This window comes from Bacteroides gallinarum DSM 18171 = JCM 13658 (assembly GCF_000374365.1).
GTDB lineage: Bacteria > Bacteroidota > Bacteroidia > Bacteroidales > Bacteroidaceae > Bacteroides > Bacteroides gallinarum.
The window spans coordinates 1-57,671 of record NZ_KB894135.1 but is presented as its reverse complement, the minus strand read 5'-3'; the positions used below and the strand labels follow the sequence as shown (position 1 = coordinate 57,671).

46 protein-coding genes (1 of these 46 running past the window's edge) are annotated in these 57,671 nt (G+C 50.8%); 14 read left to right on the top strand and 32 right to left on the bottom strand.

Features of this window, described 5'->3' with window-relative positions; translation table 11 throughout:
* The 5 genes from C233_RS0112820 to C233_RS0112800 form a co-directional block, all read right to left on the bottom strand.
* On the bottom strand, nucleotides 1-2,337 hold the 5' portion of the coding sequence (locus C233_RS0112820; RefSeq protein ID WP_018667970.1) for an efflux RND transporter permease subunit. The gene continues 789 nt to the left of window position 1, outside the view; 2,337 of the gene's 3,126 nt are visible here — the first part of the coding sequence; its start codon is at nucleotides 2,335-2,337; its stop codon lies off the left edge, out of view.
* A 15-nt stretch (nucleotides 2,338-2,352) separates the two neighbouring features.
* Complete coding sequence (locus tag C233_RS0112815; RefSeq protein WP_025068971.1) at nucleotides 2,353-3,444, bottom strand: efflux RND transporter periplasmic adaptor subunit; 1,092 nt, start codon at nucleotides 3,442-3,444, stop codon at nucleotides 2,353-2,355.
* A 6-nt stretch (nucleotides 3,445-3,450) separates the two neighbouring features.
* Nucleotides 3,451-4,713, bottom strand: a complete 1,263-nt coding sequence (locus C233_RS0112810; protein WP_018667968.1) for a TolC family protein — start codon at nucleotides 4,711-4,713, stop codon at nucleotides 3,451-3,453.
* Between the two features lie 362 nt (nucleotides 4,714-5,075).
* Complete coding sequence (locus C233_RS0112805; protein ID WP_018667967.1) at nucleotides 5,076-6,725, bottom strand: RagB/SusD family nutrient uptake outer membrane protein; 1,650 nt, start codon at nucleotides 6,723-6,725, stop codon at nucleotides 5,076-5,078.
* A gap of 12 nt (nucleotides 6,726-6,737) precedes the next feature.
* Nucleotides 6,738-9,470, bottom strand: a complete 2,733-nt coding sequence (locus C233_RS0112800) for a SusC/RagA family TonB-linked outer membrane protein (protein WP_018667966.1) — start codon at nucleotides 9,468-9,470, stop codon at nucleotides 6,738-6,740.
* 137 nt (nucleotides 9,471-9,607) lie between these two features.
* Between C233_RS0112800 and C233_RS0112795 the strand changes: the two genes are divergently transcribed.
* Entirely contained in the window at nucleotides 9,608-10,441 is an 834-nt protein-coding gene (locus C233_RS0112795; RefSeq protein WP_018667965.1) for a helix-turn-helix domain-containing protein, read from the top strand.
* Between the two features lies 1 nt (nucleotide 10,442).
* Here the strand turns inward: C233_RS0112795 and C233_RS0112790 are convergent, their stop codons facing one another.
* The 4 genes from C233_RS0112790 to C233_RS0112775 all read right to left on the bottom strand — a co-directional run bounded on the left by C233_RS0112790 (nucleotide 10,443) and on the right by C233_RS0112775 (nucleotide 15,586).
* Nucleotides 10,443-12,107 carry an HAD-IC family P-type ATPase gene (locus tag C233_RS0112790; protein ID WP_018667964.1) on the bottom strand — a complete coding sequence of 555 codons (1,665 nt, stop codon included), beginning with the start codon at nucleotides 12,105-12,107 and terminating at the stop codon, nucleotides 10,443-10,445.
* Between the two features lie 71 nt (nucleotides 12,108-12,178).
* Nucleotides 12,179-12,490, bottom strand: coding sequence for a heavy-metal-associated domain-containing protein (locus C233_RS0112785; protein ID WP_025068972.1), 312 nt, complete (start codon nucleotides 12,488-12,490; stop codon nucleotides 12,179-12,181).
* A gap of 31 nt (nucleotides 12,491-12,521) precedes the next feature.
* Nucleotides 12,522-14,738 carry a TonB-dependent receptor gene (locus C233_RS0112780; RefSeq protein ID WP_025068973.1) on the bottom strand — a complete coding sequence of 739 codons (2,217 nt, stop codon included), beginning with the start codon at nucleotides 14,736-14,738 and terminating at the stop codon, nucleotides 12,522-12,524.
* A gap of 446 nt (nucleotides 14,739-15,184) precedes the next feature.
* Nucleotides 15,185-15,586: a hypothetical protein gene (locus C233_RS0112775; protein ID WP_018667961.1), complete on the bottom strand. Its 402-nt coding sequence runs from the start codon at nucleotides 15,584-15,586 to the stop codon at nucleotides 15,185-15,187.
* Between the two features lie 140 nt (nucleotides 15,587-15,726).
* Between C233_RS0112775 and C233_RS0112770 the strand changes: the two genes are divergently transcribed.
* The 5 genes from C233_RS0112770 to trhA all read left to right on the top strand — a co-directional run bounded on the left by C233_RS0112770 (nucleotide 15,727) and on the right by trhA (nucleotide 21,737).
* On the top strand, nucleotides 15,727-16,584 hold the full coding sequence (locus C233_RS0112770; RefSeq protein WP_018667960.1) for a DUF3298 and DUF4163 domain-containing protein: 858 nt from the start codon (nucleotides 15,727-15,729) through the stop codon (nucleotides 16,582-16,584).
* 54 nt (nucleotides 16,585-16,638) lie between these two features.
* On the top strand, nucleotides 16,639-17,259 hold the full coding sequence (gene rsmG / locus C233_RS0112765; protein ID WP_018667959.1) for a 16S rRNA (guanine(527)-N(7))-methyltransferase RsmG: 621 nt from the start codon (nucleotides 16,639-16,641) through the stop codon (nucleotides 17,257-17,259).
* A 197-nt stretch (nucleotides 17,260-17,456) separates the two neighbouring features.
* Nucleotides 17,457-18,095: an MBL fold metallo-hydrolase gene (locus tag C233_RS0112760; RefSeq protein WP_018667958.1), complete on the top strand. Its 639-nt coding sequence runs from the start codon at nucleotides 17,457-17,459 to the stop codon at nucleotides 18,093-18,095.
* 55 nt (nucleotides 18,096-18,150) lie between these two features.
* A complete protein-coding gene (gene gcvP, locus C233_RS0112755) occupies nucleotides 18,151-21,000 on the top strand; it encodes an aminomethyl-transferring glycine dehydrogenase (RefSeq protein WP_018667957.1) in 2,850 nt (949 codons plus the stop codon).
* Nucleotides 21,001-21,065: 65 nt separating this feature from the next.
* Nucleotides 21,066-21,737, top strand: coding sequence for a PAQR family membrane homeostasis protein TrhA (trhA, locus tag C233_RS0112750; RefSeq protein ID WP_018667956.1), 672 nt, complete (start codon nucleotides 21,066-21,068; stop codon nucleotides 21,735-21,737).
* Between the two features lie 27 nt (nucleotides 21,738-21,764).
* Here trhA and C233_RS0112745 read toward each other — a convergent pair whose 3' ends face one another.
* Together C233_RS0112745 and C233_RS0112740 are read right to left on the bottom strand one after the other, a co-directional pair.
* Nucleotides 21,765-22,331, bottom strand: a complete 567-nt coding sequence (locus tag C233_RS0112745) for a nitroreductase family protein (protein ID WP_018667955.1) — start codon at nucleotides 22,329-22,331, stop codon at nucleotides 21,765-21,767.
* A gap of 91 nt (nucleotides 22,332-22,422) precedes the next feature.
* On the bottom strand, nucleotides 22,423-23,550 hold the full coding sequence (locus tag C233_RS0112740; RefSeq protein WP_018667954.1) for an HpaII family restriction endonuclease: 1,128 nt from the start codon (nucleotides 23,548-23,550) through the stop codon (nucleotides 22,423-22,425).
* Between the two features lie 124 nt (nucleotides 23,551-23,674).
* Between C233_RS0112740 and C233_RS0112735 the strand changes: the two genes are divergently transcribed.
* Complete coding sequence (locus tag C233_RS0112735; protein WP_025068975.1) at nucleotides 23,675-23,902, top strand: CDGSH iron-sulfur domain-containing protein; 228 nt, start codon at nucleotides 23,675-23,677, stop codon at nucleotides 23,900-23,902.
* Between the two features lie 13 nt (nucleotides 23,903-23,915).
* Here the strand turns inward: C233_RS0112735 and C233_RS0112730 are convergent, their stop codons facing one another.
* Complete coding sequence (locus tag C233_RS0112730) at nucleotides 23,916-24,518, bottom strand: IMPACT family protein (RefSeq protein ID WP_018667952.1); 603 nt, start codon at nucleotides 24,516-24,518, stop codon at nucleotides 23,916-23,918.
* A 129-nt stretch (nucleotides 24,519-24,647) separates the two neighbouring features.
* Here C233_RS0112730 and C233_RS0112725 point away from each other — a divergent pair, with 129 nt between their 5' ends.
* Nucleotides 24,648-25,778, top strand: a complete 1,131-nt coding sequence (locus C233_RS0112725; RefSeq protein ID WP_025068976.1) for a glycerate kinase family protein — start codon at nucleotides 24,648-24,650, stop codon at nucleotides 25,776-25,778.
* Nucleotides 25,779-25,980: 202 nt separating this feature from the next.
* Here C233_RS0112725 and C233_RS0112720 read toward each other — a convergent pair whose 3' ends face one another.
* The 17 genes from C233_RS0112720 to C233_RS0112635 form a co-directional block, all read right to left on the bottom strand.
* Entirely contained in the window at nucleotides 25,981-27,318 is a 1,338-nt protein-coding gene (locus C233_RS0112720; RefSeq protein WP_018667950.1) for an MATE family efflux transporter, read from the bottom strand.
* 109 nt (nucleotides 27,319-27,427) lie between these two features.
* The gene (locus C233_RS0112715; RefSeq protein WP_025068977.1) at nucleotides 27,428-27,628 is read right to left on the bottom strand and encodes a hypothetical protein; all 201 of its coding nucleotides are present in this window, start codon (nucleotides 27,626-27,628) and stop codon (nucleotides 27,428-27,430) included.
* 68 nt (nucleotides 27,629-27,696) lie between these two features.
* Nucleotides 27,697-28,098 (bottom strand): BamJ family beta-barrel-assembly machinery protein, encoded by a 402-nt coding sequence (bamJ, locus tag C233_RS0112710; RefSeq protein ID WP_018667948.1) that lies wholly within the window; start codon nucleotides 28,096-28,098, stop codon nucleotides 27,697-27,699.
* An 81-nt stretch (nucleotides 28,099-28,179) separates the two neighbouring features.
* Nucleotides 28,180-28,767 carry a GNAT family N-acetyltransferase gene (locus C233_RS0112705; RefSeq protein WP_025068978.1) on the bottom strand — a complete coding sequence of 196 codons (588 nt, stop codon included), beginning with the start codon at nucleotides 28,765-28,767 and terminating at the stop codon, nucleotides 28,180-28,182.
* Between the two features lie 185 nt (nucleotides 28,768-28,952).
* Nucleotides 28,953-29,534 carry a flavodoxin family protein gene (locus tag C233_RS0112700; protein WP_018667946.1) on the bottom strand — a complete coding sequence of 194 codons (582 nt, stop codon included), beginning with the start codon at nucleotides 29,532-29,534 and terminating at the stop codon, nucleotides 28,953-28,955.
* A 133-nt stretch (nucleotides 29,535-29,667) separates the two neighbouring features.
* Nucleotides 29,668-30,915: a DUF1015 domain-containing protein gene (locus C233_RS0112695; protein ID WP_018667945.1), complete on the bottom strand. Its 1,248-nt coding sequence runs from the start codon at nucleotides 30,913-30,915 to the stop codon at nucleotides 29,668-29,670.
* Between the two features lie 98 nt (nucleotides 30,916-31,013).
* Nucleotides 31,014-31,934 (bottom strand): NAD(P)-dependent oxidoreductase, encoded by a 921-nt coding sequence (locus C233_RS0112690; RefSeq protein WP_018667944.1) that lies wholly within the window; start codon nucleotides 31,932-31,934, stop codon nucleotides 31,014-31,016.
* A 111-nt stretch (nucleotides 31,935-32,045) separates the two neighbouring features.
* The gene (serC, locus tag C233_RS0112685) at nucleotides 32,046-33,113 is read right to left on the bottom strand and encodes a 3-phosphoserine/phosphohydroxythreonine transaminase (RefSeq protein WP_018667943.1); all 1,068 of its coding nucleotides are present in this window, start codon (nucleotides 33,111-33,113) and stop codon (nucleotides 32,046-32,048) included.
* A 330-nt stretch (nucleotides 33,114-33,443) separates the two neighbouring features.
* Nucleotides 33,444-34,787, bottom strand: a complete 1,344-nt coding sequence (locus C233_RS0112680) for a DEAD/DEAH box helicase (RefSeq protein WP_025068979.1) — start codon at nucleotides 34,785-34,787, stop codon at nucleotides 33,444-33,446.
* A gap of 240 nt (nucleotides 34,788-35,027) precedes the next feature.
* The gene (locus tag C233_RS0112675; protein ID WP_025068980.1) at nucleotides 35,028-36,575 is read right to left on the bottom strand and encodes an ATP-binding protein; all 1,548 of its coding nucleotides are present in this window, start codon (nucleotides 36,573-36,575) and stop codon (nucleotides 35,028-35,030) included.
* Nucleotides 36,576-36,724: 149 nt separating this feature from the next.
* On the bottom strand, nucleotides 36,725-37,999 hold the full coding sequence (nqrF, locus tag C233_RS0112670; protein ID WP_018667940.1) for an NADH:ubiquinone reductase (Na(+)-transporting) subunit F: 1,275 nt from the start codon (nucleotides 37,997-37,999) through the stop codon (nucleotides 36,725-36,727).
* A 17-nt stretch (nucleotides 38,000-38,016) separates the two neighbouring features.
* Complete coding sequence (gene nqrE / locus C233_RS0112665; RefSeq protein WP_018667939.1) at nucleotides 38,017-38,643, bottom strand: NADH:ubiquinone reductase (Na(+)-transporting) subunit E; 627 nt, start codon at nucleotides 38,641-38,643, stop codon at nucleotides 38,017-38,019.
* Between the two features lie 221 nt (nucleotides 38,644-38,864).
* Nucleotides 38,865-39,500 (bottom strand): NADH:ubiquinone reductase (Na(+)-transporting) subunit D, encoded by a 636-nt coding sequence (locus C233_RS0112655; protein WP_018667937.1) that lies wholly within the window; start codon nucleotides 39,498-39,500, stop codon nucleotides 38,865-38,867.
* Nucleotides 39,501-39,504: 4 nt separating this feature from the next.
* A complete protein-coding gene (locus tag C233_RS0112650) occupies nucleotides 39,505-40,194 on the bottom strand; it encodes a Na(+)-translocating NADH-quinone reductase subunit C (RefSeq protein WP_018667936.1) in 690 nt (229 codons plus the stop codon).
* A gap of 15 nt (nucleotides 40,195-40,209) precedes the next feature.
* A complete protein-coding gene (locus C233_RS0112645) occupies nucleotides 40,210-41,382 on the bottom strand; it encodes an NADH:ubiquinone reductase (Na(+)-transporting) subunit B (protein WP_018667935.1) in 1,173 nt (390 codons plus the stop codon).
* A gap of 121 nt (nucleotides 41,383-41,503) precedes the next feature.
* Nucleotides 41,504-42,853 carry a Na(+)-translocating NADH-quinone reductase subunit A gene (locus tag C233_RS0112640; protein ID WP_018667934.1) on the bottom strand — a complete coding sequence of 450 codons (1,350 nt, stop codon included), beginning with the start codon at nucleotides 42,851-42,853 and terminating at the stop codon, nucleotides 41,504-41,506.
* Between the two features lie 1,062 nt (nucleotides 42,854-43,915).
* Complete coding sequence (locus C233_RS0112635) at nucleotides 43,916-45,316, bottom strand: C1 family peptidase (protein ID WP_025069229.1); 1,401 nt, start codon at nucleotides 45,314-45,316, stop codon at nucleotides 43,916-43,918.
* Between the two features lie 113 nt (nucleotides 45,317-45,429).
* On the opposite strand from C233_RS0112635, the gene C233_RS24150 reads away from it, so the two are divergent.
* The 4 genes from C233_RS24150 (at nucleotide 45,430) to C233_RS0112615 (ending at nucleotide 51,265) form a co-directional block, all read left to right on the top strand.
* Nucleotides 45,430-45,963, top strand: coding sequence for a hypothetical protein (locus C233_RS24150; RefSeq protein ID WP_154656072.1), 534 nt, complete (start codon nucleotides 45,430-45,432; stop codon nucleotides 45,961-45,963).
* 102 nt (nucleotides 45,964-46,065) lie between these two features.
* A complete protein-coding gene (locus C233_RS0112625) occupies nucleotides 46,066-47,268 on the top strand; it encodes a BamA/TamA family outer membrane protein (RefSeq protein WP_025069228.1) in 1,203 nt (400 codons plus the stop codon).
* A 124-nt stretch (nucleotides 47,269-47,392) separates the two neighbouring features.
* The gene (locus C233_RS0112620; protein WP_018667930.1) at nucleotides 47,393-48,583 is read left to right on the top strand and encodes a glycosyltransferase family 2 protein; all 1,191 of its coding nucleotides are present in this window, start codon (nucleotides 47,393-47,395) and stop codon (nucleotides 48,581-48,583) included.
* Between the two features lie 12 nt (nucleotides 48,584-48,595).
* Nucleotides 48,596-51,265, top strand: coding sequence for a hybrid sensor histidine kinase/response regulator (locus C233_RS0112615; RefSeq protein WP_018667929.1), 2,670 nt, complete (start codon nucleotides 48,596-48,598; stop codon nucleotides 51,263-51,265).
* Between the two features lie 156 nt (nucleotides 51,266-51,421).
* On the opposite strand, the gene C233_RS0112610 is transcribed toward C233_RS0112615, so the two are convergent.
* The 3 genes from C233_RS0112610 to C233_RS0112600 all read right to left on the bottom strand — a co-directional run bounded on the left by C233_RS0112610 (nucleotide 51,422) and on the right by C233_RS0112600 (nucleotide 55,622).
* Nucleotides 51,422-53,197 (bottom strand): oxaloacetate decarboxylase, encoded by a 1,776-nt coding sequence (locus C233_RS0112610; RefSeq protein ID WP_026314849.1) that lies wholly within the window; start codon nucleotides 53,195-53,197, stop codon nucleotides 51,422-51,424.
* Between the two features lie 692 nt (nucleotides 53,198-53,889).
* Entirely contained in the window at nucleotides 53,890-54,393 is a 504-nt protein-coding gene (locus C233_RS0112605) for an RNA polymerase sigma factor (RefSeq protein ID WP_018667927.1), read from the bottom strand.
* Between the two features lie 596 nt (nucleotides 54,394-54,989).
* Complete coding sequence (locus C233_RS0112600) at nucleotides 54,990-55,622, bottom strand: trimeric intracellular cation channel family protein (RefSeq protein ID WP_018667926.1); 633 nt, start codon at nucleotides 55,620-55,622, stop codon at nucleotides 54,990-54,992.
* A 319-nt stretch (nucleotides 55,623-55,941) separates the two neighbouring features.
* On the opposite strand from C233_RS0112600, the gene C233_RS0112595 reads away from it, so the two are divergent.
* Both C233_RS0112595 and C233_RS0112590 read left to right on the top strand, forming a co-directional pair.
* Entirely contained in the window at nucleotides 55,942-57,036 is a 1,095-nt protein-coding gene (locus C233_RS0112595) for a UDP-N-acetyl glucosamine 2-epimerase (RefSeq protein ID WP_026314848.1), read from the top strand.
* A 407-nt stretch (nucleotides 57,037-57,443) separates the two neighbouring features.
* The coding region (locus tag C233_RS0112590; RefSeq protein ID WP_018667924.1) for a helix-turn-helix domain-containing protein at nucleotides 57,444-57,671 on the top strand (228 nt) is incomplete at its 3' end.

Below are 57,671 nucleotides of genomic sequence, written 5' to 3'. Positions count from 1 at the left end.
CTCCTCCTCGTTCTGGCGGAACTCCGGTTTGTAGCGTACCATGATATTGAACTTACGCTCGTCCTCATAAAGCAATGAAGCAGACTTGCCGCCGATAGCCATTTCGATGATAGACTGCACATCTTCTTTGGCTACGCCATAACGCGCCAGGCTTTTCTCGTTCAGCTCGATGCGCAATTCCGGCTGACCGATGTTACGGATAACGCCCAAATCCTCGATACCCTGTACCGTACTTAAGATTTTGCGAATCTCCACAGCTATCTTTTCCGAACGGTACAAATCTTTACCAAACACTTTTACCGCAATAGAACCTTTCACTCCGGAAGCCGCTTCCTCCACATTATCCGTAATAGGTTGCGAGAAGTTGAAGTCGATGCCCGGATAAAGCGAAAGCTCCTCCTGCATCTTATCTATCAACTGCAACTTGGTAAGCTTGCTCTCCCACTCCTTTTCCGGGTAGATATCCACATGGAACTCAATATTGTAAAATCCCGTCGCATCCGTTCCGTCGTTAGGGCGCCCCGTTTGCGAAAGAACCTGTTTCACCTCAGGATAGGCGGCAAGCCGGCGCCTCATCTTATTGGCCAACTGTACGGATTCGTCCAATGAAACGCTTTGGGGCAAAGTAGCACGGATATAAATAGAACCTTCGTTCAGTTGGGGCAGGAATTCCGTGCCCAACATTGTAAACAGCCACAAACCGGCAACAGCGACAACGCTCGCCACGCCGACAGCCCATTTGCGGCGGGCATGGCATTTATCAAAAAACGCCGCAGCCTTCTCATTGATGAAACGGACAAAGAAATTATTCCTCTCGCGTACATCCTTTTTCAGCAACATGGACGACATCACCGGAACCAGCGTCAGCGTAAACAGCAATGCCCCCAACAGCGCAAAACCCAATGTATAGGCAAGCGGGGAAAACATCTTCCCCTCCACCTTCTGGAATGAGAAGATAGGAATAAGGGCTGTAATGATAATCAGCTTGGAGAAGAATACCGCTTTCGCCTTATCTTTCGCCGTATGGCGGATAAGCCCCATTTTCGACATCAGGTTAAAGGCAGGCATCCCTACCTCCCTGGCTTTCTTATCGAGTGCAACGAATACCCCTTCCACCATTACCACCGCACCGTCTATTATGATACCGAAGTCGATAGCCCCCATAGAAAGGAGGTTGGCCGACATCCCCATGATACGCAGGCAAATAAAGGCGAACAACAATGCCAGCGGTATCACAACCGCCACCACTACCGTAGTGCGCCAGTCCGCCATAAATATCAGCACGATGAACGTCACCAGCAGAATACCTTCGACCAGATTACGGGTCACGGTATCCACCGCCAGGTTTACCAGCCTTTCCCGGTCATAGAACGGAACAATTTGCACATCCCCGGGCAATATATTCTCGTTGATATAGGCGATTTTAGTTTTCAGGGCGTCGATAACCTCACCCGGATTTTCACCTTTCCGCATCACGACAATTCCCTGCACTACATCATCCTCGTCCATACGCCCTACCTGCCCCAAACGCGGCAGGCAAGACTCATGCACCTCGGCCAGATGACGGACAAGTACCGGAGTGCCGTCGATATTCTTCACAACGATATTCCTCAGCTCCTCCATATCGTTTATGAGCCCGATACCGCGTACCACATACGCCTGCGAACTCTTCGTTATCACATCTCCGCCCACATTGATATTGCTGTTGGCAATGGCATTATACAATTCCAACGGAGTGATACCGTAATTAATCAGCCGGTGCGGATTAACGCTTACCTCGAAAGTCTTTACCTCGCCGCCGAAACTCACGATATCCGCTACCCCCGGCACGGCACGCAGGTTACGCTCAATCACCCAGTCCTGCAATGTTTTCAGTTCGCGCACGCTCCGTTCGTTACTACGCAGAGTATAACGGTAAATCTCGCCCGTAGGCCCGTAAAGCGGCTGCACCTCCGGGGTAACCCCCTCCGGAAGGTCTGCATCGTTCAACAGGTTATAAACCTGCTGGCGGGCGGTAAAGTCGTCCACCCGGTCTTCGAACATCACATTGACGACCGAAAGCCCGAAAAGAGTGGTAGAACGTATATCCGTTTTCTTCTGTACCGGATTCATCGCTATCTCGACAGGAATCGTGATGAATTTTTCCACTTCCTCGGCGCTCCGTCCCGGCCACTGGGTGATTATCGTAACCTTCGTATTGGTTACATCCGGAAAAGCGTCGATTGCTGTATGCCTGAAAGACACCACACCTGCAATAACAGCGACTGCCGTACAGAAGAAAACAAAGAACTTGTTCCTCAGCGAAAAGGCTACGATATTATCTATAAATTTATGCATCGTCCATTCCTCCAATCAGTCTTTGTGCAACGCATTATAAACCAACAACACATTCTCGTTCAGCACCCGCTCTCCCGCAGATACGCCGGAAGCAAGGTAGCACACCCGGTCTGACTGTTTATACACCTCGACCTCCCTGACCGCAAGCCGTCCGTCGGCAGCCACCGTCACGACATAATTCCTGCCATTTTCAAAGACAAGCGCATGCGGGTCGATACAAGGCAGCTCTTTATCGGCAACTTTGCTCCGGACATATACATTGGCAAACATTCCCGGTTTCAGCAGATAACCGCCGTTAGCCAGTTTCACCCGCACACTCATGGTTTTACTCTCGCTGTCCAGCATATTATACACCTTATCTATCGCCCCGGTAAACTCCTTCCCGGCATAGGCAAGGGTGGTAATACGCACCGGAGCCCCTTCGCGCACCTTGCTGATATCGCTCTCGTACACATCCGCCATTACCCACACGTTTTCCAGCCCGGAGATAATAAAAACCTCCTCGTTCTGGTCGGAACGCAACTGCATCTCCCTATTGATATTTTTCTCCACGATAAAGCCCGACACCGGCGCCTTGACCTGGTAAAGCGACTTCCCCGAGATATGGTAAATGGAGAAGATTTCAGAAATCCTCTCGGCCTCGGCCCCGGCATTACTCAGCTCCTGTTCCGCCTGCAACACATCGCGCTCCGATGCCATGCCCGAATCGAACATATCCCGTACCGACTGCATATTACGGCGGGCTATAATCAACTGCTGCTCCGCTTCCTTGCTCTGCTTCTCATAATCAGCCACCTCACCGCTCCGGATTGTGGCAAGTACATCGCCTTTACGTACATAATCACCTATTTCGACAGACACATCCGTCACCGTTCCGCCGAAAATGGGAAATACGCGGGCTACCTGTTCCTGGTTGAAAGTAATCCTGCCGTTCAAAGTCAGCTCATCGGTCACTTCACGGACAGCGACGGTATCGACCGATACCACATTCTTCAGGCTATCGGTCAGGTAAAGTTCCTGCGAAACTACCGGGGAAGTTTCGGAAAGGCCGGTACAAGCCCCCGACAAGGCGGCACACAAACAAAGTGGAAATAAAATCCGATTCATATATCCTTAATAATTAAATACGGTTTGTCCTACAATCATGTTCAGGTTCTCCATAGCGAGGAATACGTTCTTCCTCAATTCGTACAACTGCAAGCAGGTTTCTTTATAACTCTGATAATAATCGATAAACTCCAGCATGCTTATATTGCGTTTGCGGAAGTTCTCGTTAACCCCCTCTATGAGCAGGTCGAAGTTACGCTCCAGCCCGTTATCGGATGTCCGGTAAAGCTCCACAGACTTTTGCAGCCTGCAATTAGCCGTATAAAGCTCCATGCGTGCCTTCTCTACGGCATACTCCTCTTGCTTGCCATTTTGCAATATATCCAGCTTTGCCGATTTGATATTTCCCTGGTTACGGTTAAAGACGGGTAGTGACAGGCTGACCCCCACTGCAAAATAATCATCGATAAAGTTTCCCGCACGGTCGTACATACCTTTTATCGAGAACTCGGGAGCTGCCATAGCGCGCTGTAACTTCAGATTGGCTTTCGCCGCCATTACTTCCGCACGGGCGGCTTTCAAATCGGGACGCACGGCAAGCATGGCACTCATATCGGCGAACGACACGGCCGAAAGGTCAATCCGTTCCAGTATGCCGTCGTCCAGCAGCAGCTCCACTTTCCGGGAAGCAGGGAGGTTTAATAAAAGATGCAGTTCGCCCTCCAAATCAGCCAGCTCATTCGCCGCATCGTTTTTCTCCTTTCGCAGCGACAGCAACAACGCTTCCATTCGGGAACTCTCCATTAGCGAGATATTGCCCTTGTCCTGTTGCTCCTTGGTAGCCTGCAAAAGCTGTACAAGCGATTCTATCTCCCTGTCATACACCGCCACTGCACGGGACAGGAAATAAACTTCGACAAAAGTACGGTTCAACTCGCTGCGCAGCGTACGCAATACCTCCTCAAACTGGTAGCCTGCAATCTCTTTATTCACCTTTTCCAGCCGAACACGCTTGTTACGCTGCCCGGCTATATTGATAACCTGCTCTATCTCGATTGCCGCTTCCCCCTCTTTCCCGAAATCGAAATACTTGCCGTTCAGCCGGTTGTAGATATTCTGTTCCAAAGAAATCACGGGATTGTCGAACAGCTTTGCCTGGGTTACCTGCGCCTGCGCCATATCTATGTTGTAGCGTTCGGCAATCAGCGAAAGATTGCGTTCAATAAAAACGTCCTCCGCATCTTTCAGGGATAACTGCAAAACCGTTTCCTGCGCATGCAAAAGTCCGCACACGATAAAAAAAGACAGGATAAAAAATGGTTTCTTCATGCTTACTTCTGTTTTTGGCGCAAAAGTAAGGCTCTCCTGCCGGAAGGACGCGCTAAAGATGATTATAATACACTTAGACGGAATTAGAAAACGATTAGAGCAAACCTCGGCAGGATTGTAATGGCACGAACGGAACGGATAATAGCACGAACGGAACAGATACCGCATCCGGTCGGTATGCAAAATCCCGTACTTTTCCGTTCATCCCCCGCAAGTCGAAGCTGGTACTGATTGCAGCAGACAGGCGGCAGAAGTCACGGTAAAGAATAATCGGAAGAAGTAGTAATCGGCTGCGAGTACTCCAACATACACGATGACAATGCGAACAGTATCGAATAGAAAGGATACCGGGGTGAGATACATCAGTTCCCCGTTGCCTCATACCCCTTGTTCTGCCGCAGCCTTCCATTCATTTTCAGCACATTGCCGGGAATAGGAAACACAGTGGTATAACCGCTTTCCTCGCCTGCCAGTTGCGGACGGTCGCTATATGCACGGGTAAACCGCCCGAAACGGATAAGGTCTTGGCGCCGCCACCCTTCCCATGCAAACTCGAGCAGTCTTTCATCCAACAGGTTATCCAGCGTTGCCGGACGTGCTACGGCTCCTACGCGGCTGCGCACCTGCGCCAACTCCGCATCCCCGTTCCCGCCGTTGCGTACTTTGGCCTCGCTTTTCATCAGCAGCACATCCGCATAACGGAACAAAACGATGTCGTTCTCCATTAATTTGCCGTCTTTGGTCGCATCCGTATCAATGGCATACTTTTTCATACGCGCGCCTGCCGTCTTTTCATAAGGCGTATCCGATATATCGACCGCCACTTCCCACGGGTGGTATTCCAGTACAGTACCGTCGTCCAGCCTGATTAAGTCGCCCTTCAAATCGTACATCACACCGGCAAAATAACATTTGTCGAAACGGGGGTCTACCTCGTCCGTGCCATAACCGAACACACGCAAGGCATCCTTTGTGGCGCTCGACCCGTTCTCGCCGCTCAATCCGTAAGCCTTGGCATGGTTGTAATGGCGCGAGCGGAACAGATATTGCATCTGGTTGGTATATAAAGTCTTGTTCATCGGAATAGTGAAGATATTCTCTACCGAAGGCTCGTTATAAACGGCAAAATTCGTCTCGTACAAAGGTTCCAGCTCATAACCCATTGCGGCAATACGGTCGCAGTAATCCACTACCGCTTGCCAGGCATTCCGCTGCTGTCCGTCTATGGTAAAACAGATATCCCTGCCGTCGGGACGCACGCCGTCCGTCCAGTCGTTGTCCGTATAAACCTCCGCATTCAGCGCCAGCTTGGCAAGCAGGAAATAAGCTACCGGACGGGTAAGGCGCCCGTAATAATCGCCCGACCGGTTGCTGCGTTGTTCCGCCAGCAAAGGCGCCGCCTCCTGTAATTCCTTTACTACGAAATCGAACACCTCCTTCCGCTCGCTCTGCACGATATCGCTCATGGATGCGGAAGACGAGAGCACCAACGGCACTCTGCCGAACAAGTCCAGCAAGTAATAGTAGTACATGGCACGCACGGCACGCACCTCCGCCAGGTATGCCGGCAGCTCGGGGTCGTCGTGGGTTGCCTGGAATTTTTGGATTTGCTCTACCGACTTATTGCTAAGCATCACCACTTTGTACAGATACTCCCATGTAGCCTGAACAGCATCATTGTTCACTCCCCATTTATGCAGATACAACCCCTGCCAGAAACCGCCGTCGTACCAGTCTCCGCCCCGGGTGGGCATGATAGCCTCATCGGTGGTGAATGTGTTCAGGTCGTAGACGCCGCGTCCCGTGCCCTGCAACCCCTGGCTGTCGGCGTAGCCGCCTACATAATTATACAAGGACGCCACCGCATTGAGGTACACGTCGGAGAGTGTACGGTACGCATCCGTATGGTCTATTCCGTCGCGAGGGTCTTCACGCAAAAAGCCGTCGCAGGCGGCAAACAAAGGGAGACAGCAAACCGCCGCCAGCCAGTATGATATACGATACTTCTTCATATCCTTATTCCTTTAGAAGTTAATATTCAATCCCAACGTATAAGTCCGGGCAAGCGGGTAGTTCCGTTTGTCGTCCAGTCCCAACGTACCGTTCACCGTGGCGCTGTTTATCATCGGCGAAAGCCCCGAATAGCCGGTAATGGTGGCGAGGTTGTTCACGGTAAGGGTCAGCCGCAAACTCCAGATATACTTCCTCATCCCCCGCAAGGGTACATTCCAGCCTGCCGTTACATAGTCGAAGTTTACGTAATCGCCCCTTTCCAGCCAGTAATCGGTTGCCGTCTGGTCTTTGATATTGGCTTGCGGAGCACCCTTCATCACGTTATAGTCGGGGAAAATGCCCATATTCATATAGGTAAGCGAAGTGCCGTTGTATATCTTATGCCCGAAAGCCCCGTTTATCTGTACCGACAGGTCGAAATCCTTATAACGGAAACTGATATTGGAACCGACCACCGCCTTGGGCACGGCTTGCCCGGCGATGTAGCGGTCTTCACCGTCTTCCAGGCTGACGCCGTTGCCGTTCAAATCGGCTACGCCGTACCTGTACCCGCCGTTGCCGTCCGACACCAGCCCCGTGCTATGGGGAAGGTAGAACACGCCGAGCGGCTGCCCCACAATCTGGTAGGCTATATGGTTGTATCCGCCGTGGAACCCCGCCCCGTCCAGGCTGGATATGCTCTTATACTCGGCGGCTTCGATGTGCTCGCCGTTATAAACGCCGCTCAACGAAAGCAGCTTATTCTGCTGGAAAGAGACGTTGGCGTTGATGTTGAGCTCCATATCCTCCGTTTTCAGGGGTGTAACCCCCACTGCAATCTCCACGCCGCTGTTACGCATCGAGCCAATATTTGCCACCAGCGTGTTGTACGTAAACGGCGGCACGCTCACATTATACATATAGAGCATATCGGTAGTCTTGGAAAGGTAATAGTTCGTCGAAAACAGCAGCCGGCCGGCAAACAGCGCCAAGTCGAAACCGGCATTGAAGTTATGCTTCACCTCCCACTTCAAGTCGGGGTTCGTATTCCGCAACTCGCTCAATGACACTACCGGAGCGCTGCCCACCGGCACTACCCCATTGGGCTGCGCCAGCCGCAATGTCGTGTACGAGTTTATCCCGCTCTGGTTACCCGCCAGGCCGTAGCCCACGCGGATTTTCAGGTTATCCACCTGCGGAAAGCGTTTCATGAACTCCTCTTGCGTCACATTCCACGCCGCCGATACCGAGGGGAAAAAGCCCCACTTATGATTGATGCCGAACTTGGAGGAAGCATCCGCACGGGCATTCACCGTCAACACATAACGGTCGGCATACGTGTAGTTGGCGCGTCCCATGAAAGAGAGCAGGCGGGTACGTTCGTAATACGAATTAGTCCCTTCCCACGGGCGCAGCGCCCCCGCCTGCAAGTTATCGAAGCCGAATAAATCGGAGCTGAAATTGGTTACCGTCGTATAGAAGCCGGAGAACTTCTCCTCCTGCACTTCCGCCAGCGCCAACGCGTCGATGAAGTGCCGCTTCAAATGTTTCCGGTAGGTCAGCATGGCATTGCCCACCAGCGATTCCGACTTACGCACACCCCTGTATGCCTGCCCGTGCGCCCATACGCTGGTAGGCAGGTACTGGGAATTCTCCGTCATATTATAAGAATACGAGCCGAATAGCTGCATTTTCAAATCGGGCGTGAAATCCAGCAACAGCTTGGCATGCGTGCTGATGCGCGAAACAGACTCCTTATCCTTCACTTCCATCCATGCCAGCGGATTGGTTATCTGGCTGGCATTCGTTACGCCGTCCCAGGAACCGCTTTCGTTTTTACGGTTAGGGAAGGTGGGATTAAAGGCAGCCGCCGAGTAGAATGTTTTTTGCTCGTCCACCAGATTGCGGTTATCCTGCACCGAGCCGAACATGCCGACATCGCACCGGACGAAACCGTCGAACAGGCTCTGCGTCATATTCATGTTCGAGGTGAAGTTCCGCGCATTCTCATTGACAATCACCCCTTCCCTGCTCATATACCCCAACGACACACGATAGCTCGACTCGTCCCTTCCGCCGTAAAAGGCTACGTGGTGGTCTTGCTGGAACCCCGTCTGCTGTATCTCTTTCTGGAAGTCGGTATCGTTCCCCTTGTCGATTATGGAAACTCCCGTCCTCTCCGCCACGCTGCGGAACTCATCCGCCGACAGCATCTTCAGGCTCTTATAGACAGATGCCACACCGAAGCTGCCGTTGTAGCTTACACGTGTTTTGCCCTTCACCCCTTTCTTGGTCGTTATCTCGATAACGCCGGACGCACCCCGCGAACCGTACTGCGCCGTTTCGGAAGCATCTTTCAGAATCGTGAAACTCTCTATGTCAGCGGGATAAACGGAGGTAAGCATCGAGATGTCGCCGAATACGCCGTCGATGATAATCAGCGGGTCGTTGCCGCTGGCCAGCGAAGTAGTACCGCGCAGGCGTACGGCATCCAGTGCGGCGGTTCCATTGGCAGCCCGCTGTATGGTAAGGCCGGGCACTTTGCCGTAAATCGCCTCCAGCGGATTGGTTATCTGGTCTGCCTTCAACTGCTTGCCCGTGAACTTCTCCACCAGGGAAGATATATTCCGGGGATGCCCCACCGTATATCCTATGGTAAGCAACGAATCGGGAACGCCTGCCGGCATATCCTGCGCCTGTATGTAGAATGCCGGCAACGCGGCACACAGAAATCCGGCGGAAAGTAATTTGCGGTATTGTTTCATAGCTTTATCTGTCAGTAAGATTAACACTCTACCTTTAATAACAATTAAAATTAAAAAAATCCCTGCGCAACAGCAAGTTTTTCGGTTCATTTTCGCAAAAAAGCGTAACTTTGCGCAAACCAAAAACGACAACACCTATGGAATTTCCACAAGTCGACCTTCCCGTAGACCTGATTGCATGGACGGACGTTACAGAGGACATCCTGAACATATACAAGCAATCATGCCGTTTGAAGGCGTGCATCTTCGCGTTATGTACCGAAGGCTCTATCACGGTATCTATCAACCTAATGGATACCGAGATTAAGCAAGGCGACTTCGTAACGCTCCTTCCGGGCACTATCATCCAGTTTTACGGGCAAAAGGAAAAGGTGCGCATCGGCTTTGCCGGATTTTCCGAACATTGTCTCAACGGGGTCAACATCATCCAATCCACCATGAGTTCGTATTCCAAGATTATGGAAGCCCCCGTCATACCCCTCAACGAAACCATTGCCTCCTATTTCAGGGATTACTTCGCGCTGCTGGCACGCATATCCACGGGGCCGTACATGCCCAAAACACGCATGGCGCAGAATGTGCTGGATACGCTTCTCTACGGTATCAACGAGCTGTACAGCAACCGCCCCGACACCCAGAACAGGATTAAAAGCCGTAAGGAGGAAATCTGCCGCAAGTTCATACAACTGGTTATCGAGAACTACACCACCGAACGCCGTGCACAGTTCTACGCCGAGAAGCTGGGCGTATCCCTGCAACACCTCAGCACCACTATCAAGTTGGTAACCGGCAAAAACGTACTGGATATCATTGCGCACGTCGTTATCATCGACATAAAGGCCAAGCTGAAATCTACCGACATGACTATCCAGGAGATAGCCTACTCACTGAACTTCCCCAGCGCCTCGTTCTTCGGCAAGTACTTCAAGAGGCATATGGGAATGAGCCCGCTGGAATACAGGAACAGTTAACCTACCTCCTTGCCAACACCGTACAGGAAAGGGCAATGACCGCCACAGCCAGCATAGGGGTCAGCAATATACCATACACCGGGTAAAGGACGCCGGCAGCTACCGACACGCCTGCCAGGTGGCAGATTATCATCCGGAGCTCGTTCCGGCGTATCAGCCGGAAGGTATGGCGCGACAGGGCGAACAGGGCGGGAAGCGACTGCAAGCCGGAAGACTTCATCGTTACCATAACCTCCTCCGCCACCGCAGCGCCGTCCTCTCCCTCCATGACGATACCCACATCGGCGCAAGCCAAAGCCCGCATGTCGTTGATACCGTTGCCCACCGCCACCACGGTTTTTCCCTGCAACCGGAGCTCACGGATAAAAGTCTCCTTGTCCTCCGGCGAAGCATCGGACACATAGCGGGTAATACCCAGCTCGTACGCTATGGTCGAGGCGGTACGCTCGCCGTTGCCCGTAAGCATGCAGATATCGAGCTCCTGTTCGCGTAACTCCCTGACTACCCCGGAGGCGGTAATCTTCAACCGGTCTTTGACAGCGATAATGGCAAGCAGCCCGTTTCCGCACCCGAAGTACACGATACTGTTGCCCTCGGACTCGTACTCCGCCAGCATATCCCCCAAAATGTCCGGCAGGTAAACCCGGTAATCTTTCAGCAGTTTATGACTGCCCACCCAGTATTCAGCACCTTTATAAGTAGCCCTTACCCCCTTTCCGTCCAGCGTCTCGCTCTCGTCCAGGCGGGCGGGTACAATCTTTTCCCCTTGCAGGGCGGCAGTGATAGCGACCGCCAGCGAATTGGCGGAATTCATTTCGGCAGCCAGCAGCACCTTCTTGAAATGCCTCTCCTGGCACTGCGCCCACAGCCAGGCGGTGACGGTGGGATGTCCCTCGGTCAGCGTGCCCGCCTTGTCGAAAACCACCGCATCCGCCTTGTCCAGACGTTCCAGGACAAGGGCATCCTTTATCCGGATGCCTTTGCCGGCAGCCTTACCCATTGCCCGCATCAGGGCGACGGGCGTAACCAGGCCGAGCGCACACGGGCATGCCACTATAAAAGCAGAGGCAGCCGCATAGAAAGCATGCGGCACAGCCTCCGCGCCGCCGAACAATATCCAGGCAATAAATACAAAAACCGCAATCCCCGCCTGAACCGGCAAAAGGATACCGGCAATGCGGTCTTTGCCGTGCAGCTCTCCGGAGTGTAAACGGAGTACTTTGCCGGTAAGTCCTATGGCAACGGCCAGCACAGCCACCTCGTAATAGACATGCGGCCGAAGCCCCGCAGCATACCAATAGCCGGGGAAAAGCATGTTGAACAGACTGAAAAGGAAAGTGACGGAGATACCGGAAGCAATCAGCGTATCCACGGTGATGCGCCCCTTACGGAGCTGTTTCCAGGCATCCGCATAGAAAGAAGCCCCCGACAGCGACAGCACGGGGACGGCCAGCAGCATCCGGAGCTCGCTGCTATAAGACACGTATGTATGAAATATGGAAAGAAGCAACAGCGGAACGGAAAACAGCCATGCACTCGCAGCCTGCATCTTCAGGCTGCGGTACTGCCTGCTGCGCTTTTCCCTGTCGCTTTTTTCCATACTGCCGGCACGTTCCGCGCAATGCTGTCCCTGCGCAGAACATACTCTTTTCGATATATCGCTCATTCTACCTTATTTTTTAGGAAGTTGTTACTCTGGTTCGATAAAGCAACAACCGGAATGAGCCGTTTGTTCAGTTACTTCTTATCGGCCTGCTTGCTCTCCTCCACAAACTCCGCTTCGTAATGGAACTTCCTGAACCCTTCTTTCAGCTTTTCGATATCGGTCTTGTCGGCATCGTAGGTAATGGTTACCGTCTTGGTCTTTAAGTCCGTATCGAACTTCTTCATACCCTTTTCGAAACGGATATTGTTGTTTATCTTTTTCACACAATTCTCGCACGTCATCTGCGGAACCTTGAACACTGCCGTACGAATGTCCTTTGCCATAACGGTCGTTGCACCCAGCAATACTGCTGTCAAAGCAATCCGGATTTTTCTTGTTTTCATATCCATAATTATTTTAGCGGTTAATAATAAATCATATTCTCGGTATATTGAAACGTACCCCTACGTACGCCTTTACTCCATGCATAGGCCCCCATACCATTGTGGCGTCGAAGTTACTGCCCCAGGGGTCGGAGGCATCGATTATGGGATTTTTCTGCTTGAAGTTCGTAAGGTTCTCCCCGCCGACGTAGACAGACCAGCGGCGGAAGTAACGGGTTACCTGCACACTCAACTGTTCAAAGCCATTGTAGCGCTGCTCCCACGACCACGTACCGTCCCCCCGCTCGTAAGGGGCAGGCATGCGGCCGCCGCCGTTCAACTGCAATGTAGCGTCGAACTGCCACAAGCCCAGCGGCGTCTGGTACGAAGCGGTAAGCAATCCCTTGTACTTGCCCGTGAGCGGCTTCTCACGCAACTGCCCGTCGTAGGTGGTCTTGGCGTCCGTCCAGCGGTAGGCTGCCGTAAGGGTAAATCCCGGAAAGAAGGGATAGGTAGCCTCTACCTGGAACACCTGCGAGTACGACCGCCCGTCGAGATTGTAGAACAGGACGGCATGCGGGTCGGCATCCATGTCCACTACCACCTGCTTGAGGAAATCCGTATAATAATACTCGGCATTCAGGTTCAGCGTCTTGCCGAACAACGGGATGTAGGCGGAAGCGCTGGCGCCGTAGTTCCATGCCTCGTCCTGGTGGAGGTTGCGGGCGATGTCTATCCGGCGGCTGCTTGCCAGCAGGTAGTTGTTCTCGGCAAGGACGTGGTTGGTGCGATACCCTTTTCCGGCGGAGAGGCGGAAGTGTACGTACTCGTTGGGATTGTATTTTACATGGAAACGAGGCGTGACGAAATAGCCGTGCTCGCTGCTGTGGTCGCCGCGGATGCCACCCATTAGGATAAGCTTGTCGTCCAGGTTATAGGTGTACTGTACGTATGCTCCCGGAACGGCTTCCTTTACGAACTGCCCTGCCAGGGGTTGTCCTGCATCGTTCGTCAGACGGTAATGCTGGTCGTAGGAGTCGTAGTTGAAACTCAACCCCGTAGAAAGGCTATGGCGCTTGCCCAGCTCCGTCTCGAACAAAAGGGACGCATAGGCATTATACTGGTCTACATCGTACAACTTGCGCCCGTACATGGCATCCTGCTTGTGCAGCGAGCCGGAAAGGATAAGTGCCAGGTTGGTATTTTTCTCCTTGTCGAAGATGTAGGCGTTCTTGGTAAAGGCTTCGTAGCGGCCGGTTTCGATAGCTATCCTGTAAGGGTCGTTCCAATGGTTGCCGCCGTGGTTCACCTGCCCGCTGTTACGGTCTTCGGACAGGGCTTTGATGCCTGCCTGGAACACATACCTGTCGCCCATATACGCCCAGCGGTTCCATACGTTGTACTGCTTCACCTGCGGAATATCGGCAAAACCGTCGTCGTTGCCGTCGTGGGCTTTGGTTTCGTTTTCATAATGCGCCAACAGGGAAGTGCTCCAGCGCCGGGAGAGCTTCACGGTGGCGTCGGCATTGGCCTCGTAGCGGCCGGTAGTGCCGGCAAAAAGGTTCACGGAGAGCCAGTCGGCCTCGGGCAACTGGGGTTTCTTGAACTCCACGTTGATTTGCCCGGTGATTGCCTCGTAGCCGTTCTTAACGGATGCGCTGCCCTTGCTTACCTGTATGCTCTGCATCCACGGTCCGGGCACGTATCCCAACCCGTACGGGGCAGCTACGCCGCGGAAGTTGGGTATGTTTTCCGTCATCATCTGCACGTAAGTGCCGGACAGCCCCAACAGCTTGATTTGCTTGGCTCCCGTAGCGGCATCGGAATAGGTCACGTCTACCGAAGGGTTGGTTACGAAACTCTCGCCGAGGTTACAGCAGGCGGCACGGGTAAGTTCGGCACTGCTTATCATATCCTCGTTCATCACGCTGTTACGCAGTTTCATCGTTCCGAGCTTACGGCTGACGATATCGACCTCGCCCAACTCCACCCCCTCGCGAAGAACGATATCCAGGACTTCGTTGCGCCCGTTCACATGTATCGTATCGTTCTCGAAGCCGATGAAGCTCACCACCAGCATGTGCTTGCCGGCAGGCTTCGGAAGGGAGAAAGTCCCGTCGGCGGAAGAGGTGACCCCTTGCGTAGTGCCCAGCCAGAAAAGGTTGGCTCCGGCAACCGGCTCACCCGAATTATCTTTTACCGTTCCCTTTACCTGTGCCTGCAAAGCGGCGAAGGGAAGCAGCAGCAACATTAACCATATGTATTTCATTCCAGTTCTTTCTTATTTTGAAATTCTACAATAAAACGATTATTCGTCTCATGGGACAAAAATATCCGTCTTGCAAGATAAAAATATCTGTCCTACGGGATGAAATTATCTGTCTCATAAGATGAAGGAATCCCCCTTGCGGGACAAAAGAGATATTCTCCTGAAACACGGGATATACTTCTTTGAAACATAAGATATATTCTCTTGAGACATTAAGATGTACCCCTTTGAGATATAAGATATATTCCCTTGAAACATTAAGATATACCCCTTTGAGAGATGAGATATACTCCCTTGAGACATTAAGAAACACTTCTTTAAGACATAAGAACAAAAGAACACAAGAAACATATGAAAAGGATTGCCCTTTCGTCCTTATGTCTCAAAATCATCTTCTTTCACCCGGGAAACTTCTGTGAAACTCTGTGTCCACTGTGATGAAACCTCTAAATAAGCAGTACAGAATAAAGCGCCAGGTAACGCCTGGAAACGGAATACCGTGGCGGTGAATGGACTATATTTTCCGCTACCGGCTCTCTTGCAGGCAACAGGCAACCGAACTGCGGCAGCCGCCCGCAATACAGCGTACAGTCGGGTATTACGGTAGATGCTTCCTGCACGTGCTTTACCACATCCACTTTGTAATGGACGGCAGTGCAGCCGCTGTCCTTGCATATTTCCTGCGAGATGCCGTGATATGCCTGCCCGCATTCCGCACAGCCGGACGTGCAGCAACGTTGTTCCGTCCGGCATCCCGAACAGCAATAATTAATGATAGAAACTCCCGCTCCGCTTATAATAATAAGCGAAGACATCAGTACGGCAAGTATGTAACGGAGCCTCATCATATACGGCGGCAAAGATAGAAAGTTTTAACCGTTCGCAGGAATTAATTTTTCCTTTTTTATGCGTGGAGTTCGTTAATAAGTTCTATATTTGTCGATAAAGATTTCCGATTGAAATGTTGATTTATAAACGAAATTCGAATATGAAAAAGCAAACTGTCAGCCTACTTGTCCTTCTGCTTGCGGCAAGCGGCTTTTTCTTTTCTTGCGGTAACACCATGAACAAAAATGCAGGTGCGTTGGAGTTCGACAGCATACAGGTAAACGAAACTGCGCACCTTTTCGGCGATACCGCCAAACCGGCATGCAACCTCATCGTAAGCTTTGCATATGCCTCCCAGTCATCCGACGCGAAGATGAAGGACAGTCTGAACACTTACTTCCTCTCCGCCTGTTTCGGCGAGAAATACATGGATATGACACCCGAGGAAGCCGTGCGGAAGTACACGGAAAAGTATGTGGACGACTATCGCAAAGACCTGGAACCGATGTACAGCAAAGATGAGCAGGACAAGGAAAACGCCGGTGACCTGGGAGCCTGGTATTCCTATTATAAAGGAGTGGAAAGCCGTGTGCAACTGTACACAGGCCACCTGCTCGTTTACCGTATAGACTACAACGAATATACCGGCGGCGCGCACGGCATCTACATGTCCTCTTTCCTCAACTTCGACCTGCGCACACTGGCTCCTATCCGCCTGGACGACCTGTTCGTAAGCGACTACAAGGAACAGCTTACCGACCTGCTGTGGAACCAGCTAATGGCGGACAACAAGGTAGCCACCCGCCAGGAGCTGGAAGATATGGGTTACGTAACCACCGGCGACCTGACGCCGACCGAGAATTTCTACCTGGGCAAGGAAGGCATCACATTCCATTACAACGTGTACGACATCGCTCCTTATGTAATGGGTGCGATAGAGATTACGCTGCCGTACGAGATGATGCAGCATCTGCTGAACGACGACACAATGGTACTGAACGAGGTGCGCAACTCATAACCCGCCTCCTTTCAGTCTCCATTTATAATTCATAATCAATACTCAAAATTAATAATGGAACTCATCCTGAAATACTTTCCGGAACTGTCAGAGGAACAGAAAAGGCAATTCGCCGCACTCTACGACCTCTACACGGACTGGAATTCCAAGATAAACGTCATTTCGCGTAAAGACATCGAAAATCTGTACGAGCACCATGTGCTCCACTCCCTGGGCATAGCCGAGGTAATCCGTTTCAAACCGGGTACGAAAATCATGGATTTAGGCACGGGAGGCGGTTTTCCGGGCATCCCGCTGGCCATACTTTTCCCCGAAGTGCAGTTTCACCTGATAGACAGCATCGGCAAGAAAGTACGGGTAGCCACCGAAATAGCCGCCAGCATCGGCCTGAAAAACGTAACGACCCGCCACGCGCGTGCCGAAGAAGAAAAACAGACGTTCGACTTCGTAGTAAGCCGTGCCGTAATGCCCCTTGCCGATTTGCTGAAAATCATCCGCAAGAATATCTCCACCAAGCAGCAGAACGCCCTGCCCAACGGCCTCATCTGCTTGAAAGGCGGCGAACTGGACAAGGAGACGATGCCCGTTAAAAACAAAGTCATGATATGGGAACTGAAAGAGTTCTTCGAGGAAGAGTTCTTCGAGACAAAGAAAGCGGTGTACGTAACAATCTGAAAGGAACCGGACATCGGAGGCCGTAAAGTTGACCTTTAGCCGCCCAAAGTAGAGGTTTATAATGCTGGAGTAGAGGTTTAGGTTTCTTCCTACGCGTATGCCCGGAGCAAAGCGCAAAAAGAGAATTGGTATGGCAGATACAGTATTACGCAGATTATGAAGATATAGTATTATGAAGATATAGATATAGTATTATTATGAAGATAAAGAGATTCGAATTCAATATGTTCCCGGAGAACTGTTACGTGCTGTGGGACGAAACCAACGAGGCCGCCGTTATCGACCCCGGCTGTTTCTACGAAGAAGAGAAGCAGGCATTAAAAAACTTTATCGTAAACAACGGGGTGGACGTGAAGCATCTGCTGAATACGCACCTGCACTTAGACCACATCTTCGGTAACCCTTTCATGCTGAAAGAATTCGGGTTGAAGGCGGAAGCCAACCAAGCGGATGAATTCTGGATAGACGAAGCGCCCAAGCAGAGCCGCATGTTCGGCTTCCAGTTGCAGGAGCCGCCCGTACCGCTGGGCACTTACCTGCACGACGGAGACATCATTACCTTCGGGAACACCCGTCTGGAGGCTATCCATGTGCCGGGACATTCACCGGGCAGCCTGGTGTACTATTGCGCCGCCGACCACTGCATGTTCTCCGGCGATGTGCTGTTCCAGGGCAGTATAGGCCGCGCCGACCTTGCCGGCGGCAACTTCGACGAACTGATAGACCATATATGCAGCCGCCTGTTCATACTTCCCAATGAAACGATTGTCTATCCGGGGCACGGAGCACCCACGACTATCGGCATCGAGAAGGCGGAGAACCCGTTTTTCAGGTAATGCTTTCTATCCCTTATCCTATTCTTCATACAATAACTTTAAATAATATACATATATGAAAAACGACCTGTTGGCTAACCGGCACATCGGTATCAGCGAGAAGGACGAGGAGCAGATGCTCCGCAAAATCGGAGTGGAAAGCCTGGACGAGCTTATCGACAAGACCATTCCGGCAAATATCCGCCTGGACAAACCGCTGGCTCTGCCCGAAGCCATGACCGAATACGAGTTCGGCCGGCATATAGCGGAACTGGCAGCCAAAAACAAACTGTACACAACGTATATCGGCATGGGTTGGTACAACACCATTACGCCTGCCGTAATACAGCGCAACGTATTCGAGAACCCCGTTTGGTACACATCCTACACCCCTTATCAGACCGAAGTGTCGCAAGGACGCCTGGAAGCCCTGATGAATTTCCAGACTGCCGTGTGCGACCTCACTGGCATGCCCCTTGCCAACTGTTCCCTGCTGGATGAGGCAACCGCCGCTGCCGAAGCGGTAACGATGATGTATGCACTACGCCCGCGCGATATGCAGAAGGCGGGAGCCAACGTAGTGTTCGTAGACGAAAACGTGTTTCCGCAGACACTGGCGGTCATCACCACCCGCGCCATTCCGCAGGGTATCGAAATACGGACGGGCAGATACAGCGAAATGGAGCCGGCTCCGGACACCTTTGCCTGCGTATTGCAGTATCCGGATGCCGACGGTAATGTAAACGACTACCGCGCCTTTGTGGAGAAAGCACATGCCGCAGGCTGCAAAGTGGCCGTTGCCGCCGACATCCTGAGCCTCGCCCTGCTTACCCCTCCGGGAGAATGGGGAGCGGACATCGTATTCGGAACTACCCAGCGGCTGGGTACGCCGATGTTCTACGGCGGCCCGTCGGCAGCTTACTTTGCCACCCGCGACGAGTACAAGCGCAATATGCCGGGACGCATCATCGGCTGGTCTAAGGACAAGTACGGAAAACCGTGCTACCGCATGGCATTGCAAACCCGCGAGCAACATATCAAGCGCGAAAAGGCCACTTCCAACATTTGTACCGCACAGGCGTTGCTGGCTACAATGGCAGGGTTCTACGCCGTATATCACGGGCCGGAAGGTATCCGTACCATTGCAGAGCGCATCCACAGCATCGCCGCATACCTGGAAAGGAGCATCACCCGGCTGGGTTACAGGCAGGTGAATGCGCAATATTTCGACACGCTCCGCTTCGCACTGCCCGACAACGTATCGGCACAGCAAGTCCGTACCGTAGCTTTGAGCAAGGAAGTGAACCTGCGCTACTTCAAGAACGGCGATGTAGGCATGAGTATCGACGAGACAACGGATACGGCCGCAGTAAATGTACTGCTCTCCATTTTCGGAATTGCCGCCGGAAAAGACTATACCAAAGCCGCCGACATCCCCGAAAGCTGCACTATTCAGGAATCGTTCCGCCGCCAAAGCGCCTACCTGGTACACGAGGTATTCAACAAATACCATACGGAAACGGAGATGATGCGCTACATCAAGCGGTTAGACCGCAAGGACATCTCGCTGGCGCACTCCATGATTTCTCTCGGCTCATGTACCATGAAGCTGAACGCTGCCGCCGAAATGCTGCCCCTCAGCCGGCCGGAATTTACGGGTATGCACCCGCTCGTTCCCGAGGAGCAGGCGGAGGGCTATCGCGAGCTGATACGTAATCTCAGCGAGGAGCTGAAAACGATAACCGGATTTGCCGGAGTAAGCCTGCAACCCAATTCCGGCGCTGCCGGAGAGTATGCGGGGCTGCGTGTAATCCGCGCCTACCTGGAAAGCATCGGGCAAGGACACCGCAACAAGGTGCTGATACCCGCCTCGGCGCACGGAACCAATCCGGCTTCGGCAGTACAGGCCGGTTTCACCACCGTTACCTGTGCCTGCGACGGGCAGGGCAACGTCGATATGGACGACCTGCGTGCCAAAGCCGAGGAAAACAAGGACGACCTTGCCGCCTTGATGATTACCTACCCCTCTACCCACGGTATCTTTGAAACGGAAATCGTGGAAATCTGCCGGATTATCCATGCGTGCGGCGCACAGGTCTATATGGACGGCGCCAATATGAATGCACAGGTAGGGCTCACCAATCCGGGCTTTATCGGTGCGGACGTCTGCCACTTGAACCTGCACAAGACTTTCGCTTCTCCCCACGGCGGTGGCGGACCGGGCGTAGGACCTATCTGCGTAGCCGGGCATCTGGTTCCGTTCCTACCCGGGCACGGGCTGTTCGGCAATGCTGCCAATCAGGTAGCGGGGGCTCCCTTCGGCAGTGCGGGCATCCTGCCTATCACCTACGGCTACATCCGTATGATGGGGGCGGAAGGGTTGGCACGCGCCACCAAGATTGCTATCCTGAATGCCAATTACCTGGCTGCCTGCCTTAAGGATACCTACGGTATCGTTTACCGCGGAGCAACCGGTTTCGTAGGGCACGAAATGATATTGGAATGCCGCAAGGTACACGAGGAAACGGGCATCAGCGAGAACGACATCGCCAAACGCCTCATGGACTACGGCTATCATGCGCCTACCCTCTCCTTCCCCGTGCACGGCACGCTGATGATAGAGCCTACGGAGAGCGAAAGCCTTGCCGAGCTGGATAACTTCGTACGTGTAATGCTCGCTATCTGGCAGGAAATACAGGAAGTGAAAAACGGAGAGGCGGACAAAGCGGACAACGTGCTGGCAAACGCCCCGCATCCCGAATACGAAGTAGTGGCCGATGCCTGGGAACACAGTTACACCCGGCAGAAAGCGGCGTATCCGATAGAAAGCGTCCGCGACAACAAGTTCTGGGTGAACGTGGCGCGGGTGGATAATACGCTGGGCGACCGCAAGCTGTTGCCTACGTGCTACGGATGCTTTGAATAGAATATCGGGAGAGGGTGGCAAGATACACTTGCCGCCCTCTCTTCTTTTATACCGCAAATAAGTTTATGAGTACAACGCGCAAAAGAAAAAGGAACGGGCTCTTTTACAGCAAAGGCGAAGAAACCGTCAACAGCATATCCCACGGCATAGGTATCTCGATGACAGTTATTATCGGGGGATTCTTCCTGATGAAATGCTACCGGGCACATGACCCGTGGGCTATACTCGGTATGTGGCTTTACCTGTTCGGCATGGGCGGTTCTTATCTTTCCTCCACCCTTTACCACTCCCTGAAACATCATAATCCGTGGAAACGGCGGTTGCGCCATTGGGACCACGCGGCTATCTACTGGCATATCGCCGGAAGCTTCTCCCCCATTACACTGATTGCCTTACGGAATGAGGGGCTTTGGGGCTGGGGGCTGTTCTGCTTCGTCTGGCTATGCGCTGCTGCGGGTACTGTTGTCAGTTTCCGCAAGATGAAAGAGCACAGCTATATGGAAACCGTATGCTATATCCTTATGGGCTTATCCGTACTGGCGGTTTTCGAGCAGCTCTTTGCCGTTGCTCCCGCCTCGTGTTACTGGATTATCGCCGAGGGGGTATGTTACATCGGCGGAGCGGGGCTGTACTCCATACGCAAGGTACGTTATATGCACTCGGCTTTCCACTTCTTCGTGCTGGCGGGGTCTGCTTGCCACCTCGTTGCCGTGTGGTACATCCTGGCGATGATATAGGCACGCTCTCCGCCTATGCCTGTACCGTCAGCGGATTATGGTTACCGTACCTTCCGCCAGTTTCTTATCTTTCACGGGAGTATCCGCAGGAGCATAGCCCAAAGCGGCACAGCCGTACACACGGTGGTTTTCGGGAATACCGAGCTCGGTGAGGAAGGCGCGCACATCGGGGTCGTCGCAAGTCTGCCCCAACTGATTAATCCAGCAGGAGCCGATGCCTAAAGACTTGGCGGCAAGGAAGATATTCTGCAAGGCGCATGCACAGTCCATAGATGCCCACCAGCGGGTAGGTTCGTTGGAAACGATTATCAAGGTAGGAGCATGATAATAACAGCAGTAGGTCTGGCTATGTCCGCGTTCCTGCAAATGAACGTCATCGCTCTTGGCAAAAGCGCCCTTTATCTTTTCATTCAGCTCGGTCAGCACGGCGGCATCCTGAATAGCGGTAAAATGCCATGTCTGGAAATTCATACCGCTGGGGGCATAAGCTGCCGCTTCCAGTATAAGATTCAAATCCTCGGCGGAAACCTGCCGCCCGGTATAAGCGCGCACGCTGCGGCGCGACTTAATGTTTTCCAATACTTCGTTCAACATTGTACTATATATGTTTTTATGTAAGAATAATCCTATCGGGCGTACCGAATGCCTCAGCCCGCCGTTCTGTCATGCCAGGTTCTGAAAGCGGTCAGCGTTTCAGCAGCCCTATCTTTACGTTCAATTTAAAGTAATATACGCCGTTCTCCCGTTCCAGGAAGCCGTACTTGTCTTTGTCTACCGGGCCTTTCTCAAAGCGGCTGTTCAGGTAGAGATAGTCGGCAAACGTCTGCCGCAGGGACTTGTGGTAGCAGAGCACCCCGCCGTCTCTATTCGTCAGCAGCAACCCTTCCACGGCGGAGTCCGTACCGTTGTAAATCTTTGCCGGACGCATGCCCAGCGCAAGCGCCAGCAGGAACTGCTTCATCTTAAACTCATAAAAGCCGTGTTTGTTTATCAGCTCGTCCTTTATCTTCAAGGGATTCAGCTCTTTGATGCGTTCCGTTAGCTCGGCGACGCGGGTAATGCCGTCCAGGTGCATGATACGCACCATTTCCGCCAGCATACGGGGGAAGTGCAGGTCTATCATCAGCAGGTTACAACGGAACACGCGGTCGGCAACATCGGCATACTTCAGCACACCGCCCAGGCGCTCAATCATCATCATGCGCTCGGCAACTTCCGTAGGCGACTCGGGCAGGGCATTCACCTTGTTCACGGTAGGTACGGCGAATTTCACACCGCTTTGTTCCAGCTTCAGGTTCGCCGTGCGTCCTCCGTCCAGCAAAGGGTTCATCCGGCTGAGACGGCAGCGGACACTGAACCCCGTCAACGGGGCATCCGCACTCCAGAATGCTACGGAGAAGTCCGTACGGTCGTCGGTCTTGGCTTCCAAGTCGTAGATGTTCACGGCATCCAGAAAGGCTTCCAGCCCTCCGGACACTTCCACTTCTTCGCCAGAGCCGTTTTTCAGCAGGTGAAGTATGATTTCCGCCGCATCGCCGAAGTCCGTGCGGGGAAAAGAGAGTGCCTCTTTCTCTGCCGAAGCGATGAATGTACCGTCCTTTCCCACCGTGCCGCCAATGATGCGCACCTCCTCTTTTTCGATATAATAACGGCGCGTACCGTCGTGCTCTTCTCTCTGTATCAGCGCAACCGGCCAACACTTCGTATCATCCCTCTGTGCCTGCGGAGTACCCAGGAAAACGTGTCCGTCCGCCAACAGGCGGAAAAATGTATAGAGCTCGCCCAGCTCGCGCTTAGTCGCTTCAAATGCCATATCAACTCGATTTTTATTAAATAAGTGTACAAAGATACGCAAATCCGTACAAAAGACGGGGAATTAACAAACTATTTCCATGCAGAAGCGTTCTATCCGGTATGTGAAACATAAAAAAACGGACATGGAAAAATATGAAGATACAGTAACCGTTACGGCTACACCCAACGGGCCTTTTATCGTAGAAGGCAATTTCAAACTGGTAGACAGGGAAGGCAAGGCGGAAATGAAGAAAGGCAGGTTCGCCCTCTGTCGCTGCGGACGTTCCTACAAGCAACCTTTCTGCGACGGCACGCATCGCAAAGTATATTACAACGATTCCTCGGCGAAAAGGATTAAACGGGTAATCTGAAAAGCCGGAGGCTTTACCCTTCCTCGAAACGCAAAGTCTCCACTTTCTCCAGGCGCGCCCTCAGCCGGGGCATCACCGACTTGCGGATACGGAGCGTCATGCGGCAGTCCATGTCGTAGGACTGTTCCAGCATCTCCGGTTCTTCCTCCTTCACGATGCGCATTACATCGTTCATAAAAGGATATTCAAAAAGCACGGTCACCGTTTCGTCCACGGTCTTTTCGATAACGGAAGCGGCAGCGATAGCTTCGGCGGCAGCGGCTTTATAGGCTACAATCAGCCCGCTCGTACCCAGCTTGATGCCGCCGAAATAACGGACTACGACGATGAGAATGTCTGTCAGCCCGTTCGAATTTATTTGTCCCAGAATGGGTTTTCCTGCCGTGCCCGACGGTTCTCCGTTATCATTGGCACGAAAATCCTTGCGCTCGTGCCCCAGCATATAGGCATAGCACACGTGGCGGGCATCGTAGTATTTCTTCTGATAAGTTTCCAGATGCGCCTTTACTTCTTCGACCGTACGTACCGGCAGGGCAATGGCGATAAACTTGCTGCGCTTCTCGGTATATACCCCTTCGGAGGGGGCGGCAATGGTTTTATACGTATCTTCGCTCATGCCGCAAATATACTACACTTTTTGCTATCCGCCTTTCGGCGGCTATCAAAAAACTTTATCTTTGCACAAAGAAAGAAGTTATCTTCCTACGGAAAAGAGTATCCTCCTATGAAAAGAGATTATCCCCCGATAAGAAAAGCGGTTCTTGCCATAGATTCCTTCAAAGGCTGCCTCACATCTGCGGAAGCCGAAGCTGCTGCCGCCGAAGGAATACATGCCGCACTGCCGGAATGCGAAGTTGTCCGTATCCCCGTGGCCGACGGCGGCGAAGGCATGCTGGATGTCCTGATTGCCGCCACGCACGGAAAGAGTATCCGTGTACAGGCTCATGGCCCGTTAATGGAACTTCGCGAAGCCTGTTACGGCATCTCCGGCGACGGACGGACGGCTTTCATCGAAATGGCAGCTATCAGCGGGCTGCCGCTCGTTGCCCCGGAGAAACGTAACCCGATGCTGACAACCACTTTCGGTACAGGCGAACTGATACGGGACGCCCTGACGCGGGGATGCCGCGACTTCATCATCGGCTTGGGCGGAAGCGCCACGAACGATGCCGGACTGGGGATGTTGCAGGCTTTGGGTTTCCGTTTTCTCGATAAAGCGGGGAATACATTAGGCTACGGAGGACGGATTATGGGTGAGGTCGATACCGTAGATACCGCTGCCGTTCATCCCCTGCTCGGCGAGTGTACCTTTGTCGCCGCCTGCGATGTACGCAACCCTTTCTGCGGAACAGACGGGGCAGCCCGCGTATTCGCCCCGCAGAAAGGAGCGGATACCGCTATGACAGAGGCACTGGACGCAGCCATGCGGCATCTGGCAGCGGTTATCTGCCGGAGCACCGGGAAAGACGTATCCTCCTGCCCCGGAGCAGGAGCAGCCGGAGGTATGGGCGGCAGCCTATCGGCATTCCTCGATGCCGGACTGAAACCGGGCGTGCAACTCTTGCTGGAAACACAGCATTTTGCTGAGCGGATAAAAGATGCAGACCTGATTATCACCGGGGAAGGGAAATCGGACAGGCAGACCGTTATGGGAAAAGTGCCGTACGGCATATTGGCAGAAGCCCGAAAACAGGGTATTCCCGTTATCCTGATAGCGGGAAGTATAGAAGATACGGAGCTGCTTGCCCGTGCCGGCTTTCATGGGATATTCTCCATTGTTCCAGGTCCCGTTGCCCTGGAAGAAGCCATGCAGCCGGAGTTCGCCCGGATGAATATCCGCCGCACCGTGGAACAGCTATGCAGGATTATCCGGTAAATGCCGGTGGTGTAACAATAAAAACGGGAATGAAAACGGTTGCCCGGAAGGAATCGGTTGCTTGTAGAAAATCAGGTTACCCGCGGGAAACAGGTTGTTCGCGGGAAACAGGTTGTTCGCATGAAATCAGGTTGTCCTCAGGAAAGCAGGTTGCCCGCAGGAAATCAGGTTACCCGCAAGGAAACAGGTTGCTTGCATGAAATCAGGTTGTCCGTAAAGCGCAATACTTGTAGTAGAGCATCCCTATCGCATCGGCAAGCAACCACCCGATAGGGATAGACCACCAGATGCCTGTTACTCCAACGGAAGGAATGGCGGCAAGCACATAGGAAAGCACGACGCGAGTACCCAGCGAAATCACCGTGAGCACAACCGACATGCCTGGCTTGCGGACGGCACGATAATAGCCGTACAGCAAGAACAGAATGCCGATGCCGCAATAGAACGCCCCTTCGATGCGCAGGTATTCCACCCCGGTAGCAAGGATTTCCGTTTCGTCCGGACGGACAAAAATCAGCATCAGCGGCTCTGCAAAGACAAACACGAGTACGGAGACTGCCAGCGAAAAGACAACCGCAGTAAAAAATGCGCTGCGGACGCCCCGGCGGATGCGTTCGTAACGCTTCGCCCCGAAATTCTGTGCGATGAAGGTGGAGAAGGCATTCCCGAACTCCTGCACGGGCATATATGCAAAGGAGTCTATCTTTACCGCAGCGGCAAAAGCTGCCATAACAGCCGTACCGAAGCTGTTGACCAGCCCTTGTATCATCAGAATACCGAAATTCATTACCGATTGCTGTACGCAGGTCAGCGTGGAGAAAGAGACTATCTCCTTCAGGCTGCAACGGTCAAAGTGCATATCCTCACGGTGCAGCCGTAACTCCGGACGCTTCTTGCAGGTATAGAACACGATTCCCGCAGCGGCAGCTCCCTGGGCTATGACGGTAGCCGCAGCAGCTCCTTCGATACCCCAGTCCAGTTGCAGGATAAAAAACAGGTCGAGAACGATATTCAATACGACGGAAACAGCCAGAAACCAAAGAGGGGTGACAGAATCTCCCACCGCCCGCAACAAGGCTGCATAGAAATTATAGATAAATGTAAAGACGATACCGCAAAAGATTATCCACAGATAACTGCGCATCATTCCGTAAATGTCCTGCGGTACTTGCAGCAGCCGGAGAATAGGGTCCAGCCATACGAAAGCCGCCGCATTGAGCAGGAACGTAACCGCTCCTATCAGTACGAACGAAACGAAAATGCTGCGTCGCAAAGCATGCCTGTTTCCCGCACCGTAGTGCAGTGAGAATACCGTACCGCTGCCGATAGACAACCCCAAAAGAACGGAAATCAGGAAAACCATAAGCGTATATGCCGAACCTACTGCTGCCAGTGCGTCCGCACCGATACACCGCCCTACAATAAGCGTATCGGCTATGTTGTAGCACTGTTGCAGCAGCGAACCTGCCATCATGGGCAAGGTAAAGCGCAGCAGTGTACCCGTTATGCCGCCCTGGGTGAGGTTTCCATTCCGTAACATTCGCTACCGTATTTCGATGTTTTCGTATGCCGTTTCGTATTTCCGGCACAAAGATACGAAACATGGCGGTGTAACCTACCCGGTTAGGGAATAAAATAAAAGCAGAGGATTATCCCCTGCTTTCCATACTGTCCTTGTCGGGATTCAGTATCTTTACCATTCGGCGGACATCTTTCTTATCCGCTTTTCCGTATAGCCCGATTTGCTGCCCGGGCACTGTCTCCGCCTCGTTCCCTTTTTCCAGGACTTGTTCCGGGGAGGGCGCCGCATGCGGGGCACCGCACTCTTCTTTCTTCTTTTCCTGATTCATACTCATTATAATGTTTAAGTTACAGGAAGATAACGTATGAAGAAGAAAGTTTGTTCACGCTTCACTTCTCAGGCAATACCCAGCAGCTTCACTTCGAATATCAGTGTGGAGAAAGCCGGAATAAGACCACTGGCGCGTGCACCGTAGCCCACCGTATAGGGTATATAGATAATCCAGCGGTCGCCCACGTGCATCCGTTGCAAAGCTATCTGCCAGCCGCTGATTACCTCGTTCAGCCGGAAAGCCTCCGGACAGTTGCGTTTCCAGGAATTGTCGAACTCCCTGCCGTTGATGAGCGTTCCTTTGTAATGTACCGACACGACACTATTCAGGCGAGGAACGGCGCTACCCTCCCCGCTTTCCAGCACGCGGTAAAGCACGCCGCCTCCCAACTCCTTTATGCCTTCTTCTACACGCAGGTCTTGCAGGAACCGTTCGTTTTTCTGTTTGTATTCTTCTTTTTTGCCCATATCATTCTATTACTATTTCGGGTTCGGAACGGATTGATTATATGAAAGTTTCCGATATCCGTCTTACGGTTCAGGGGATAGTTATTCCATAACGGAAGATTGCCGCTCTATAAAATGTACCGGATATTTGTTCCAATATTTCCGGTAAACCCGGTCGTCTTCTCCGTCGAAATTAAGCTGGTACATACGGAAAGTAACCGGTATATTTTTAGGTTGCCACATCTCCTCATAAGAGTACCGGTATTTCATGCCTATCGCCTGCATCACCTTCCCACTCCTCGGATTATTCACATCATGCGTAGCTGTAATATACGGAATACCAGTCTGTTTCAGCATACCGGTTACCGCCCGGCACGCCTCGGTACAAATCCCTTTATGCCAGAATTCTTTCCTGATGCAGTAACCCAAATCATGGCTGTCGTCTGCACACACATGGATACAACCGACCGGCACATTATCTTCCTTCAGGCAAATCGCATAGTAAATTCCCTTTTGACGGATATAATCTTCGATATACAAAAGATATTTTTCTGCCTCCTCCATGTCTTTCAACGGGAACATAGGCAGGAATGTATTGACTTCTTCATCGCTAAGGATAGCGAACAAGGCACTTACATCTTCCCTGGTAAAATGCCGCAATATCAGCCGTTCCGTTTCTATATAATCCATATCCGGCATATAATATGATTAATGTATCTTTTTTACCCTATCTGCAAAGATAAAAAGAAAATACCGTTCATATGCACAACGGACGGTACTTTTCATCGAACTCCGGTAAAGCTGAACATTCGGGAGTTTGCAGTTTCCGTCTTTCCGTACCACTCCGGAAGCGGTGGTACGGCTTTCACCGGTTCTCAGCCGAGCAGGGATTTACGTACCGCCTTCTTGCAACGCAGTATCTCCGCAGCAGTCAGTTCCGGGTGTTTCCCGGTTCCTCCCCTTTCTATCGTCTTTACTACCTTGAAACCACTCCATTTCAATATTTCCCGGAGTGCTTTCACCACTCCACGCGTCTGGTTATAGAGGATATTAAAAGGGTACGGAGTAGTGCAGGTACTTACTATGACTGCTTTTTTACCTTTGTGGAGTGCAAGGGGCATTCCCCACGCATTCTCTCCCATCATGCCGTACACCATGCGGTCGAACAGTACTTTCAACTCGCCGGGCATGTTCCCCCAATAACACGGAGCGCCTATTATCAGTGCATCGGCATCCCTGATGTTTTGCAGTATCCGCTGTGCATCGTCTTCCGGCAGGCAGCAGCGTAACGAGCTGCGGCACTTCATACAACCGGTACAAGGGCGCACTTTCAGTTCCGCAACCCTGACATAGACCGCCTCGGCATTACAGCATTCTATTTCCTGCTTCATCGCCTCCAGCATCTTCGATATGTTTCCGTGCCGGCGGGGACTGCCATTGAGTATCAATACTTTCATAGAAGTAATCCGTTTTTCCGGCAAAGGTCGGTATTTTCCGCATAACGGGAAAGGATACGACGACAAAAATAACGGAGCACCGCGCCATACGCAATGCTCCGTTCTCCTATTGTCTTTCAGGAATTATATCTGATTAGCTTAGTTTGTGAATTACCAGCCCGGAACGCAACTTCGGCTCGAACCAGGTAGTTTTTGGGGGCATGATGTTGCCCGTATCGGCAATGTCCATTAACTGTTTCATAGACACGGGATAAAGTGCCAGGGCTACCTTCATCTCGCCGCTGTCCACCCGCTTCTTCAACTCGCCCAAACCACGGATACCACCCACGAAGTCGATACGCTTGTCGGAGCGCAAATCCTTGATACCGAGTATTTCATCCAGTATCAGGTTGGAGGAAATGGTTACATCCAGCACGCCGATAGGGTCGTCGTCATTATAAGTACCCGGTTTTGCCGTAAGGCTGTACCACTTGCCGTCCAGGTAAAGGGAGAAATTGTGCAGGCCTGCCGGCTTGTATATCTCCGTACCTTTCTCCTCTACTGCAAAATTCTTGCTTACAGCGGTCAGAAACTGTCCGGGTGTCATACCGTTGAGGTCTTTCACCACCCGGTTGTAGTCGATGATAGTCAACTGGTTAGCGGGGAAACAAACTGCCATGAAATAGTTGTACTCCTCGTCGCCGCGGTGGTTGGGATTTTGTTTCGCCTTCTCCGCACCGACCAGAGCAGCGGCTGCACTGCGGTGATGTCCGTCTGCAATGTAGAGTGCAGGCATCTTGGCAAACTCCCTGGTTATGGCATCGATGTCTTCCTGCCGGTCGATAATCCAGAAGGTATGACCGAATCCGTCGCCCGGAGCAATAAAATCATAGACCGGTTTCTGAACCGTATAGCGGGCAATGACTGCATCGAGCGTAGCATTATCGGGATAGGCGAAGAATACCGGCTCGATATTGGCATCATTCACACGGACATGCTTCATGCGGTCTTCTTCCTTATCGCGGCGGGTAAGCTCGTGTTTTTTGATAACCCCATTCATATAATCGGGTACATAGGCTCCCACTACCAAACCATACTGCGTCTTGCCGTTCATGGTCTGAGCATATACGTAGTAGTTTTCCTTTTCATCCTGCACCAGCCAGCCTTTATCCTGGAACATTTGGAAGTTCTCGGCAGCTTTCCGGTAAACACGTTCATCATGCTCGTCCGTACCGACAGGAAAATCTATTTCGGGCTTAATGATATGATACAGGGATTTTTCGTTTCCTGCTGCCTCCTCACGGGCTTCGTCGGAGTTCAGTACGTCGTAAGGACGGGATGCAACCTGCTCCACCAAATCCTGGGGGGGGCGAACGCCTTTAAAAGGTTTAATTATAGCCATGGTTATTAGATTATTTAATGAACTATTCAGGCACGGGCTACGCAGGTTACGCGGAATAGACCATTCCGTGAAATCCGTATAATCCGTGCCTAAACCTATTATTTATTTACCCGGAACTTCTCGCAACCGTCTTTCAGGAAACCTACAATCTGTTTGGCAGCGGCAATACCGGCATTGATATTGGCTTCGGCAGTCTGTGCACCCATTTTCTTCGGTGTGGAGAAATAGCGACCGGCGAATTTGGCGGCAAATGTCTCGTTGGCTGCGGGCATGATGTCGGTCATGTATTTCAGGTCGGGACGTTCTTCCATAAGCTGAATCAGCTCGGCTTCGTTGATAACCTCCTTACGGGCGGTATTCACCAGCAAACCGCCTTTCGGCATCCTGTTCACCAGGGCATAGTCGATAGAGTTCTTGGTTTCGGCCGTTGCAGGAATGTGCAGGGAAACAACGTCGCAGGTAGAGTAAAGTTCGTCGGCAGAAGCGACTGCCTTTACACCGTCTTTCTCGATAACCTCTTTCGGACAGAAAGCGTCGAAGGCGTAAATATCCATGCCGAAACCTTTGGCGATACGGGCTACGTTACGTCCTACGTTACCGTAAGCGTGGATACCCAACTTCTTGCCCATCAGTTCCGTACCGGAAGTGCCGTTATACATATTGCGGACAGCCATTACCATAAGGCCGAAAGCCAGTTCGGCCACGGCGTTGGAGTTCTGTCCCGGAGTGTTCATCACACATACGTTGTGGGCAGTGGCGGCATCCAGGTCTACATTGTCATAACCTGCACCGGCACGTACCACGATTTTCAGTTCTTTGGCTGCATCCAAGACCTCGGCATCGATGATGTCGCTGCGGATAATAATGGCGTTGGCATCTTTCACGGCTTCCAGCAACTTTGCCTTATCACCATATTTTTCCAGCAGGGCAAGTTCATAACCTGCCGCTTCGATTTCTTTACGGATACCGTCTACTGCAACCTTTGCAAACGGTTTGTCTGTTGCGACTAATACTTTCATGATTCAATGGTATTAAAAAAAGAATCACCACAGAGCCGTACGGAGTTTCACAGAGTTTCCTTGTCATTCAGTCTCTGTGGGACTCTGTGCCCTCTGTGGTGAACAATATTATTAATGAAGTTTCTCAAATTCCTGCATGCAGTCTATCAAAGCCTGTACGCTTTCTTTCGGCATAGCGTTGTAGCAAGATGCACGGAAACCGCCTACGGAACGGTGTCCCTTGATACCCACCATACCTCTTTCGGTAGCGAACTTCAGGAAGTCGGCTTCGAGGTCTTTGTATTCGGGAGCCATAACGAAGCAGATGTTCATGCGCGAACGGTCTTCCTTGGCAGCAGTACCCACGAACATCTTGTTGCGGTCTATCTCGGCATACAGCATATCGGCCTTTTCGATAGCACGGCGTTCCATTTCCTTCACACCGCCTTGTGCCTTAATCCAGCGCAGGGTCTGCAATGCCGCATAAATAGGAACTACCGGCGGAGTGTTGAACATCGAACCGCCGTCGATGTGGGTCTGATAGTTCAGCATCGTCGGGATGTAACGAGATACCTTGCCTACCGCATCGTTTTTCACGATAACGAAAGTAACGCCCGCAGGAGCCAGGTTTTTCTGTGCACCACCATAAATACAGATATATTTAGACACGTCGACAGGACGGGAGAAAATATCGGACGACATATCGGCAACCATAGGAACATCCACATCCAGGTCTTTCTTCAGCTCCGTACCGTAGATAGTATTGTTGGTAGTGATATGGAAATAATCCGCATCGGCCGGTACCGTGTAATCTTTCGGGATATAAGTATAAGTGGCTTCAGCAGAAGAGGCAACTTCCACAACCTCGCCAAAACCTTTGGCTTCTTTCATCGCCTTCTTTGCCCATACGCCCGTATTGAGGTAAGCGGCTTTCTTTTCGAGGAAATTGAAAGGAACCATGCAGAATTCCAGACTTGCGCCGCCACCCAGGAACAGTACCGAATAACCTTCGGGAATGTTGAGTAGTTCTTTGAACAGCGCTACGGCTTCGTCCACTACGGGCTGGAAGTCCTTAGCACGGTGGCTAATCTCCATAAGAGACAGACCGGAGCCATTGAAATCTAAAATAGCCTTCGCTGTATCCTCTATCACCTCGCGCGGAAGAATGGAAGGTCCTGCATTGAAATTATGCTTTTTCATTTGAAGTTTGTTTTGGTTATACAATTTCGTTCATTCATGTCTTTCGACATGGCGAAATTACGGAATTATTTCTGTATTGCAAATCTTTCCTTATAAAAATCCTTCTTTATCGTGCATTTACCTTACTTTTTATTGGTATATACAAGATATATGCACCATTCTGTTATGTATAGTTACCAAAAGAAGTATTAAAAGGTAAACTGAAAGACAGAAGCCGGAATAACTTCCTACCGGCAAGCAAACTCGAAATAAAAGTGCATAATTATCAATATCAAGCAAATCTCTTATGCTTAAAAACATCACCGGACATGCTTGAAAACATGAATGGGATTACCTGGCTTCTTCTATCAGTGTTTTCATGCCTTTGATTTTCTCTCCGCGCAGCAGCGTAAGCAGTTGTTTCGCCTTGCTGCGGCGAACCGCTACGAAGGCATAATGCTCTTTCACGTCTACCTGCCCCACATCCTCGCGTGCCAATCCGCCTTTCTTATACAAGAAACCTACGATATCTACTTTATTCAGCTTGTCTTTCTTGCCCTTACCTATATATAAGGTAGTCCAACGGGGCTTGGCAGGTTTCGGCGTTTGTTCCGGCAGGGTGAGGACGGGAATTTCCTCCGGGAGATAATCAGGAAGACGTTCTTCCGCATGGAGAAGGAGGAAAGACGAACCGCACGCTTCCCAACGTGCCGTACGCCCGTTACGGTGCGTAAAGGCTTCTTCGTTGACGGGCATATGGTAATGAACCACATTGTCGATACCGGGAATATCCAGCCCACGTGCGGCAAGGTCGGTAGATACCAGGACGGGGCAACTGCCGTTACGGAATTTATAGAGTGCCCGCTCGCGGTCGTCCTGCTCCATACCGCCGTGGAAAGCATCGCAAGGGAACTTCTTGGACTTCAGGTAAGCGGCTATCCGCTCCACACTTTCACGGTAGTTCACGAACACTAAAGTGGAACTATCGCCCAGCGTACAAAGCAGGCGGAACAAGGTTTCCAGTTTGTCTTTGCCGGGAGAGATTACTTTCTGCAATTCCAGGCGTCCGGAAACGGTTTCTTCCGGCAGGAAATTCAGCTTTACGACCTGTGATGATACGGCATTGCCGGACACCCCGCCACCCACTCCTGCAAATTGCGGGATTTCCTCGGCATCTGTTGCCGAAAGCAATACGCGTTTCCTCAGAGCAGGCAGTTGTCCGATAATCTCCGCCATTTCGTCGTGGAAACCGAATTCGAGGCATTTATCGAACTCGTCTATCACCAGCGTAACAACGGAACGGGCATCGAAGTTCTGCTTCCGCAAATGGTCGTTCATACGGCCGGGAGTGCCGATGATAACGGTGGGAAGGATGCCTTTCATCGTACGGTGTTCTTCCATTGCCGGACGTCCGCCGTAGCAGCTCATTGCCTTGAAAGGTACATTCATCGACTTGAACACGGTTTCTATCTGCAAGGCGAGTTCGCGCGAGGGAACGAGCACCACCGCCTGTACTCCCTGCACATCCGCCCTGAGCGACTGCACCAGCGGCAACAGGAATGCCAGGGTCTTGCCCGAACCTGTGGGCGATAATAAAACGAGGTCTTTGTCCGACTGATAAGCATCCCGTGCGGCCTCCTGCATCGGGGTGAGCTGTTCTATCCGTAAGTTGCGGAGAATATCAGATTGTTCCATAAAGTTCTTTTGTTTAGAGGGACAAAGATAACAAAAGATTAACGGAAAAAAGACGATGAATTATAATGTTTCTTTCAAACGGCTGTTACCGGCCGCGATACCACCTGCACGATATAGGATATGCAGAGCCGAAATTAGCTTCCACTCACTCCATTCATGCGAGAAAAGGGAGAAATCCCGTACCGGATTACCGGAAACCGATATGAATAAAGCACGCAAATAAGGTAGGGAGCACCGAGATTACTCTACCAGCCAGCGTTCGATATTACGTGTAGCATTGCTAAAATTCACCCCAATCTTGAACAGCTTACGGCTGTCCGCTGCAAAAGGCAGGGCATACTGTTTATCATTGATTTGTTGCAGAGCTTCTTCCGCAGTACCCTCTAACTTGAACTCCATTACATAAACATATTTATCGGTTTGCAGTACAAGGTCTACCCTACCCTGCGAAGTATGATACTCCGCCTTTACATAGAAACCCGCCAGCTTGAAAACGATAAAAAGCACGTTCTGGTAATGCAGTTCCAAATCCTTCACCAGCTCGTACGGAGTATCGGCAAAGAAACTTTGCAGGCGGCGGAAAAAGGCGTCAGGCTCACCGGCACGTATCTCTTGCACAAACCGTTGTATTTCAAATGGGGCTTCAATCTTATTGAAACGCGTATAATAAGGTATAAGGAACCTGACAAATCCTTCTTCCACCTCACGGTTAGGAAAACCGAGGCGATAAATACCGAATTCCTCGTCGTACCCCTTAATCGTAAGATAACCGCTCTGGAAAATCACCGGCAGCGGTTCTTCGTCGCCGTAGATGCTGTTTAGCACATCGGCATATGTTTCGGCATGCGCCATATGTTCCAAATCATAGTGATAGCGCTTCAATAGTTCTATCAGATAGGTAGGCGTACCCGTCTCGAACCAGTAACTGCCGAATTTCAGATACTTAAAGGTATGCAGCAGGCTGAAAGGATTGTAAATGCCCTCGGTATGCTCCACAAAATGATAGCCGTCGTAATATTCCTTCAACTTGGCGCAAGTAGCCTCATAAGAGAGATGCTGCGCTGCGGCAAGCTCATACAGCTCCTCTTCCAGGTTATCGTGAATTTCCTGCTCGGTCAGCCCGCAAAGGCTTACATAGGGCTCGCGCATGGAAATGTCGTCCAAGTTATTGAGGTCGCTGAACACGCTCACCTTGCCGAACTTGGTGACTCCCGTCAACAGGGCAAACTTGATGCAGCCGTCCATTGTTTTCAACACACCGTAGAAGGGTTTCAATGTACTACGAAATTCCTTTTGCAGAGCCTCGTTGCCGATAGCTTGCAGCATAGGCTTGTCATATTCATCCACCAGGATAACGACACGCTGCCCCGTCTGCTCGCAAGCGCGCTGGATGACTCCGGCAAAACGCAGGGAAAATGTACGCTCGGCAGCATCTGTGCCGTAACGTTTCTCCCATACGGAAAGGTTCTTTTCCAAGATACTGTCCAGGCTGCCGGGAGTGTCGTATTTCTCGATATTCAGGTCTAAGTGCAGTACCGGATGCACAGTCCAGTCCTTTTCGAGCTTCTCCATAGCCAGACCGGTGAACAGCTCCTTCTTTCCTTGGAAATAGGCCTCGATAGTGGAAATCAGCAGGCTCTTACCGAAACGACGCGGACGGCTGAGAAAATAATAACGCCCGGTTCTTATGATTTCATAAATCAAGGCCGTTTTGTCCACATAGAAATAGCCGTCGCGGCGAAGGCTCTCGAAGTTCTGAATACCGATAGGATATATCTTATTGCTCATACCGTCCACTGTTTTTAGATTACGATAAAGCAAAGATAGTCATTTCTTTCGAAGCGCCCCGCTACATAGTTATAAAAAAACTCCGGCAAGAGCCAAAGTCTGCCGGAGTTTCCTTGTTATTTTACTATTATATGCCTCGACAACGCGCCTTATCCGCCGAAGTTGTCGAACATCAGGTTCTGGGACGGAACACCGAGGTCGTCGAGCATCTTCTCGACAGCTTTGGACATCGGACCAGGACCGCACATATAGTATTCGATATCTTCGGGAGCTTCGTGGTCTTTCAAGTAAGTCTCGTAGATTACATTGTGAACGAAGCCCGGAGTGTACTTCACGCCCGCTGCATCGGCTGCCGGGTCGGGACGGTCCAGTGCAAGGTGGAACTTGAAGTTGGGAAAGTCCTTTTCTATCTGCAGGAAATCTTCCAGGTAGAACACCTCGTTCAGCGCACGTGCACCGTAGAAGTAGTTCATCACACGGTCTGTGGTGTGCAGCGTCTTTGTAAGGTGCATAATCTGTGCACGTAGCGGAGCCATACCCGCACCACCGCCAATCCACATCATCTCCTTCTTGGAGTCGAATATCGGGTGGAAGTCTCCGTAAGGACCGCTCATGATTACCTTGTCGCCCGGTTTCAGCGTGAAGATATAGGAAGATGCGATACCCGGCATCACATCCATGAAGCCCGGACCCTGCTCTTTCGGCTTGAAAGGAGGAGTGGCGATACGTACCGTCAGCATGATGCGGTCGCCCTCGGCAGGATAGTTCGCCATGGAGTAAGCACGAATGGTTTCCTCATCGTTGCGGCATTTCAAACCCAGCAGGCCGAATTTCTCCCATGCAGGCAGATACTCTTCGCCGATAAGGGACTTGTCTATATCCTTGTCATAATCCATAGAGAATTTAGGAATCTTAATCTGCGCATAAGAACCCGGTACGAAGTCCATGTGCTCGCCCTTAGGCAACGCCACGATGAACTCCTTGATGAACGTAGCCACGTTCTTGTTGGAGATAACCTCGCACTCCCACTCTTTTACGCCGAGTACGGACTCGTCGATTTTAATACCCATGTCACCTTTCACCTTCACCTGGCAACCCAGACGCCAATGCTCCTGGATTTGCTTACGGCTGAAGTGAGGAACTTCAGAAGGCAGGATTTCGCCGCCGCCTTCCACAACCTGGCATTTGCACTGTCCGCACGAACCCTTACCACCACAGGCGGAAGAAAGAAACACACCGTTTACAGACAGCGTATTCAGCAGCGTAGAACCGGAAGCGACTTCCAGCTCCTTTTCGCCGTTGATAGTCAATTTCACATTACCCGACGGAACCAAGAATTGCTTGGCAACCAACAGAATAACCACAAGCAGCAGAACAACCACGAGGAATACTCCAATGCTTGCTAATATCATATTCATATCCATTGTCTTATTCCTTTCTTTTAGATGTTCAAACCAGAGAAACACATAAATGCCATTGCCATTAGGCCTACCGTGATAAAGGTGATACCCAACCCTCTCAGCGGAGCAGGCACATCAGAGTAAGCCATTTTCTCGCGGATAGCAGCCAAGCCCACAATAGCCAGCAGCCAGCCGATACCCGAACCCAATGCGTAAGAAACGGAATCCCATACATCGCCGATGTACTTCGGGTCGCTCTCGCCCACATTGATACGCTGCTGCATAAAGAGCGACGCACCCATAATGGCACAGTTCACGGCAATCAGCGGCAGGAAGATACCCAGTGAAGCGTAGAGCGAAGGGCTGAAACGTTCCACAATCATCTCTACCAACTGTACGATAGCGGCAATCACGGCGATGAAAAGAATGAAGCTCAGGAAGCTGAGGTCAACACCCTCGATAATGGCGTTGGGGCCCAGCACTTTCGTTTGCAACAAATAGTTGACCGGAAGCGTCACCACCAACACGAAGGTTACGGCGATGCCCAGTCCTACGGCAGTCTTCACATTCTTCGATACGGCAAGATAAGAGCACATACCGAGGAAGAATGCGAATATCATATTGTCCACAAAAATGGAGCGGACGAATAAACTAAAAAAATGTTCCATAATCTGTTTAATTTTTAATTTTGAATTATGAATTAGTGAATCTTCGCTGCCTGAAGGTCAAGGAAATAGAAGAAAGCGATTTCCTTTATCCCTATGCATCGGACATCGGGTTGCATTGCATTTCCACCAAATACTCCGTTCCAAACAGCAATGACAACCGGCAAATGCCTCTCCAGCCTCACCCTCATTCAGAATTCATAATTTATAATTCATCATTAATCCTATTTTTCCTGCAATTCTTTATGACGTGCACGTTGATACCAGATGATACAAGCCACGATAATCAATGCCATGGGAGGCATCAGCATCAAACCGTTATTGATATAACCGATATCCTGCAAAGGCTTATAGTTCAGAATATTGATACCGAACAACGTGCCCGACCCCAGCAGTTCGCGGAAGAAAGCCACGATAATCAGAATCTTGGCATATCCCAGGCCGTTGCCCACACCGTCGAGGAAAGACTCCCACGGGCCGTTCTGCATGGCAAACGCTTCCAGACGTCCCATAAGGATACAGTTCGTAATAATCAAACCTACATATACGGAAAGCTGTACACTCACATCATAGGCAAAAGCTTTCAGCACCTCGCTTACGATAGTTACCAGCGCAGCGACCACCACCAACTGAACGATAATACGGATACGGTTGGGAATAGTCTTGCGCAACAATGAAATCACCACATTGGAGAATGCCGTAATTACCGTTACGGAAAGTCCCATTACGATAGCCGGTTCCAGCTTGGCGGTAACGGCCAAGGCAGAGCAGATACCCAGCACCTGTACGGTTACCGGGTTGTTCAATCCGAGCGGAGTAGAGAATACTTCTTTATTTTTCTTTGAAAACAATGCTCCCATATCCTTATTTCTCCTCATTATTATTAGTTAAAAAGTTCTTGTAGTTGTTCAGGCAGGTCTTCAGCATGGCATCCACACCCACAGAAGTGATAGTACCGCCGGAAATACCGTCTACCTGGTAGTCGGGCTTCTCCACTTTTCCGTTCTTCACAACACCGAGGGCTACTTCACCGTTCTCCAGTGTCTTCTTGCCATTGAACTCTCCCTGGAAGTGGGCGGCTGCTATGTCAGCACCCAGACCCGGAGTTTCGCTGGCATGGGAGAAGTAAACGCCGTAAACAGTGTCCTTGTCGCTGTTCAGGGCAACATACCCCCAGATAGCGCCCCAAAGACCGGCTCCGTAAACAGGGAATACATACTTAGTCTCTCCGTTTACATCGGCAACGAACACATGCAGGCGTCCGTTCTCTTTAACCTCTTTTTCGTAACCGGTGGCAAATGCGCCGGTGTTCTCGGTCAGCGTGCCGTCCTCATTCATCAGCATATCGCTCTTGATATACTTATTATATTCAGCATCGGCATCCTCCACACCCTGGATATGAAGGGCGGCAAGAATCTGTTTCTTCGTGTCCAGCTCTACGTTCTTGTTCTGGGTGGCGCGCAGAGAGGAGCTTACGAATGCCAGCAGGAATGCAACGATAACAACCATTACCGAAGCATAAATGATAGTATAACTGTTACTATTGGTATTCATTTCTTTTTCCGGTATTTAATTGTTAGACTTAGCGGTTGCACGTTTCTCGCGGCGGCTGATGTTACCCTGCACTACGCAGTAGTCTATCAGCGGAGCGAAGATATTCATCAGCAGGATAGCAAGCATCATACCTTCGGGATAACCGGGGTTGAGCACACGGATAATGATAGCCATTACACCGATAAGGAATCCGAAGATATACTTGCCAGTCTCCGTACGGGCAGAAGTTACGGGGTCGGTAGCCATGAATACGGCTCCGAAGCAGAAACCGCCCAGTACGAGGTGTTCGTACCACGGCATATGCGCCATTGCGGTATCCGGTCCGATAGTGTTGAACACCCAGCCCATGAATGCACCGCCCACGAATACGGAGAACATCGTTTTCCAGCTTGCGATACCCGTCCACAGCAGCAGGATAGCGCCGAGGGCAATGGCGATTACGCTGGTTTCACCGATAGACCCCGGAATGAGTCCGGTTACCATGTCCCACGAGAACTCCGGATAAGTGCCCGCGGTGGCCGCCGCTCCCAGCGGAGTGGCTACGGTAAGACCGTCTACCGTCTGCCCCAGGCCGAAGATGCTGTCGCCCGACACCCAAACGGTATCGCCCGACATCTTCGTAGGATAGGCGAAGAACAGAAAGGCGCGGGTAATCAGGGCAACGTTGAACACGTTCATACCCGTACCGCCGAATACTTCCTTGGCGAAGATTACAGAGAATGCAGTAGCTACCGCCAGCATCCACAACGGACAATCTACTGGCACAATCATCGGAATCAGGATACCCGAAACCAGGAAACCTTCCTGGATTTCTTCCTTCTTCCACTGGGCTACCACGAACTCGATGCCCAGACCTACTACATAAGATACGATGATTTTAGGCAATACTGCCAGGAAACCGTAAGCGAACATTTCCCAGAAGCCGCCGGCAGCACCGGTAGCGTGGAAATGCTGGTAACCTACGTTATACATACCGAACAACAGCGCCGGTATCAACGCAATAACCACCATCGACATAATGCGTTTGCTGTCAATGGAGTCGTGAATATGCGTTCCCGATTTCGCGGTGGTGTTGGGTACGAACAAGAATGTTTCGAAACCGTCGAACACCGAACGAAATGCGTGGAATTTGCCGCCCTCTTCGAAGTTCGGCTTTATCTTGTCGAGATAATTTCTTAACGCTTTCATTTATTAAATTGATGATTGAGAATTGAAAATCGAGAAATAGGCTGCACCGTATGCACCGGGCAGATTATATCGCAATGTTTCAACTATCATTTTTTAATTCTTAATTTTTACTTCTTGATTTTTATGCCATTTCAGCACGGAGCATATCGAGCCCCGCACGCACAATGCGCTGTATCTCTACCTTGGAAGAGCATACGAATTCGCAGAGGGCGAAGTCCTCGGGGGCTACTTCGTAGATGCCCAGCGCCTCCATACGGTCGATGTCGCCCGCAATGATAGCCTTCAGCAGATACTCGGGGAAGATATCCATAGGGAATACGCGGTCGTACTCGCCCGACATAATCATGTGGCGTTCGCCTCCCTTGATGCGGGCATCGATTACATATTCTTTCTTGCCCATTAGCCAACTGAAGTAGGAACGGCTTACGCTGAACTGGTCGAAACGCGGCATAATCCAACCCAGCATCTCGTGGATTTCATCTCCTTCGGGAATCACGGTCAACTGGCTGTCGAAAGCGCCGAGGAAACCGTTTGGGGATACTTTCTTGCCCGTCAACACATTACCACTGATGTAGCGCAGGTCTTTGTCGGCGGTTACGTTGCCCTTAAAGACGTTGGTAAGCAGTGCGCCCACTTGCAGCTTGCAGTAAGCAGGTTTCAGCACCTCGCTGCCTGTCACGGCTACGGTACGGGTAAGGTTTACGCGACCGGTATTCATCAGGCGGCCGATAAAGATTACGGCTTCCGCGCCGATAGTCCATACCGTCTCACCCTTCACCACGGGAGAGATGTGGTTGATTTGCACACCTACGTTACCTGCTGGATTGGGTCCGTCGAATGCAGTAACGGTAACGTTCTTTGCCTGCACAAGTGCGGCTGCTTTCTGTTTTACACTGATATTCAGATAGGTCTTTGCCATTCGCGACAAAGCATCGAGTCCTGTCTGGAAATTCGCTTCCTCGCCTTTCAGCACGAACTCGAAGTCGGGAGCCAGCGGGTTGCTGTCGAAAGCGGAAATGAAGATAGCTTTCGGCTCTACCGTCGGGTCGGCGATTACATCGTACGGGCGTTGGCGGATGAACGCGAACATACCGGCTTGCAGCAGGGCGTCCTTCACTTCCTGCGCGCTCATCTTGGACGGGTCCATTTTGCCGAATTCCTCGTAGTCCTGCTCGGCGGCAGCCTCTACCACGATGTTCAGCACCTTACGGCGTGCACCGCGTTCCACGCTCGTCACCACACCGCTCACGGGCGAAACAAATTTCAATTCAGGATGATTCTTGTCGATAAACAAGGGTCCTCCGGCCATTACATACTCCTGTTCTTTCACCACCACTTTCGGAGTGACACCTGTAAAATCATCGGGAACCAACGAATAAAATCCCGGTTCTTTTACAGACATGAGCTCCTCGGCAGCTTTACCTTTCAGGTTGATGTCAAGGCCTTTGCGTAACTTAATTACATTTGCCATGCGTTTATATAAAATAATGGTTTCATTAATTTGCCCGCAAAAGTAACAAAAAAGAATGTGAATAAAGAGTAAAAACAAAAGGAATTACGGAGAAATTTCCGTAATTCCTTTCGTTAACGAACACGAAGAAAGCAAGCGCCTTATGCCCGGGGCTGAAACGCTGGGGATATGAGGGTATAAAAACTCTTTTCACCGCGGGGAGTGCAGAGTTTTTTCTAACACAGAGAAGACAGAGTTTCACAGAGGGCACAGAGTTTTTTCACCGCGGATTGCACAGATTAGCACAGATTGATTATTATATAAAAAAGCAGCAAGAAAAAACTGTAAACTTCATGAAGCCCCGTCCCCTCTATATTAAGAAAAAGCCTCTGTGGACTCCGTGAAACTCTGTCCCCTCTGTGTTAAGAAAAAAACCTCTGTAAGCTCCGTGAACTCCTGTTCCCTCCGTATTAAGAAAAAGCTCTGTGAACTCCGTGAAACTCTGTCTCCTCTGTGTTAAGAAAAGAGCCTCTGTGAACTCCACGAAACTCCGTCCCCTCTGTGTTAAGAAAAAACCTCTGTGCCCTCCGTGAAACTCTGTCCCCTCTGTGTTTAAGAAAAAGCCTCTGTGAGCTCCGTGAAACTCCGTCCCCTCTGTGTTAAGAAGAAAACCTCTGTGAGCTCCGTGAAACTCCGTCCCCTCTGTGTTAAGAAAAAGCCTCTGTGAACTCCGTAAAACTCTGTCCCCTCTGTGTTAAGAAAAAGCCTCTGTGAGCTCCGCGAAACTCCGTTCCCTCTGTGTTAAGAAAAAGCCTCTGTGAACTCCGTGAAACTCCGTCCCCTCTGTGTTAAGAAAAAGCCTCTGTGAACTCCGTGAAACTCTGTCCCCTCTGTGTTAAGAAGAAAGCCTCTGTGAGCTCCGTGAAACTCTGTCCCCTCTGTGTTAAGAAAAAAGCCTTTGTAAGCTCCGTGAAACTCCGTCCCCTCTGTGTTAAGAAAAAACTCTGTGCCCTCCGTGAAACTCTGTCTCCTCTGTGTTAGAAAAGCCTCTGTGTCCTCTGTGATGAAAAGGAAGCCCCCCTTCTATTCCTCCTCCGCAAACATCGGGTCCCATGCCGGCAAGCGGACAGGCTTTTGTTTGAACAGCTCCATTATTTTAGCGGGAACATACTTGGTTTCCACGACCAGGCGGAACATATACTCGTCGAACCACTCGTCCGTCATGATGAGATGACCTTTGTAACCGCTGTCAGCACCCCAACTGTTTTCAACCATCCACTTGACGGGTTTCCCGTTCTTATCCAAATCCACCGCCATAAGGGTCATAGCGTGCGAAGAACCACTGGAGAAGGTTTGTATGCGCTGTTTCTTATCCATTCCGAAGGTAGTACCCATGAGCGACTCGTAATCATAATTTTTCACATCGAGCAAGCCGCGCTCCGAATCCAGGAACTTGCCGACATCGCAGGAGAAATACATCATAGTGCTGTCCTTCAACGAGGTGATAGCCATTTGCTTGATATCCTCCACAGGCAGGTTGACATAAGTCCAGTTCTTGCCGTCGTAGCGGTGGCGGTCGTAATCTATCTCATAGCATTTGTAATACTCGCGGCTGGGGTCGTTCATCAGCATTACGTAGTCGGTAAGCAGTTGCTTGTCACCATATTTCTCGAGGAAAGACATCGGAGTATGATGTTCCGTCTCCACCGGATTACCTTTGGCATCGGTACGCACGTAGTCGAACTCCGTAGGCGGAACACCCAGGTTCAACACCAACATACGGTAGACAGTGCCGAGCATGGCGGTTTTCTCTTTCTCCAGGGCAGCAGGCTTGGCGCCTCCGGCAGCCAGCTCGCGGAGCTGCAAGGCGTACTCTTTCAGTTTCAGGGAAATAAGGTTCGCCATGCGGGAGGTATTCTCGCTGCTGTTCGTCTCCGGCATGGCGCTCTTGGGCACAAGACCGTATTTGGAAACGATGTCCGCCACTCCGGTAAACGTGCCGCCGTCGCTCAGTGGATGCTTCAAGAGCCACTCTACGGTCTTATCGTCCAGCGGTTTCCCGGCAGTGTCGATGATGCCCTGCAAGAAAAGGTTGGACTTCTCCAACTGGTCCCAAAAGAAAGGATATATCTCCGAGAACTCGAAAGACGGAAAACCGTAGCGGGCGAGCGTCTTGGCACGCATCACGTTCAGTCCGGTGAAAAGCCAGCAACGACCGGAGGACTTCTGGTCAGTGATACCCTTAGATTCCACCTTAATGGAGAAATGGGTATCCATGTCCTGCATATTCTCCTGGTTGAGCGCCAGCTTACGGATGTCATTGTTACCGATAGCATTGCGCAGAGCCTTATCGGAGGCTGTACCTTGATAACTCTGCTGAATCTGGCTAAGCATGGCAGAGCTTATCCCGCCCTTACCGTCCTGCGCCTGCACCGATAACAGCGCGGTGCTGAAAACAATTACGGATAAAATACGTTTATTCATTTCAGATATATGTTTGTTTATTATGAATATATGTTTGCTTACTACCAATATATGTTTGCTTACTACCAATATATGTTTGCTTATTTCAGCTATAAGTTTGTTCATTTAAATATTTGTCATGCCGATTATCCGACAATGAAACCAGCCCGAAAATCTATTCCACAAGACAAAGTGTTATCCTGCATGATGAAAATATCCGCCTCACAGAACAAGCCACATCCGTTTCACAAGATGAAACATTCCGCCTCACAGAACAAGCCACATCCGTTTCACAAGATGAAATATTCCGCCTCACAGAACAAGCCACATCCGTTTCACAAGATGAAACATTCCGCCTCACAGAACGAACCGCATTCGTCTCACAAGATGAAATATTCCGCCTCACAGAACAAGCCACATTCGTCTCACAAGATGAAACATTCCGCCTCACAGAACGAACCACATCCGTCTCACAAGATAAAATATTCCGCCTCACAGAACGAGCCGCATTCGTCTCACAAGATGAAACATTCCGCCTCACGGAACGAACCGCACCCGTCTCACAAGATAAAACATTCCGGCTTACAGAACAACAGCCGCCGCATCGCGGCTGTGAAATCCTGCTTCATGGAAATCCCGCCTCGTTATGGAATAAAGAACAAATATAATGCCTTTTTTGATAAATTTAGTGCCCTCTTTAGATTTATTATCTATTCTTCTCAAAACCAATTCAAATAAAATAGTTTTCTTTGCAGCCACATTCGGACGATATGAAAAGATATATAGTGAGTATATTTACTCTGATGTTGATAGTAACGACTATTTCAGCACAACAAGAGACAATCGCAGCTACCAACGACACGACACCGGCACTGACCAAAAAGGAATTGCGCAAACAAAGAGTAGCTCGCAGGAATTTCCATTACAACATATTAGGCGGTCCCAGCTATACCCCCGACTTCGGTGCACTGGTAGGCGGAAGCGCGTTAATGACATTCCGCATGAACCCCAGCGACACCACCCAGTTGCGTTCGGTGCTGCCCATGTCAATAGCCTACATATTCAAGGGAGGCGTCAACCTGATGGTGAAGCCGCAGCTATTCTTCAAGGGCGACCGTTTCCGTATCTTCGGGAAGTTCGTCTACAAAAACACGGAAGACAACTTCTACGGCATCGGCTATAATACGAACAAAAACTACGTGCGCAGCGACAGCACCAGTAAATACCGTTACAGCGGCATACAAATCAACCCCTGGTTCCTGTTCCGGCTGGGCGAAAGCAACGTATTCGCCGGTCCGCAGGTAGACATCAACTACGACAAGATAACCGAGCCCGCCAAACACCTTGTGGAAGAACCCGACTACGTGGCAGCCGGCGGTACGGCGAGTGGCTACAAGAACTTCAATTCCGGACTGGGCTTCCTGCTGACGTACGACAGCCGCGACATCCCCGCCAATGCCTACAAAGGCGTGTACCTGGACTTCCGGGGCATGATGTACAGCAAGGCATTCGGCAGCGACAACAATTTCTACCGTCTGGAGCTGGACTACCGCCAGTACAAGTCCGTAGGCTACCGCAAAGTGTTTGCCTGGACAGCACAGACCAAGAATGTATTCGGCAACGTCCCCCTCACCCAATACTCACTCACCGGCACTCCCTTCGACCTGCGCGGCTACTACATGGGGCAATACCGCGACAAGTCCTCGCACGTCATCATGGCAGAATACCGCCAGATGATAAACACCGACCGCAGCAACTGGGTGAAACGCATGCTGCACCACATCGGCTTTGTGGCATGGACCGGATGCGGCTTCATGGGTCCCACCATGGGCAAAATAGAAGGAGTACTGCCCAACTACGGCATAGGGCTGCGCATCGAAGTACAACCCCGTATGAACGTACGCCTGGACCTGGGTAAGAACACGGTGAACGACCAAATGCTGTTCTACTTCAACATGACGGAAGCTTTCTAAGCAACCGGTGAATTGCTGATACTCACCGATATATTCTCCCTTTTTTCTTGCACCGCCGGAAGATTATCCATATTTTTGGGCGTTAATCCTGATTTCCTAACAGAAATATAAGAATCCGATACTGATGAGGGCTTTTGAGATTATCTTCTGGATAAGTTTATCCATTGTATTCTATACCTATATAGGCTACGGAATACTCCTTTACGTCCTGGTCAAGATAAAGGAATGTTTCCGTAAAACGCCCGCCCCTCCCCTGCCGGCAGACAACCGGTTCCCCGAGCTGACCCTCTTTATCGCCGCCTACAACGAAGAAGACGTGGTAGACGAGAAGATGCGCAACTGCCTTGCCCTGGATTATCCCGCAGACAAGCTGCATATACTCTGGATAACGGACGGTAGCAACGACCGCACCCGCGAGCGCCTCTCGCACTGGCCGCAAGCCACCGTGCTCCACCAACCCTTACGGCTGGGAAAGACGGCCGCACTGAACCGGGGTATGCGTTTCGTCAGCACGCCGCTCGTGGTGTTCACCGATGCCAATACCTACCTCAACCGGGAAGCGCTGCGCGAAATAGTACACGCATTCGCCAATCCCCGCGTAGGTTGCGTAGCCGGAGAAAAGCGCATCGCCGTACAGGTAAAAGACAATGCTGCCTCCGGTGGCGAAGGCCTCTACTGGAAATACGAGTCCGCCCTCAAGAAGCTCGACGCCCGCCTTTATTCGGCGGTAGGAGCAGCCGGAGAGCTGTTCGCCATTCGTCGCGAGCTGTTCGAAGAAATGCCTGCCGATACCCTGCTGGATGACTTCATCCTCTCCCTGCGCATCGTCATGCGCGGATACACCATTGCCTATCGCGCCGATGCCTATGCTACGGAAAGCGGCTCGGCAGACATGCGCGAAGAAGAAAAACGGAAAGTACGCATCGCTGCCGGCGGACTACAGTCCGTATGGCGGCTGCGCGCCCTGCTCAACCCGTTTCGCTACGGCATATTCAGTTTCCAGTACATATCCCACCGTGTATTGAGGTGGTCGCTCACACCCGTTCTACTATTCCTGTTGCTCCCCCTCAACACCGTTCTTATCTTTACAACGGAGCACCCTCTGCCGTATGCCTTTATCTGGTTGTTGCAAACGCTGTTCTATCTTATGGGGAGCTGGGGGTATTACTTGTCCTCCAGGCACATTAAAAATAAGATACTCTTCATTCCTTATTATTTCCTCTTTATGAATATCAACGTCATCCGTGGTTTCGGCTACCTATGCAAACGTCGGGGACAAGCCGGCGGCGCATGGGAAAAAGCACGAAGGGCATAAACCGAGAGAAAAATGAAAAACATCCTGAAAAACGCAGAGAACGCCAAAAAGCTGCTGGAGCTGACATCGGACACCATGATTTTACTGGATAAGGACGGCATCTGCGTGGATATCGCCGTACACAACGCCGATTTGTGGTTCTTGAAAGAAGACAGGCTGCTGGGCGAGAACATCCTCCAACTGCTGCCTCCTTCCACCTACCGACGAGTGTACCCGGAGTTCAAGAAAGTGCTTGCCCGCAAGACAACCTCTGCACGGAATTACCAACTGGCAGTAGGTAGCGAAACCTATTTCTTCAAATGTATCATGCACCCTTACGAGGATATGGTGCTCTGCCAGTACCGCGACATCACGGAACGGAGCCAGCGCAAGCTGGAAATGGAGAAGAAGAACCACGAACTCAACGAGATACAGAAAGTAGCCCTCATCGGAAGGTGGCGGTACGACTCCGGCAACGCCTGCTTCTACTACACCGGGCACACCGGCATAATGTGCACCGAGGAAGAACAGGAAATCCGGTTGGAAGATTACATGACGTATATACTGCCCGAAGACCGGGAGATGTTCTGCAAATGGCTGATACAGAACTTGCAAGGCAATATGGAAGACAGCATAGACTACCGTATCCACTTCCGGCAGCGGATTTTCTACATCCGCCTGAAAACCTTCTCGCACGAAGTGCGTCCCGACGGAGCCACCCTCCTCGAAGGTTACATACAGAACATCACAGACATACAGCAGCGCCGCAACGATATCAACCTGCTGACGCATGCTATCAACAACTCCACCGAGGACATCTTCGCCGCCCGCGAAGACGGCACGCTCGTCTTTGCCAACCGCAGTTTCAGGCAGCATCACGGCATCGGGATAACGGACGATGTCAGCAAGCTGAACATCTACCGGATAGACGCGGATGCACAAGGCGGAAACTGCTGGAAAGACCTGATAACCTCCCTTGGGAAAGACGAGAAGCGCAGCGGCTTCATCCTCTACAATCCCCTGCCTTCCCACCCCGAAGTGCTCGCCATGGAGGGGAGTGCCTACTGGGTGACGAGCGACAAAGGCGAAGACATTCTATGGGGGCTGGGAAGGGACATCACGCAACGTATCAGGAGCGAGCAGCAAATCAAGCGGTTCAGCCAGATATTGGACAAGACTATCGAGAACCTCCCGGCAGGTATCGTAGTAAAAGACATCGGGGACGGCTTCAAGTACCTATACCGCAACCGCGAATCGTACAACCGCAACATCCCCCTGAAAGACGCCTTGGGCAAGGACGACTTCGATTTCTACCCACTGGACGTTGCCCAAAGCAAGAGAAGGCAAGACATAGAAATAGCCCGTACCGGCGTGGAGAAGCACTGGATTACCGAGGAGCACGACCAGAACGGCAAGTCTATCTTCTTGGACAAGCGGAAGATGCGGATTGACAGCAAGGACTTCCCTCCTATCCTGCTGAGCATCGAATGGGATATCACCGAAGTGGAGCAGATGAAGCGTGAACTGCTCGTAGCCAAAGAGAAGGCAGAGGCTTCCGACCAGTTGAAATCGGCCTTCCTCGCCAACATGAGCCACGAGATACGTACCCCGCTCAACGCCATTATCGGCTTCTCCCGGATTATTGCCGAGAGCAACGACGACGACGAGCGAAAGACGTACTACGACATTGTGGAAGCCAACAACGAAAGGCTGCTGCAACTGATTAACGAGATATTAGACCTCTCCAAAATCGAGGCGGGCATGGCAGAATTCACTATCACCCCCGTACGCCTGCATCTGCTATGCAAGGAGATACACGATGCACTGATATTCCGTTGTCCGCCGGGAGTGGAGCTGGTGTACGACCCTTCGGACGAGGAAACAGTGGTCGAAGGAGACAAAAACCGGCTTTTCCAGGTAGTATCCAACCTTATCGGCAACGCCTTCAAGTTTACCACGAGCGGCAGCGTAAGCTACGGATACCGCCACAAGGAGAATGGGATAGAATTCTATGTACGCGACACCGGCATCGGTATCGAAGCCGACAAGCTGGGCAAGGTATTCGAACGGTTCGTTAAAGTGAATGATTTCGCACAAGGCACGGGACTGGGGTTGTCTATCTGCAAAACCATTATCGAACGGTTGGGCGGCAACATCTCCGTCAGCTCGGAAGCAGGCAAAGGAACGACTTTCACCTTCACCCTGCCCCTGCCCGAAAAGGAGGAGGAAACGGCGGACGGACAGATGCCTGCATCCGTAACAGGTTCCGGTAATCCTGCCAGTACAGAGAAAGCTACCAGCCCGAAGAATACAACAGGTGGAAGCGATGAAGAAGCCCGGGAGCAAGAGAACCGTACCACCATACTGATAGCCGAAGATACGGACAGCAACTATATCCTCGTCAAAGCCATATTGGGCAAGCTATATCACCTGGAACGTGCCAAAGACGGCATGGAAGCCGTAAGCATGTTCGAGGAGCTGCACCCCGCCCTGATTTTAATGGATATGAAAATGCCCAACCTCAGCGGACAGGATGCCACGAGAATCATACGCGAGCTTTCACCGGACATACCTATCATCGCCCTTACCGCTTATGCTTACGAGCACGACAAGCAAGCAGCCCTGGATGCGGGATGCAATGATTTCCTGACAAAGCCTTATACGCAGGAGGTGCTGAAAGGGATGATAGAGAAATACTTGTAATGTTCACCACAGATTCCGCTGAACCTGTGGTGAAATGGGCAATCCTGTGGTGAAATGTATAACCCCGTGGCGAAGTGTACAACCCGGTGGCGAAATATGCAATCCGCTGGTGAAATGTACAATCCGGTAGCGAAGTGTGCAATCCGCTGATGAAACCTATGCAAAGATATCGCTACGCTGAACGTACGCTATCACATCTCCCTTGTTTACATTGGAACCTTGCCGGGCACATATTTCGACGACACGGCCGGTAAACCCGGTCATTATCTTTTCGTACTCACCCCACGGCGTGGATAAGTAGCAGAACACCTCGTCATGCTGATATTTGCGGCCGATAAACGGGGCGGAAGAAGGACCTTCTACCGAAACTTCCCAAAGTATCTGCCCTTTGGACGGGGCGATAACGGGGTCGGCCTTGGCACGCTTCACCTTCCTTATATCCTCCTCCGAATATCCGCTCTTTGCCATAGACGCATCTTTTACACGCTCCAGCTCGTCCTGGAAACGCTTTTTGGCAACACCCGACTTATAGTCGCGGTACTGGCGGTCGTGCATCGCCAGCTCGAAAAGTTCCTCATCGTCCTCGCCGTACTCCCAGCCGTTCTCGTCCATTTCCTTACGGTACTCGTCCAGAGCATCCGGATAGTTGGACTGCGGGTCTGTGTCTACGAACTCGTACCCCTTGGACTTGGCAAGCTCTATGATTTCCGGAGCCAGTGCGCCCGGCAAGCGACCGCTCTTACCCAAAATCATATCCCAGGTGTGGTTGTCTATCATCGTCCAGCGTTCCTCGCCTTTCACCAGTTGCATTACGTTCATCAGCGCCACATTCTTAACGTACTGGCTGAACGGAGTTACCAGCGGCGGATAGCCCAACTTAGGCCATACGTACTCCACTTCGTCGAAAAGCATCACCAGCAGGTCGTCGATGCTGAGTTGGGGCTGGTTCTTGCCTTTCAATATCATATTGATGCCGGAATGCACGCCCTTCAGGTCGGCCATCATGGAGCCCATCATACCGCCCGGCAACCCGCATTTCAGCAACAGGGACGACATATGCTTGTTGGTGGAGTCCATGAAGTAACCGAGGAAATCATCGATGAATTCCTGCGTCATGGCGCGTGCCTTCATATAAGCTTTCATGTTGATGTCGGGCACTTGGAAACCTTTGTCGCGCAGCATCGCCTGCACGGAGATAACGTCCGGATGTACCTTTCCCCACGACATAGGCTCCATTGCCACATCTATGATGTCGGCGCCGTTTTCGCATACCTCGAGAATAGAAGCCATGGAAAGCCCCGGCCCGCTATGCCCGTGATACTGTATCAGCACGTCGGGATGCTTCTCCTTGATAGCTTTCGTCAGCCTTCCCAACATGCCCGGACGACCAATACCCGCCATGTCCTTCAGGCAGATTTCGGGCGCTCCCGCTTCGATAAGCCGGTCGGCAATGCGGGTGTAATACTCCACCGTATGTACCGGCGAATGAGTGATACAGAGCGTTGCCTGCGGAATCATGCCCGCTTCGAGTGCATAGCGGATAGAGGGAATGATGTTCCGCGTTTCGTTCAGCCCGCAGAAAATGCGGGTAATGTCCACACCCTGCGCATGCTTCACCTTGTACATCAGGCGACGCACATCGGCAGGCACGGGGTACATACGCAGCGCGTTCAGTCCACGGTCGAGCATGTGGGTCTGTATGCCTGCATTCCTGAAAGGCTCGGTAAAGGCACGGACTGCCTTGTTCGGGTTCTCGCCATAGAGAAGGTTCACTTGCTCGAAAGCTCCGCCATTGGTTTCGACACGTGCAAAACAGCCCATTTCGACTATCAACGGCGCGATGCGCACCAATTGGTCTACCCGTGGCTGGTACTTACCGGACGACTGCCACATATCACGGTAAACAAGACTGAATCTGATTTCTTTCTTCATCATAGTTGGTAATTAGATGTTGTATCACTCGGTTAACTTAACATATACAAATATAAAGGATTATTCTGACATATAGTCAAAATAATCCTTTTAAAATTTACTGTAAAGAGATGTTTTATATCATAATGTCAGCAAGCGAATGCTATAATGCCAATAAACAGACGTTGTAATGTTAACAAACAGATGTTATAATGTTAACAAACAAACGTTACAATGTTAACAAACAAACGTTATAATGTTAACAAACAAACGTTATAATACCGGCATACAGACGTTGTAATGCCAACAAACAAACGTTATAATGTCAACAAACAAATGTTGTAATGTCAGCACACAAACGTTGTAATGTCAACAAACAAACGTTGTAATGTCAACAAACAAACGTTGTAATGTCAACAAACAAACGTTGTAATGTCAGCACACAAACGTTGTAATGTCAGCACACAAACGTTGTAATGTCAGCACACAAACGTTGTAATGTCAACAAACAAACATTGTAATGTCAGTACACAAGCCAAGAATCGGGTAAGAGACTGCAAAGCGGGTGTTATCATGGAACATAAAATGCCTGCAAATTCAAAAGCAAGCACCGCACAGCTATATATTTTGGTACTATACGGACTATTTGCTTATACCGCACAATCTGTTTCCACACCGCGCAGCCTATATATCTATGCTTAATTCCCGATTTATCAGACGAAATCTTTCAATTCTTCCTGCAATTTCTGTCTTGTAAAGAAGATGCGGCTTTTTACTGTGCCGAGGGGTAATCCGAGGCGTTCGGCAATCTCGCGGTACTTGAAGCCGGAGACATGCATGGAGAAGGGTACTTTATAATCACGTGGCAGTGAATTGACGATACGGTGCATTTCCTTCAGGTCGTAAGCACCTTCGGTACTGGCAAATCCGGAATCCTGCGGCATGCTCAAATGATACAGATTGTCGGTCTGGTCTACAAAAGTCTGTTCGCGGACAATCTTCCGGTAGTTATTAATAAAGATGTTACGCATAATGGTATACATCCAACCTTTAAAGTTGGTATCAGGTTCGTATTTATCCTCATTATCCAAGGCTTTAAGAGAGGTCTCCTGCAACAAATCATTCGCTTCTTCCCGGTCGGCCGTCAATTTGTATGCAAAGCGAAGCAGTTCTTCTTGCACAGCAAGTAAATCTTTTCTAAAACTGTAAGTATTCATACTTTGCTAATTTTTTTATGGTTAATAATTGTTTCGGTTTAGTGGTTGCAAGTATACGGAAGATTCCAGGTCTTGAGGGATGAAATACGGGTATTCTTTAGGGTAAAAACTATCATTTGACAGTTTTCACCCCCTGTTATGATAGTTTTTAGGTGGAGCAAAGGCGCTGAAAGCCAATAAGTAATACGATTTGGGCTCTAAATTATAACAATATTACCATAAGATAAATAAAATATGGCGATGAAAAAGAGGGGGAGAATGTAGGGATGCAGACGGCAAAGTAGGAAATCATGTCAAGGCTCACAGAAAGTACGGGAAAAGAAAAGGACACGGGAAATGTAAGGAGAGAACGGAGGGAGACAAAGAAAGACGCAAAGAAACTGAAAGTTACAAAGAAAGACGAAAGAAACAAGAAGAAACAGAAAGCTGCAAAGAAAGACAGAAAGAAACTGGAAGAAGCAGAAAGCTACAAAGAAAGACAGAAAAAAGCAGGAAGAAGCAGAAAGCTACAAAGAAAGACAGAAAGAAACTGGAAAAAGCAGAAAGCTGCAAAGAAAGACAGAAAGAAACTGGAAGAAACAGAAAGAAGCGAAGATTTACTCCTCTTTTCTCTGTTCTTCCTCGTTACCCGAAAGTATGGGCAAGCAAATCTTATACTTCACAGCCAGAATACGGATGATGAACACAGATACCCCGCCTATCACCTGGCAGCCGTAAGAATGCATACCGGCAAGGTCGCAAATCCAATAAACCGTACCTCCCACTACACACGCCATTGCATAAATCTCCTTACGGAATATGAGAGGGATTTCATTGATAAAGACATCACGTATCACACCGCCTGCCGCACCGGTAATGCTACCCATGATAATCGCTACCCAGAACGGATATCCCAGTGCAAGGCTCTTGCCCACACCCACCACCGTAAACAACGCCAGCCCGATAGTATCGAATATAAAGAATGTATTATGCAAATGGATAAGATGTTTCCCGAAAAGAATAACCCACAGCAACGCCAGCCCGGTACATATCAAGTAAATAGGGTCTGTCATCCAGCCGGGAGTCACATCCAGCAGAAGGTCGCGTATCGTACCCCCTCCGATAGCCGTTACGAAACCCACCACATACGCGCCGAACCAGTCGAAACGCTTTGCCGACGCCAGCCGTATGCCGCTGATAGCAAAGGCAAACGTACCTATGAAATCAAGTATCTGAACAAATGTAGGCATGGAGAGATTTATGATTTTAGATTTTAAACTTATGACTTTAGACCTATGACCTTATACTTTAGACTACGGGATACGATTTCAGATTTATGAGGTATGAATTGCAAATTGCAAGCATAAATGATGAAACATAAATAATACGCCGTAATTCATAAATCAACACCACGTCATGACCGGCAAACAATGATACTTACACACCCCGTCCTGTGGCATCGTAGCACAGCAACTCATAAATCACAAACCTGAAATCATAAAACTTATGCAAAGAAACAAATAAATTCCAATAGAAAGCGTATTTTTGTCTCACCAATTTATATTATTAATGAAAATAACTATTGTATCGGGCGCACGTCCCAACTTTATGAAGATTGCCCCACTCTGCCGTGCTATCGACGCAGCCAGAGAAGCGGGGAAAAACATCTCCTACCGTATTGTCTACACCGGAGCCCAGGACGACACCACGCTGGACGCTTCATTGTTCTCCGACCTCGCCATGCGCAAGCCCGACGCCTACCTGGGCGTCAGCGGACGCGACCACTCCCGGGTGGCTGCCGCTATCATGCTGGCTTTCGAACAAGAACTCAACGAACATCCCGCCCAAGTAGTGCTCGTAGTAGACGACATGACCGCCACCATGAGCTGCGCTATCGTAGCCAAGAAACGCGGGCTGAAAGTAGCCCATGTCATCGCCGGTACACGCTCATTCGACATGAACATGCCGCGCGAAGTCAACCGTACAATCGTAGACGCCATTTCCGACTATCTCTTCACCGCCGGAATGGTAGCCAACCGCAATCTCAACCAAGAGGGGATGATACCCGAATACATCCACTACGTAGGCAATATACTTATCGACACCATTCGCTACAACCGCCACCGCCTGATGCAGCCGCTCTGGTTCTCCAGCCTCGGGCTGCGCAAGGGCAACTACCTCCTGCTCACCCTGAACCGCCACAACCTGCTGGAAAAGAAAGCCGTGCTCAGCTCCCTGATGCAGACACTGGCAGAGAAAGCAGGTGATATGCCTATCGTAGCCCCTCTGCATCCGTATGCAGGGCAGGCAGTAAAATCACTGGAACTCGACATACCCCGCCTACACATCCTCCCGCCTCAGAGCTACCTGCATTTCGGTTTCCTCATCAATCAGACGAAAGGCATCGTGACCGACTCCGGCAACATAGCCGAAGAAGCGACTTTCCTCGATGTGCCTTGCATCACGCTCAACACCTATGCCGAACACCCCGAAACATGGCGCACCGGAACCAATGAGCTCGTCGGAGAAAATTCCTTCGCCCTCTCCGCAGCCCTGGACAAGCTGCTGCACGGCGAATGGAAACACACCACCCTGCCCGACCGCTGGGACGGACGTACTGCCGAACGTATCGTACAGACGCTGATAAACGGGGAGAAAATATAGATAAACGGAGAGAAAATATAAAAAAACGGAGAGAAAATATAAAAAAACGCCGGACAAACATTCGGCAGGAAGAACGGTTCGTCTTGCGGAACAATAATGTCTGTTCCGCGAGATGAAAACATTGCCATTATGAGTGAAAGTGTTGATACAACGAGATGAAAGCATTGCTACTACAAGAAGGTAAAAGTACTGATACCATGAGTGAAAGTGCTGACACCATGATATGAAAATACTAACACCACAATATGAAAACACAACTACCATAAGACGAAAACAGTTCATCCTGTGGGAGAAAAGACGTTCATTCCGTAAAACATAACACTTGTTCCGTAAAGTGAATTAGTCAAGACTTAATCTGACAGTTACGCATAAAAAGAATAATTTTGTAATAGAAAACAGATTGAGTTATGACAACATCAGAAAAGGTCATCAAGAACAAACTGGGATTGCTTGAGCTCTCCCAACAATTAGGAAACGTGTCACGTGCCTGTAAGATTATGGGCTACAGCCGTGACAGTTTCTATCGTTTCAAAGAGTTGTATGAACAAGGAGGCGAAGTCGCCTTGCAGGAGATTTCTCGCCGTAAGCCTATCATAAAGAACCGTGTGGAGGAACATATCGAGCAGGCAGTCGTG

Excerpts from the sequence above, each read along its gene's own strand:
- C233_RS0112815 (WP_025068971.1), bottom strand. The coding sequence starts at position 3,444 with ATGAATCGGATTTTATTTCCACTTTGTTTGTGTGCCGCCTTGTCGGGG.
- C233_RS0112810 (WP_018667968.1), bottom strand. The coding sequence starts at position 4,713 with ATGAAGAAACCATTTTTTATCCTGTCTTTTTTTATCGTGTGCGGACTT.
- C233_RS0112805 (WP_018667967.1), bottom strand. The coding sequence starts at position 6,725 with ATGAAGAAGTATCGTATATCATACTGGCTGGCGGCGGTTTGCTGTCTC.
- C233_RS0112800 (WP_018667966.1), bottom strand. The coding sequence starts at position 9,470 with ATGAAACAATACCGCAAATTACTTTCCGCCGGATTTCTGTGTGCCGCG.
- C233_RS0112795 (WP_018667965.1), top strand. The coding sequence starts at position 9,608 with ATGGAATTTCCACAAGTCGACCTTCCCGTAGACCTGATTGCATGGACG.
- C233_RS0112790 (WP_018667964.1), bottom strand. The coding sequence starts at position 12,107 with ATGAGCGATATATCGAAAAGAGTATGTTCTGCGCAGGGACAGCATTGC.
- C233_RS0112785 (WP_025068972.1), bottom strand. The coding sequence starts at position 12,490 with ATGAAAACAAGAAAAATCCGGATTGCTTTGACAGCAGTATTGCTGGGT.
- C233_RS0112780 (WP_025068973.1), bottom strand. The coding sequence starts at position 14,738 with ATGAAATACATATGGTTAATGTTGCTGCTGCTTCCCTTCGCCGCTTTG.
- C233_RS0112775 (WP_018667961.1), bottom strand. The coding sequence starts at position 15,586 with ATGATGAGGCTCCGTTACATACTTGCCGTACTGATGTCTTCGCTTATT.
- C233_RS0112770 (WP_018667960.1), top strand. The coding sequence starts at position 15,727 with ATGAAAAAGCAAACTGTCAGCCTACTTGTCCTTCTGCTTGCGGCAAGC.
- rsmG (WP_018667959.1), top strand. The coding sequence starts at position 16,639 with ATGGAACTCATCCTGAAATACTTTCCGGAACTGTCAGAGGAACAGAAA.
- C233_RS0112760 (WP_018667958.1), top strand. The coding sequence starts at position 17,457 with ATGAAGATAAAGAGATTCGAATTCAATATGTTCCCGGAGAACTGTTAC.
- gcvP (WP_018667957.1), top strand. The coding sequence starts at position 18,151 with ATGAAAAACGACCTGTTGGCTAACCGGCACATCGGTATCAGCGAGAAG.
- trhA (WP_018667956.1), top strand. The coding sequence starts at position 21,066 with ATGAGTACAACGCGCAAAAGAAAAAGGAACGGGCTCTTTTACAGCAAA.
- C233_RS0112745 (WP_018667955.1), bottom strand. The coding sequence starts at position 22,331 with ATGTTGAACGAAGTATTGGAAAACATTAAGTCGCGCCGCAGCGTGCGC.
- C233_RS0112740 (WP_018667954.1), bottom strand. The coding sequence starts at position 23,550 with ATGGCATTTGAAGCGACTAAGCGCGAGCTGGGCGAGCTCTATACATTT.
- C233_RS0112735 (WP_025068975.1), top strand. The coding sequence starts at position 23,675 with ATGGAAAAATATGAAGATACAGTAACCGTTACGGCTACACCCAACGGG.
- C233_RS0112730 (WP_018667952.1), bottom strand. The coding sequence starts at position 24,518 with ATGAGCGAAGATACGTATAAAACCATTGCCGCCCCCTCCGAAGGGGTA.
- C233_RS0112720 (WP_018667950.1), bottom strand. The coding sequence starts at position 27,318 with ATGTTACGGAATGGAAACCTCACCCAGGGCGGCATAACGGGTACACTG.
- C233_RS0112715 (WP_025068977.1), bottom strand. The coding sequence starts at position 27,628 with ATGAATCAGGAAAAGAAGAAAGAAGAGTGCGGTGCCCCGCATGCGGCG.
- bamJ (WP_018667948.1), bottom strand. The coding sequence starts at position 28,098 with ATGGGCAAAAAAGAAGAATACAAACAGAAAAACGAACGGTTCCTGCAA.
- C233_RS0112705 (WP_025068978.1), bottom strand. The coding sequence starts at position 28,767 with ATGGATTATATAGAAACGGAACGGCTGATATTGCGGCATTTTACCAGG.
- C233_RS0112700 (WP_018667946.1), bottom strand. The coding sequence starts at position 29,534 with ATGAAAGTATTGATACTCAATGGCAGTCCCCGCCGGCACGGAAACATA.
- C233_RS0112695 (WP_018667945.1), bottom strand. The coding sequence starts at position 30,915 with ATGGCTATAATTAAACCTTTTAAAGGCGTTCGCCCCCCCCAGGATTTG.
- C233_RS0112690 (WP_018667944.1), bottom strand. The coding sequence starts at position 31,934 with ATGAAAGTATTAGTCGCAACAGACAAACCGTTTGCAAAGGTTGCAGTA.
- serC (WP_018667943.1), bottom strand. The coding sequence starts at position 33,113 with ATGAAAAAGCATAATTTCAATGCAGGACCTTCCATTCTTCCGCGCGAG.
- C233_RS0112680 (WP_025068979.1), bottom strand. The coding sequence starts at position 34,787 with ATGGAACAATCTGATATTCTCCGCAACTTACGGATAGAACAGCTCACC.
- C233_RS0112675 (WP_025068980.1), bottom strand. The coding sequence starts at position 36,575 with ATGAGCAATAAGATATATCCTATCGGTATTCAGAACTTCGAGAGCCTT.
- nqrF (WP_018667940.1), bottom strand. The coding sequence starts at position 37,999 with ATGGATATGAATATGATATTAGCAAGCATTGGAGTATTCCTCGTGGTT.
- nqrE (WP_018667939.1), bottom strand. The coding sequence starts at position 38,643 with ATGGAACATTTTTTTAGTTTATTCGTCCGCTCCATTTTTGTGGACAAT.
- C233_RS0112655 (WP_018667937.1), bottom strand. The coding sequence starts at position 39,500 with ATGGGAGCATTGTTTTCAAAGAAAAATAAAGAAGTATTCTCTACTCCG.
- C233_RS0112650 (WP_018667936.1), bottom strand. The coding sequence starts at position 40,194 with ATGAATACCAATAGTAACAGTTATACTATCATTTATGCTTCGGTAATG.
- C233_RS0112645 (WP_018667935.1), bottom strand. The coding sequence starts at position 41,382 with ATGAAAGCGTTAAGAAATTATCTCGACAAGATAAAGCCGAACTTCGAA.
- C233_RS0112640 (WP_018667934.1), bottom strand. The coding sequence starts at position 42,853 with ATGGCAAATGTAATTAAGTTACGCAAAGGCCTTGACATCAACCTGAAA.
- C233_RS0112635 (WP_025069229.1), bottom strand. The coding sequence starts at position 45,316 with ATGAATAAACGTATTTTATCCGTAATTGTTTTCAGCACCGCGCTGTTA.
- C233_RS0112625 (WP_025069228.1), top strand. The coding sequence starts at position 46,066 with ATGAAAAGATATATAGTGAGTATATTTACTCTGATGTTGATAGTAACG.
- C233_RS0112620 (WP_018667930.1), top strand. The coding sequence starts at position 47,393 with ATGAGGGCTTTTGAGATTATCTTCTGGATAAGTTTATCCATTGTATTC.
- C233_RS0112615 (WP_018667929.1), top strand. The coding sequence starts at position 48,596 with ATGAAAAACATCCTGAAAAACGCAGAGAACGCCAAAAAGCTGCTGGAG.
- C233_RS0112610 (WP_026314849.1), bottom strand. The coding sequence starts at position 53,197 with ATGAAGAAAGAAATCAGATTCAGTCTTGTTTACCGTGATATGTGGCAG.
- C233_RS0112605 (WP_018667927.1), bottom strand. The coding sequence starts at position 54,393 with ATGAATACTTACAGTTTTAGAAAAGATTTACTTGCTGTGCAAGAAGAA.
- C233_RS0112600 (WP_018667926.1), bottom strand. The coding sequence starts at position 55,622 with ATGCCTACATTTGTTCAGATACTTGATTTCATAGGTACGTTTGCCTTT.
- C233_RS0112595 (WP_026314848.1), top strand. The coding sequence starts at position 55,942 with ATGAAAATAACTATTGTATCGGGCGCACGTCCCAACTTTATGAAGATT.